A 54,160-nucleotide genomic window follows, 5' to 3' on the forward strand; every position below is an offset into this window, starting at 1 on the left:
GGCCAGACAACCCAAAAAAATCCGAAAGCCGCGAATACCCCCGCGCAATTCGCGCCAGGCAAGCCGCGCGGACAGGCGCAGGCTCATTCCGCGGCCTCACGCTCGACCGTTTCTGCCAGTCGCCCGTCACGCAGGCGAACGATGCGATCGCATTTGTCAGCCAGTTCGTGACTGTGTGTCACCAGAACCAGCGTCGCGCCATGCTTGTCGCGCAGCCCGAACAGCAGATCGATGATCGCGGCGCCGTTTGTTTCATCAAGATTTCCGGTGGGTTCATCCGCCAGCAGGATCTGCGGTCGCGGTGCCGAAGCGCGGGCCAGCGCAACCCTTTGCTGTTCCCCGCCCGACAATTGCGCCGGATAGTGGTCCCGGCGATGCGAAAGTCCAACGGTATCAAGCTCGGCCTCGGCCCGGGCAAAGGCATCTTTGTGACCGGCCAGTTCAAGGGGGGTGGCGACGTTCTCCAGCGCCGTCATGGTCGGGATCAGGTGAAAATTCTGAAACACGATGCCCATGTTGTCCCGGCGGAACCGGGCCAGTGCATCCTCATCCATGGTTGTCAGGTCGGCCCCAAGGGCATGAACCGTACCGCCCGTGGCCTGTTCCAGCCCGCCCATCAGCATTAGGATCGACGACTTGCCCGAACCGGATGGGCCGATCAGGCCCAGCGTCTCACCATGATTCACGGTCAGTGAGATTTCGTGCAGGATGTCGACCTTTCCGGCATTGCCATTCAGCGACAAAGCAGCATCTTTGAGGACAAGTACAGGTTTCGACATGGGGCCTTCCTGGGGAACTGGATCATTTGGGATATGGAGCGGATCAGAAAATGCGCAAGGTCTTGATGTCGGCCATTTTTGTCTGGTGCGGTTTTACAGCCACAGCCGAACCTGTGGTGATCGCTGCGCTGGGAGATTCGCTGACGCAGGGGTATGGGTTGGTTGAGCGGGATGGATTTGTCCCTCAACTGGATCGCTGGCTTGATGCACAGGGGGCAGACGTCCGGTTGATCAACGCGGGTGTGTCTGGTGATACGACCGCAGGCGGTGCAGCCCGCGTGGAATGGACGCTGACACCCGAGGTTGATGGAATGATCGTTGCGCTTGGCGGCAACGACCTGCTGCGCGGCATCGATCCCGCTGTATCCCGTGCGAATATCGAAAAAATTCTGATGGCGGCGCAACAGGCGGATGTCGATGTTCTTCTGGTCGGGATGAAGGCGCCGGGGAACTTCGGTGCCGAGTATAAATCTGCCTTTGATGCAATCTATCCGGATTTGTCCGGCGCATACGGCAGTCTCTATGCCGAAGATTTTTTAGCGGGCCTCGACGCGGAAAGCGATCCGAACGCTGCGCGGAAATTCATGCAACCTGACGGCATTCACCCGAATGCAGAAGGGGTCGCGCTGATTGTCCGGGATCTGGGGCCACAGGTTCTGCAACTGGTGGATAAAGCCAGGGAATAGGGGGGCACGTGCCGGGGCGTTTGTTCCTGACCCGACCAATTTCTGAGATCGCCGAAACACTCGGGGTGCCGGACGGCCAGTTCGCGGATGAAGGACCGCGCCGAAACATAAAGCCCGGTGAAGACGTCACCGTCCTGACGGACACCGGATTGACCACTATGCGCTGGGGCATGATCCCGGTGGGGCGCGTGAATGCACGCGGACGGCCTGTCATGGAGACGATCATCAACGCCCGGTCCGAAACCGTGTTTGACAAAACCGCGTTCAAGGATGTCGGTCGGGCCATCGTGCCTGTCGATGGCTGGTACGAATGGACAGGCGAAAAACGCCGGAAAACGGCGTGGCGCATAAGCTCAAAAGACGGCCGACCATTGTGGTTTGCCGCAATCACCGATTGTTGGCAGGCCCCAGGCGGTCTGCGCGTGGATCAGTTTGCAACCGTTACATGTGAACCGAATGAAGACGTGCGACCGATCCATCACCGGATGGGCGTTCTGTTGGATCAATCGGATTTCCACATATGGCTGAGTGGTGATCCTGACCAAGCTCTATCGCTTGCCCGCCCGTGGCCCGATGGGTTGCTGAGGATTGAAGAAGCCAGTGATGTGGACTGGACAGGACAATAAGCGGGCTTGTCAGACGACTGAAACAACGGTTCCGATCGGAACACGCTCATACAGGTCGATAACATGCTCATTCAGCATGCGGATACAGCCATTCGACACTGCGTGACCGATGGTTTGCGGCTGGGTGGTGCCATGGATGCGGAAATACGTATCCACGCCGTTCTGGAACAGATAAAGCGCCCGCGCGCCCAGAGGGTTGTCACCTCCACCCGGCTGCACATAGTCGTTATCCTTGAACTTGGCATAGGCCACGGGGTCCCGTTCGATCATCTCATCCGTGGGACGCCAGGTGGGCCATTCCTTTTTGACATCAATCGTGGCGGTGCCGGTAAATTCCAGCCCTGCCTTGCCGACACCGCAGCCATATCTGACGGCCTTGCGCGGCTCAGTCACGTAATACAGGTAGAATGATCTTGGAACGACCAGCAGCTGACCGGGCTGGAACTGTTTCTTGATCCGGACGAATTGCGGGGTCGGATCGTATTCCGTTGCCTTTTTGGCGCTTGATGTCCCGGGGGCGAGACTTGCAGCCGCCGTTACGGCCAGAAAATTGCGGCGCGTGATCATGCGGGCCTCATATACTTGCCAAACCAATTCCATTCAGTGTTGGCAGGATAACCGGTTTGGTCAATCGGGAGGCGAAAAGTAACTGACTTGTGATGTATTTTATACGCCACACACACGCGTACCCAGTCAGGGCGCGCGGAGGGTGTCAGACAGTGAAAGGTGGGCAATTTGCCCACCTTCGCAATGGCTTATGCCAATTCGATATTGTCCGCACTTTCGCGGCCGTCACGACCCGAGCGCAGCTCGTATGTGACTTTCTGGTTGTCGGCCAGACCGGTGAGGCCCGAACGCTCGACGGACGAGATGTGAACGAACACGTCCTTGCCGCCATCTTCGGGTGCGATAAAGCCGTAGCCTTTGGTGGTGTTGAACCATTTTACGGTGCCTGCGGGCATTCCGTTGTCTCCTGAATTGGTGCTGCCCACGGAATTGTGACAGCCTGGCGTCGTTGTCTGTATCGATAGACTGAACGCCGGAATCGGAGACAGTAGGTCGAAATAGAAAAACGTAAGCCCCATGGATATGGCATCGCACCGGGCACGAAGCAAGGGAAGTTAGCACATAAGTTCCGCTAACGATGGGATATTGGAGGAACTTTGCTCATCCGCCGCCGCGCGCGGAATGTTCATTTTGCCGGGCGAAACGGCATCGCAATACGCCGGTTCAACTGCCGTACTGTGAACCCCAGCGTTCGATCAGGGCCTGCTGCAACTTGCGCGATTTGCGGTTCCACGCGCGCGCGCCTTGCGGTCGCTCACGGTTTTCGCGGCTGATCGTGGCACGATGCGGGATGTCGGCAGTGAATATAGCAAATGCCAGCTCCGCCCCCCCGGCCGTGGTGATGAACCCGCCCAGTCCCGAGACAAAGTTCAGGGTCCCCGTCTTGGCGGCAACCTTGATCGGATGCCCCTTGATTGGCCGCCCCTTGGCATCCTTCAAGGAAAATGATTTCAACAGGGGGCGCAACATACCGTCCTTGCGGGCGGCAACCAAAGCCAGAACCAGATCCTCGGGCGCCATGCGCGACGCGTCGCCAAGCCCCGAGTGATCGACCATCCTTATCCGGGATGCCCCGAATTTTTCGAAAGCCCACCGGTTCATTTCGTCGGCCGATCCTTTCAGGTCCGCAGGCATGACACCCCGCGCCCGCGTCGCTGCCATCCCGACCATCTCAGCGGTCAGGTTGGTTGAATATTTCAACATCCCCTTGAGAATGCTGTCCAGTGGAGCGCTTTGATGCACCGTCAGAACGGTGCCGTGCGGGGCCTCGCGGATAAGCTGAACGCGGCCCAACACAATGCCGTTGGCACGTGCCAGAGTCCTGAACACATCACCTGCGTAAAGGGCGGGTTTGCGAACTGGCAACCAGCGCGCACCACCCTTGCCAAGCGCACTGTCCGCAACCGTCCATTTGTCGACCCGCGCGCTGGCCTGATAGGTGTAGATCGGCAAACCGCGCTTTGCGACCCGCATGTCCGCCATCTGAACGGCGGGCGTATACTTGGAGCTGCGGGCATCCATCGAAACGGCGTAGCCCGTGGTTGCGCGCTTCCATTCAAAATGCACACGGTTGAAGTTCAGCGATATCCCGCTGACAGCCGGGCTGTAACCAACGTGGTCCGGCTGTGACGGATCTATGCTGAATACATAGGGAAATGCTCCGTCATAGACTTTGAACGCCCCCCGGACCTCGGTAATACCGGCCTCTCTCAGATTGGCGGCCATGGTGGCAAGGGCGTTGGTATCCAACAGCGGATCGCCCCCACCGACCAGAATCAGATCACCATGCAATATGCCATTGTTGATCTCGCCGTCAGCCATCAGCCGCGTCTCAAAACGATGATCTGGCCCTAATACATCCAAAGCGTACAGCGCCGTCAGGGCCTTGGCGACGCTTGCCGGCGGCAACCCTTCGTCGCCCCCGAACGCCTCCAGCTGCGATCCGGTTCCGACATCGGCGACAGCAAAGACAACCTCGCCTTTCAGCCCGGCCGAGCGGACAAACCGTTCGACCCCGTTCAGGTCGGTCGCTCGCAACTGGGGTCTTAGAGAAACTGCTGGTGCATTGGCCAAGCCCGCAGCCGGGGTCAGAACAGAGCCCAGACCTGCAAGAAATAGCCGACGTGAAATCCGATCAACCATGGGTAAATAAAATCCCAGAGATTGCCGCCATGCAACAGCGTTTCCCGTATTATGCGCGCAACGTTGCTATTCCCGCAACAACCCGGAATTCCAGTCGCCGCGCGTGCGAATCTCGGTCGAGCTCAGATTGACCATCGGCACGTTTACGAAACACCATGCAGGTGCCGCAGCCCGCCCCAGCAGGCGCCGGGCCTGACCGTCAATTCTGTATCTTCCGTAGGCACGCGCCGCAGGAGACATGCGTGCCGAAATCCGATCACCCGGGCGCGCCACAACGCCCACGGGAACCGTATCCATGATCATCCGCCAGTCCTGCCAAAGGTGAAGCTGCGCCAGATTGTCGGCCCCCATCAGCCAGACAAACCGCACGCCGGGATAGAGTTTTTTCAGAGCGGCAAGCGTATCGGCCGTCGCACGGGTCCCTGTCAGCGCTTCAATCCCCGTCACCTCTACGCCCGGGTGTTGCATCAGTTGTCGCGCCGCCTCGATACGTTGCGGCAGTGGGGCAGGGCCTTGTTTCTTCAGCGGGTTGCCCGGTGAAACCAGCCACCACACCCGATCCAGCCCAAAGGCTTTCATGGCCTCCAGCGTTACGTGCACATGGCCCTGATGTGGCGGATCGAATGACCCGCCGAACAGCCCCACGACCTGCCCGGGCCGCGCATAAGGGATCGAATACCGCATCATCCTTTGCTGATGTTCAAATTCGGCAGGGCTTGTCAATCAATCGGTTGTACCGCATCGCCCAGCCTGACCCGGCCGGGCCGCACCACCTCGGCGCACCATCCCCCATGCCCGCGCACGGCAGAATAGCCTCCCTTACCCAGCGCCTCCTCCATCCGGCTGCACGGCGCACAGATGACGGTAAGGCGCAATATCGCCTCGCCCACCTGCACCTCACGCCCTTTGAGCGCTGCTAGATTAATGCCTGAAACGACCAGATTACGCCTCAGTATGTCCGGCGTGACCGGCCGCTGTCCGAGAAAGCTGCCAATCGCCGCCAGATGCTCTTGCTGGATCAGCGTCACTGCGCGCTTGCCCGCGCGGCTGCGGTCGCCATCCAGTCCGCTGATTGAGATATTTGCCTCATCCACGTCGAACATCTCAACCCGACGCTCGGGTCGCAGGCCGATCCAGTCAACGCAACCCGGCTTCGCCCAGCCGGATATCAACTCACTCAGAGACAAAACACCTCCTGCTCACCCGTTCATACACGTACTGAATGCCGCGGATGCTTCAAGTTCTTCCAACGACAAGAACGGGACGTCGTTTTCGACAACACACCTGATGAGAAGATTTGATTTCTCTGAGGGTTGCGGCCAGCTTAACTTGGGATAATTTGCGCTCTTGGGCAATTTCACGGCTGGTTCGATAAAATCATGTAAGTAGGTAAGATATACCTGAGGTCTCGCCTCATCGCCGGTCAGAGATTGATATCTAAGCATTTGGTAAATTAATGAATTTTTGAGTTGCCGGTAGTCTTCTGTCTGCGAAAAGCCTTCCTCGATATTTGCAATTGAGAGAATTAGCTTGAACGTAGCAAAATATCTAATGTCGTAATCTGCCTCTCTCAAAACCTTGACCAACAATAATATACCTGTCGAAGCATCTTCACTGGTTTCTATTTGAGATGCGAGCTCCATTGTCACGTTATATGTTGAACAATAAGTCGCATCTTGGTGTGTTTTGCAATCCGGCGAAAATTCGGCACGGGCCGCAATTGAACTGATCATCCCGAAACCTAGGAAGAAAGCAGCTCGGATTATCGCTACTCTGTTCATCTTCATCTGCAATTCTCCCGTTTGGGTTGTGTGTATACATGATGCGTTGCCGAGGAAATGCCTAAGGTCCGGAATTTCCGTTGGTATCAGTCGCACGAATGACGTTCTTGCAGATTGCTCGGACACCACATGCGACCCTGTGGTTCATGATTGCCCCCACCCAAACCATCCGTTATCACACCGCCCAACCTGATTTCCCCGACCCAGAGGACGCGACATGGCCGCCTATCAATATGTCTACCACATGCAGGGTGTCTCAAAGACTTATCCCGGTGGCAAGAAGTGCTTTGAAAACATCCACCTGAGCTTTTTGCCGGGCGTGAAAATCGGTGTTGTCGGCGTCAACGGCGCAGGTAAATCGACGCTGATGAAGATCATGGCGGGCCTCGACACCGATTTCTCGGGTGAGGCCTGGGCCGCCGAAGGCGCCAAGGTCGGCTATCTGCCGCAGGAGCCCCAGCTGGATGAATCGCTTTCAGTCCGCGAAAACGTCATGCTGGGCGTTGCCGCGAAAAAGGCCAAGGTCGATCGGTTCAACGAGATTGCCATGGAGATCGCCGAGAACTACTCGGACGAGCTGATGGAGGAAATGACCACCCTGCAGGACGCGATTGATGCGGAAAACCTGTGGGACCTCGACAGCCAGATCGACGTCTCGATGGAGGCGCTGCGCTGCCCGCCGGACGATGCCAACATCGCCAACCTCTCAGGTGGTGAGAAACGCCGCGTGGCCCTCTGCAAACTACTGCTCGAAGCACCCGACATGCTTCTGCTCGACGAACCGACCAACCACCTGGACGCCGAGACCATCGCCTGGCTGCAACAGCACCTGATCGACTACAAGGGCACTATCCTGATCGTCACCCACGACCGTTACTTCCTGGATGACATCACGGGCTGGATCCTCGAACTCGACCGTGGTCGTGGCATCCCCTACGAAGGCAACTACTCAGCATGGCTGGAGCAAAAAGCCAAACGGCTCGAGCAGGAAGCGCGTGAGGACAAGTCCAAGCAGAAAACCCTGCAGCGCGAACTGGAATGGATGCGCCAGGGTCAGAAGGCCCGTCAGGCCAAATCCAAGGCCCGGATCAACGCTTATAACGAGCTGGCCGAACAGTCCGAACGTGAAAAGCTGACCCGTGCCCAGATCGTCATTCCCAACGGCCAGCGCCTTGGCGGCAAGGTGATCGAGGTTGAGGGCCTGTCGAAACACATGGGCGACAAGCAACTGATCGAAGGCTTGGACTTTGCTCTGCCCCCCGGCGGCATCGTCGGCGTCATCGGCCCCAACGGTGCCGGTAAATCGACCCTGTTCAAGATGCTGACCGGCCAGGAACAGCCCGACAGCGGCACCATCACGCTGGGCGACACGGTTGAGCTGTCTTATGTCGACCAGTCCCGCGACGACCTGAAAGACAACGACACCGTGTGGGAAGCGATCACCGGCGGCGCCGAGATAATCCAGCTGGGTGACGCGCAGGTCAATTCCCGCGCCTATTGTTCGTCCTTCAACTTCAAGGGCGGCGACCAGCAGAAGAAGGTCTCGCTGCTGTCAGGTGGTGAGCGTAACCGCGTCCACATGGCCCGCCTGTTGAAAGAGGGCGGCAACGTCCTGCTGCTCGACGAACCGACCAACGATTTGGACGTCGAGACCCTGCGCGCGCTGGAAGATGCTCTGGTCGATTTCGCTGGCTGCGCCGTGGTCATCTCGCACGACCGCTTCTTCCTCGACCGCATCTGCACGCATATTCTGGCCTTTGAGGGGGATGCGCATGTGGAATGGTTCGAGGGCAACTTCGAGGACTATGAAGAAGACAAGAAGCGCCGCCTGGGACCGGATGCGCTGGAACCCAAACGGTTGAAGCATAAGAAATTTGCGCGATAGAAAGGTATTTGAGGGTGGTGTCCGGCCACCCTCAATCCAATTTTCCTAGGGGTGCTGTGGTTTACCCTGTCTTACGCCTGTAGAGCGGGCAACGAGGAAGCCAAAAGTAAGGTTCTTTTAGGAGAGCCTCGACCCGGTAGTCTCTGGTCCAGCAACTAGAGATGCGGTCTTCCACTACGGGGATGAGCTCGGCCTTGGGATAGGTCTGCTGCCGCGCGACTAAATCCCCCGGCAACGTCGATAATATCCTGCATCCTTGTCAGATTTCGGGTCGCTAACGCCCAAAATCAGTGAGCAGGGCTATAAATCCCGTATCCAGAACTGCAACGGCTTCAGCGTTTCCTCATCTTCGCCCAAATCCTTCCACGAGAACTGAGCGATGGCTCCGGGCAGCGGTTCGTACCCCCGCGCGCGCCAGAACGCATCGAGCGGACGATAGTTGTCCGGGCGCATGGGGTGGTCGGCGGGGCGCTGGACGCCGCAGAAGGCGCATTTTGGAAAACCCAGACTGCGGGCGTGGGCCTCGCGCAGGTCAAAGAACTTATGCCCGACGCCCCGGCCTCGATAGGCAGGTAGTAGGACGGATTCGGCGCAATAGAATATATCGCTCAGGTCCAGTCCCGTCCCCTCGAATGCTGCCGCGAAGTCGTCGGCGTGATCGACAAGGGGGGCGCCGGTCGAGGCACCGATCAGAGTGTCGCCATCAAAGGCGCCAACAACAAGCGCGCCCGCGCTGTCGCGGTAGGATTGCAGGTAGCTGCGTTCGTAGTCCAGATCGCCATCATAGAGATACGGCCAGGCGCGAAATACCTCGATCCGAAGGCGCGCCACATCGTCCAGCGCGTTTTCCAGCGCGGGTCCGGTCAGGGCGCGAACCTCGGTAACCTTAGCCATTCGAGACCTGCTTTACCCAATCCGCCAGATTGTAGAACGTGGTCACGCGGGTGATCTTGCCATCCTTCAGGTCAAAGAATGATCCGGCAGGCAGGCGGTAGGTCTGGCCGTTCGCTTCGGGCAGGCCCGCATCGGTTTCCAGATAGGTGCCGTTCACGATGAATTCCGCCGCCGCGCGAGTGCCTTCCTGAGCTTCGAATATGACCATGTCGGTCAGAAGCTCTTTGTAGCAGCGGTTCATGTGGGCGCAGAATTCAGAGAACTGTTCCTTGCCGACGCGAATCTGGCCTTCGTTCACGTGATGGGCAATGTCATCGGACAGGCAGGCCAGCATTCCGTCAACGTCACCGGCATTGAAGGCTTCGAAATAGTTCTGGATGGTCTGGTTCATGATATCTCTCTGGGTTCTCCCCAGCGGTCCGTGAGGTGCTGGATGATCTGATCGCGGGTTTGTCTGTAGTGATGTAACTTCTGTTCCCGCGCCTCGCCCAGTCCGGTAGGGTCCATTATTGGCCAATATTCGACATCGAGGTGAAAAAACCGCGTAAGTTCCAGCGCCTTTCGCTGACTTGCCGGGGACAGCGCGATGATCAGGTCGAAGGAACTGAGGTCATCGCCCCACTGTTCCATCTCGTCGAAAGAACGCGAGCGGTGGCGCGAAAGTTCGACATTGATCTCCTGACAGACGGCGATGCAGAATCCGTCGATTTCGAGATCGTTATGCACACCCGCCGACTGAACATAGGTCCCAGTTCCGTAGAACTTTTTCATGATGCCTTCGGCCATCGGCGAACGGACCGAGTTGTGGTCGCAACAGAACAGTACCGAGTGCGGAAGCGGCTGCACGCGTTAGCCTCCGAAATGCAGCACGCAGATCAGCGTGAAAAGGCGGCGGGCGGTGTCGGTGTCGATATCGGCCTTTCCCTCAAGCCGCTCCTGCAGGACGCGGCTGCCTTCGTTGTGAATGCCGCGCCGGGCCATGTCGATGGTTTCGATCTGACTGGGCGGCAGCGTTTTCACGGCGTTGAAATAGCTTTCGCAAATCTGGAAATAGTCCTTGACCACCTGCCTGAACGGACCAAGCGACAGATGGAACTCGGCCGCTTTCTGGCTGTCTTCGGTTTCGATATCAAAAACCAGCCGCTTTTCGCGGATGGAAAGCTGCACGTGATAGGGACCGTCCGGCACCACCCGGTCATCGCGACTGGGCAGGGAGAACGAGTTCTCCTCGAGCAGGTCGAAGATGGCGACCTTGCGCTCCTGCTCGATCTCCGGTGTTGGCGGAGGCAGGTTACGGTCATCCAGTTCAATATGCGATATCCGGGTCATCTTTTGATCACGGTCCTTTCGGGTCGGGACAGACCTATATCAACGAAATTCGATCGGCAACGCACGGAACCGGCACATTTGCCGGACTGATGCGTCAAATCAACCGTTCAGGCGGTCCAGCCGGGCGCGCACGGAAAGCCCATGTGCCTCAAGGCTTTCCGATTGCGCCAATCGCTCAGCTGACGGGCCGATGGCGCGCAAAGCCTCGGGTGTCATCCGGCTGAGCGTCGTGCGTTTTAGGAAATCCATCACGCTGAGGCCGGACGAAAAGCGCGCCGAGCGGGCAGTGGGCAGCACGTGGTTCGGCCCACCGACGTAATCGCCGATAGCTTCGGGGGTGTATTGGCCCAGAAAGATCGCGCCTGCATGAATGGTTTTGGCGCTGAGTGCGACCGGGTCGGCGACGCAAAGCTCCAGATGTTCGGGCGCGATGCGGTTGGACAGGGTGGCGGCTGTATCCAGATCAGGAACGGTGATCACTGCGCCGAAGTCACGCCAGCTTGGCCCCGCGATGGCGCGCCGCTCGAGGGTTTCCAAACGTTTGTCCACGGCCTGCGAGACGGCCTGTCCAAAGGCGGCATCATCAGTGATCAGGATCGACTGCGCGCTTTCGTCGTGCTCGGCCTGGCTGAGCAAGTCCAATGCAATCCAATCGGGATCGTTGTCCTTGTCGGCAATGACCAGAATTTCCGACGGCCCCGCGATCATGTCGATGCCAACCTTGCCGAACACCCGCCGCTTGGCTGCGGCAACAAAGGCGTTGCCGGGGCCGGTGATCTTGTCCACCGGTCGGATCGTTTCGGTGCCATAGGCCAGGGCCGCAACGGCTTGCGCACCGCCGATGCGGTAAATCTCATCCACGCCGGACAGTTGCGCGGCCAGCAGGACCAGCGGGTTCACCTGTCCGTCAGGTGTCGGCACCACAATCGCCAACCGCTCCACTCCTGCCACCTTGGCCGGGATCGCATTCATCAGCACCGAAGACGGGTAAGAGGCCAGACCACCCGGCACATAAAGCCCGGCTGCCGAAACCGCCGACCAGCGCCAGCCCAGAGTGGCCCCGGTTGCGTCTGTCCATTCCTGATCCTGCGGCAACTGCCGTTCGTGATAGGCCCGAATACGCTCGGCGGCCAGTTCCAGCGCTGCGCGGTCATCGGAGGAGACCGAGTTCACCGCCTGAGCGATTTCCGCATCGCCGAAGGCCAGCGTATCCGATGTCAGTTCCAGCCGGTCAAACTTGGCCGTCAGTTCGATGACGGCAGCATCGCCGCGTGTGCGCACGTCGTCGATGATCTGCGCGACCACGGCATCCACATCCGGGCTGTCTTCACGCTTGGCGCCGAGCAGGGCCGAAAACGCAGATTCGAAGTCGGGGGATGTGGAATCGAGAAAGACGGGCATGATCGGGTCCTCTGACGTTTGTCCGGGACATATCGCCCGACAAGAGTGTCCTCAAGCCTTCACCCCGGGGGTGCAGCGATTTGCGCAGGGCAGCGTGATCTTACAGCGGCTTGATCATTCTGTTTTCGGTAGGGGCCTCTGGCGAACCATCGGGTTGCCATCCCCGGTTCAGATAGAATTCCTGCGCGGTTTTTGTGCTGTTGAGCGCCGCGACCGCATGACCGGACCGCTTCAGCTCTTCCTCAAGTCCGGACAGCAAAGCAGAACCCACCCCTTTACCGATGCTTACGGGTGAGACGTAAAGAACGGAAATCTCCCCTTCGGGAGAAATGGCCCCGACGCCCGCAGGCACCCCGCGCAGTACGGCAAGCCATAGCCTGTGATCGCCCCTGATCCAGTTCAGCATGTCCAATGGCGTCTTGTTCGACGTCCAGCGCGCGATTTCTTCTGGATCGCCTTCATGATCCGCCGCACATAGGCGGGTGATGGATTGGATCAGAATACGACTCATGTCGAAGGCGTCGAAGACAGTCGCCTTTCGCAACTCGATCCCCGGCGTGGAAGAAAACGCCTGCGATATGCCGCGCTTGTTCTGCACCTATTCCGGGTGGTTCGGGGCGTGTCCCGATGGCGCCCGGTAAGGGCGAGTGACGTCCCTGAGGGTTGCTTCTACGGCTTCGACCGCTAGCCGCACCGCGCCGTCGCCCGCAAGGGTAAGCAGAATCTGGCCGGCTCCATCCTCTGCGGCTTCGAAATCGACCGACAACAGCGACAGGATCACGTCCTTGTCCTTGCGGTCTATACCCTGACTGGCAACTGACAGAACATTGTCGAAGACCAGCACGGACTGCACACGTTCATACGCCCGGCCCCGGCGCGACGCGGCATCCTTGTCTTCCCACCGAAACCGGTTGAGCAGCAGGGCAAAGCGCCGCTCGGACGGGCGCCATGACATCTCGGTCACCGGGAAAATGGCATCCTGCGTGAGGGTCGAAATAACCTGCAGGTCATTCGCATCCTCCGCGCCAAGGTTCAGTGGGGCCTCGCGCCCGTCTTCAAAGGTTGCGTCCGTCATTGTCCCTTGATCCGTTCGATCTTTGCACCCACGCCTTCCAGCTTGCGCACCACGTGTTCATAACCGCGATCCAGATGATAGACCCGGCTGACCGTTGTTTCACCCTCTGCCGCCAGCCCGGCCAGAATCAGCGAGACAGACGCGCGCAAATCCGTCGCCATGACCGGCGCGCCTTTCAGCCCCTCGACACCTGTAACGGTTGCCGTGCCGCCGTGAACTTCGATCTGGGCGCCCATCCGCATCAGTTCGGGCGCATGCATGAAGCGGTTCTCAAAGATGCGCTCCTCAAGCACCGAGGAGCCTTCGGCGGTGCACATCAGGGCCATCATCTGCGCCTGCAGGTCGGTCGGGAAGCCCGGGAAGGGTTCGGTTGTGACATCCACCGCCCGAACGCGGCCATTCTTGCGGGCGACCATCAGACCGTTTTCGGTTTCTTCCACGCTGATGCCCGCTGCCTCCAGTTTCTCAACGAAGGAACCTACCAGCTTTTTGCGTCCACCCAGCAGCTCAACCTCGCCACCGCAGATGGCCGGGGCCAGCATATAAGTGCCCAGCTCGATCCGGTCTGTAACCACCTGATGCGTTGCGCCATGCAGCCGGTCGACCCCTTGAATTTCGATAGTCGACGTTCCTTCGCCTTCGATCTGCGCACCCATCTGGCGCAGACACTCGACCAGATCGACGATCTCGGGCTCGCGCGCGGCATTTTTCAGCACTGTGGTTCCCTTGGCCAGAGTGGCTGCCATGACCATGTTTTCCGTCGCCCCGACCGAGGCAAAACGCATCTCATGCACAGCGCCTTTCAGACCACCCGGCGCCTGCGCGTGCAGGTACCCGTCCTTCAGCTCGATTTCGGCGCCCAACGCCTCAAGCGCTTCGACATGCAGGTCCATTGGTCGGGCGCCGATTGCGCATCCGCCGGGCAGGGACACAACAGCCTGACCGAACCGCGCCAACAGCGGCCCCAGCACAAGGTTGGACGCGCGCATCTTGCGCACGATCTCGTAATCGGCGGTATGGCTGGTCAGGTCATGGCTGGACATCGCCAGCACCTGACCGTCCTGCAGCGACGACACCTCAGCCCCCAGTGATTGCAGCAACAGCGTCATCGTCTTGATGTCGCTGAGGCGCGGAGCATTGGTCAGCGTAAGCGGTTCTTCGCTCAGCAAAGTCGCAGGCATCAACGTGAGGCACGCATTTTTGGCCCCCGCAATCGGAATCTGGCCGTGAAGCGGCCCGTTGCCCGTTACCAGAATCGAATCCATCTGCTCTTATCCCTCGTCCTGACCCGGCTTATCGTCCTGCGTGGCCCGCGCCTTTGCCTGCGCCTTGCGCCTTGCAAGGTTGGCCTTGAGAGCGGTCTTCAGGCGATCCTCGCGGGCATTGTCGGATTTACCGTGTTTTTTTGGTGAACTTTTGTCTGCCATGGCCTTTCTCTACAGGAGGGGAAAAAAACCGTCCAGACACCCTTGCGCCGCGTTTCGATTGAGTCTAATCACCCGCCACAGCGCTGCTGTAGCTCAGAGGTAGAGCACTCCCTTGGTAAGGGAGAGGTCGAGAGTTCAATTCTCTCCAGCAGCACCAGATCTCCTAATAACAAATATCGTGGAAAAACTCTTCTCTGTATGCTGGATCGCTTTCTCATTCGGGCAGCACCGGGACAGCGCAAAAGAGCCGCCGCACAAGATATCTGTGCGGCGTCCGGTTTTGCTTATTCGACGATTTGGCCGTAGCTGCCGCGGACTTGTACCATCACGGATACATCGCCGGAGTCGCGGTTGCGCCAAAACCAACCGTGCTCACCGGCAAAGGCCGCTTCAATGGTTCCTTCAGCACCGGTCGAGCCGCGCCCCTTTTCATAGGTAATCGACTGCCCGCCGCCGTGGCCATGTAGGTCGAAGTTCACCCGACCGCCGGTCACGACCATGCGATATTCAGCCGTCGCGCCTTCTTCCATAACCAGCTTCCACTCAGCCGACTCTCCAGGTGTGAGAGTAAAGCTGGTTTCATCCTGCCAAACTTCGGCCTCTTGCGCGTGAGCTGTACCGACAAAGAGGCCGAAGACGTCATTCAGTAAGCTCGACTGATCCTGACTTTCAAGTTCCCGGTCGGCTTCTGCCTCGTCTGCAAGCTGCGTTTTGATTTCGCCCATCTCTTGCAGCCCCAGCACACGGCCGACGCCAGTCGGGTCAATCCCGTATTCGGCCGGTAGAACCACCGTGACGAGGATCACAGCAGCGGACGCCCCCGCAACGATGGTCGATCGGATAAGCTGTGCCGAGCTTGGAAGTTCCTCAAGACTAGGTCTTTGTGTATTGAACATGACTGAATTCCTTTACGCGGCAATAATATAGCCGGTGATTTGATAGCCCATCAGGATGAACCCGAGGGTCATCATGATGACGTTTACGTTGTAAGCTTGCTGGAAGAAGTATGGGCTTTTCCGCCAGAACCCCATGACGATGAGGATGATCGCAAGGGCCGTTAGCTGGCCAAGTTCAACACCCACATTGAACGCCAACAGATTGGCAAGAAGCCCTTCCGGAGCGATATCATAGTCGAGGATTTTGGTTGCCAGCCCCATGCCGTGAAACAGACCAAAAATCAGCGTCGCGGCTTTGGTATTTGGCTGGAATCCCAGCCAGCGCTGGAACGCGCCGAGATTGTCGAGCGCCTTGTAGACGACTGAAAGTCCAATAATGGCGTCGACGATATAGGCGTTTACGCCCCAGCCGAACCACACTCCCAACAGCATTGTCGTCGAGTGACCGACCGCAAAGAGGCTGACATAGATGCCGACGTCCTTGGCCCGGTAGAGAAAGAAAACGACGCCAAGCAGGAACAGAATATGGTCGTAACCTGTGACCATATGTTTGGCCCCAAGATACATGAACGGGATGATGTTCACGCCCCAGATTTCCTGGATATAGCCTGCGTCGCCTTCGGTGACGTTATGAGCCAGCACCTGAGATGTGCTCAGTGCCAGACTGGTAGTGATAAGGGCTAGAAGGAGCGTCGCGCGCCTGTCCAGACCCCGAAAGGTAAGATTCATGGATGATCTCCGTTGATATGTGATGTCGAAAACCCCCATCGGGGCGACGTCACACGCGCGGAGGTCGTTCTATACCGTTATTCATGAAGGGGCCGCTTGGCACCCTGTCGAATGCCCAGTCATCCGGGAGCGACGCCAATAAAAGCGCATCGCCCAATTCCGGTATAACCATTTGGCTGTGGTCATGATCGGCACCGTCATGGCTGTGCCCATGCATCGCCCACAACAAATCTTCTTCAAAGCCGTGGGTATGCCCGTGCTCGGCAATAATCTGCAAATGTTCCTGCACGGTTTCGATTACTGTTGGAGCATGGCCCGAGTTTGGCTGAAGCGACCAAACGATCAAAGACAGGCAGAGCAAAGCTGTCATCGCATTCTGCGTATATCTCTGAACTGGTCTCACGCTCACAGGTGCCTCTGCGATCTTGTTATATCCCCCCCGGGGGTTATTTGGCTTATAGGATAAAACCACAAATTCACGCAAGCCATCCCGCACTCTCAGCCCGGCTTAAACCCGCCGAAGGCATTTGCGACCTCTCTCTCGATGATTGAGGATGGCAAACCTTGCGTAGAAGCCGCCCTACAACTGCACGCCGTCGAAAAAGCCGTAACCAATGCCAAGCGAACGTTGATACTGACCATATGGATCATTGTTTGGGCGGTGTCGGTCCCCATGATCTGAACAAGTTGCGCGCCATTCCCGGTATCTCTGAAGTGTTGGACAATCTGAAAGACCGCACCCTTCGCCACCTTTTCGCGGCGCAAGTCGTGGCGCTTTGGGGAACAGGGCTGGCCACCTTGCACTTGCCCTGTTTGCCTTCGATTTAACCGGGGATCAGGCCGCCATGATGCTTGAAACGGACTGTACGATCAAGATGATTGCCTATGTGGGTGTAGTACTGATAGCAGCCGCTGTGCGGACAAAACCGCCGCTCAGTTTTTGGGTGGTTCGTAGGGATCAGGCGTTCCCGGTGGGATTGGAGGGTGCTCCTCGAACGTTGCAATGTGCTCTTGCAATTGAGGCAGCGCCTTTTCGACCGCCCATGTGTGAGGGAAAAGTACGCTTTCACGCTCGTGTGGATCATTCAGAAGATTGTAGACCCTTGGTGTATCGAAAGACTCTGTCGCTCCGAAAGCCGTCGTATTCTCTTTGAAAAGAACTTTCCAATTTTTCCATTTTACGCCGAATATCTGCTCTCCCATGTAAACGATCACGCCTTCTCGGTTTGAGTTTGGCTGGACACCAAGAAAGAACTTGGACTGGTCGATGCCATCAAAGGCTCTGTCATCAGGCACCTTGCCACCTGCAAATGCCGCAAGTGTCGGATAGAGGTCCATTGAGTGGACAACGTCGTTGCTTTCTGAACCCTCGGGGATCCTTCCCGGCCACTTGATCGCAAAAGGCACGCGCATGCTTCCTTCGAGGCTAGTAAACAGAGTACCGCGCCAAGGTCCGGCGGTTCCATGTACCGCTGGCACTGGCGAGACATTTGCGTTTCCAACTGGAAGAGCTTCGGGGCCGTTGTCGGCAGTAAAGATCACCACTGTGTTGTCGGAAACACCAGCAGCCTCTAGCGCATCAACTATGCGCCCGATGTATGTATCTGTCTGAAGTAGAATATCGGCCCAGACGCCGTTTCCAGTGGCGCCATCGAACTCCTCGGACGCGATGTTTGGATAGTGGGTCTGCGTATATGCAAGATAGATGAAAAACGGCGCGTCTTCGACACTCTTCGCTTCGATGAAGTCGATAGCCTTTTTCGTCAGATTGCCATCTATCTCGCCGCGATAGTCCAGATCGTAGTCCCGTGCGATGGTTGCCGGCTCGCCCGCAACACCCTGCATCACAACAGGCTCTTCCATGTTGGCTTCAGCAAATCCCGGAAGCGTGCGCCAGACAGTAACGTCGGTGGTCTCAACTCCGTAAAACTCGTCGAATCCTTGATTCGTTGGATAGCGCCCTTCGGTCCATCCAAGGTGCCACTTGCCGTACATGGCCGTGTTGTATCCTGCATCCTTTAGCATCTCGGCCATCGTGATTTCCCATTGGGTCAGACCGTAGACGCCGCCTCCCAGTGGGACTGTATGGTTGCCGCTTCGGATACCGTACCGTCCCGTCATGGTCGCTGCGCGGGAAGGCGTGCACTGGCTTTCCACGTTGAAGTTCGTGAGTCTCAGCCCTTCCGCAGCGAGGGCGTCCATCTCGGGAGTCGCCGTACCACGGATAATGCCGCCACCGTTGAACCCGGGTTCACCCCAGCCAAAATTATCAAGAAATATGAATACGATGTTGGGTTTGTCTTGTGCTGAAACAGCTGTGGAAAATAGAAGAGAAAAGGACAATAGGAATGTGCGCGAAAACCACTTCATGACTACACCTCCAATCAAGGTCACGGGCTCAAGACTGAAGAACCAAGTCACCGGTCGTCAAGAACGTCTACGCGTTGCGGAGCTTGATCAAAGAGGCTGAACGTCAAAGTTACGGGCGAAACTGTGGTCCGGGATTAGTCGAACCTCTTTATGGGTGGCTCTTGCCCAACTAAGAAAAACCGTTGTTTTCCTTGACGAACAGCTACGTCAGATGTTGCCATTGGCTAGCATTCAGTTCGGCTGGGAGGTTTAAATGAAGTTTTTTCTGACGGCATCGACAGCAATAGTTTCCGCAGCATTCATAACAAGTGCTTCAAATGCTCAAGAGGCCGCACAAGGTGGGCAAGTTGGAGAGATGACCATATCGGTTGATGATATGCGTGAACCCGCGCCTGCTGAATTCTCACCTTATGCAGGTCGAGACTTTCCTACACGCCCGCTGTGGGGTGACACTCACCTGCACACCTCAAATTCGCTCGATGCCCGCGGATTTGGCGTCATTCTGAGCCCCGACGATGCCTATAGGTTTGCACGTGGTGAGGAAGTCACCACATCGCATGGCCTCCGTGTGAAGTTGTCGCGTCCGCTCGATTGGCTTGTCGTATCCGATCACTCTGATGCCATGGGCGCCATGAATGAAATTGTTGCAGGGAACTCCACGCTGATGCGTGACCCAACGCTTCGAGACTGGAACGAACGCCTCAACGCCGGTGGGGACGTCGCTCTCGGCGCCACAATGGAAGTTATTGAAACCTTTGCGGGCATCACCGGAGACGCTCTTCCCGAGGCTGTTTCAGATCGTAGGTTCGTACAAACCGTATGGGACGAATTCACGCAAACTGCTGATCATCACAACGCCCCCGGCGCATTCACTGCGTTTATCGGATACGAGTGGACATCCACCGAAGCTGGCAACAACCTCCACCGCAACGTGATCTATCGAGATGATGCCATTCGCGCACGGCAAATGCTGCCCTTCACAACCGCCGAAACCTTTAATCCGGAGCGGTTATGGGACTGGATGGAAACATATGAACTAGAGACTGGCGGTCGTGTACTGGCCCTTGCCCACAACGGTAACGTCTCCAACGGTCTAATGTTCCCAGTCGAAACCAACCCGGAAACGGGTGAGCCTTTGACAGCAGACTACGCAGAACGGCGCGCGAAATGGGAGCCGATGTATGAGATCACCCAGATCAAGGGTGATGGAGAAACCCATCCGTTTCTCAGCCCGAACGATGAGTTCGCAGATTATGAAACTTGGGATAAATCCAACCTCGGACCGACTCCAAAAGAAAACTGGATGCTTCAATATGAGTATGCACGCGAGGCTCTGAAAAACGGCCTCAAGCTGGAGGCTCAGCTAGGCACCAATCCATACAAGTTCGGGGTAGTGGGCTCGACTGACAGCCATACGGCTTTGGCAACGGCGGAAGAAGACAATTTCTTTGGCAAACACTCTGGCGTCGAACCAGAGCCTGGTCGTTGGCAGCATGTTGTTGGTGAGTTTGAAGCTACAAGAATTCTTGGATGGGAAATGGCAGCCTCTGGCTACGCAGCTGTCTGGGCCAAAGATAACACACGCGAAGCAATATTCGATGCCATGGAACGGAAAGAAGTATACGGGACAACTGGCAGTCGCATCGTGGTTCGCTTCTTTGGTGGATGGGATTTTACGGAAGCAGATGCAAGATCTCGTTTGCCCGCCGAAATCGGATATGAAAAAGGCGTTCCGATGGGTGGGGACCTCTCAGAAGCTCCTGAGGGCGCGGACGCCCCAACTTTCCTTATCGCTGCTCTGAAAGACCCGTTTTCCGGCAATCTCGACCGTATTCAGATTGTGAAAGGTTGGTTGAATGCCAACGGCGACACTGAAGAGCGGGTTTTTGACGTGGCTTGGTCGGGAGACCGAGAACCTGATGCGGACGGCAAACTACCAGCGGTGGGGAACACCGTGGATGTTGCAACGGGAACGTTCACCAATTCAATAGGGTCCCCGGAACTGATCACCCTTTGGACAGACCCCGAGTTCGATCCTTCAACGCCTGCTTTTTACTATGTTCGCGTCTTGGAAATTCCCACACCAAGGTGGACAATTTACGACGCCGTCCGGTTTGGTGACGAACTACCATCCGAGGTGCCTACGTCAACACAGGAACGTGCCTACACTTCGCCAATTTGGTATACTCCCGAGGGCTGAGGCTTTCAAAAACCTCAAGTTGGTCACCACTAATGTCCTGCACCCCCCGGCTCATATCGGTTGGCATACTCTATCCATACGAACGTGCGCTTAGGCTCAAACTGGACCTAGGACAGTGCGGTACGCGAAAAAACTGCCGTGGCCCGACTCAAAAGGCGGCAGCGCGCGGTTGGCGACTTGCTGGATGAGCAAAAGACTGAAGTGTGATCAGCGGCAGCTATGGGCTCGAAGCCGCCTGTACAATTGTCGTCCTCCGCAGCCAGATACTCGAACTTGTTGTTACGTCTAGGCCAAGCTGCAGAAACCCTTGGCGTCCCTTCAAGTCAAGCCGCGCGCTCTCCCTCTCAAAAGCATCGCTGCGCAGTTGTGCTGGGTGTTTTTCACCCTCGCTGGAGACGTCTTTTCCGTTTGAGTGCAGCGGGGGCACAACGGACACAGTTTAGTGCGCAGCACAGCAAAAGGTGCTAGCCGCGTAAGATCTTGATCCACTGTGGGGAAAGGATGGTGGGTGATGAGAGACTCGAACTCCCGACATCTTCGGTGTAAACGAAGCGCTCTATCCCAATCCGCACGTGCAACAAGTTGCTGTTTTCCACTGCCGCCACCAACACCTCATTGAAAGATGTCTTGCGTTGCCAGTAGCTTATCACTCTCACAGTCGACAAAGCACTGCAATACTGAAAGTGTGCTTTGCCCCAACCTAAACCATGTAAACCAGTAAGAGCAGCAGCGCGTTTGCAGCGGAGGCGCAGCGGTTGCCACCTGCCGTGGGGGGTATGGGGGCAACTGGTTACACAGTACGGTTAGATACCCTCCCAAAAAAATGTGCCGTCAATTTTCGTTCGGTCCCGAAGCGGACGTTCGTCTAAAGAAACCCCTTTAGATGAACCGTTTTTTGGTCGCGTTGCCGTTTCTATCGGTGTCTCACCGAAGAATTGGCGGTAGGCAACTGATGTCCGGCCTAGGTGGCTAAAACCGGCTTCGCCGATGAGCGTGGAAATGGCACCTTTCTCATAGGTGCTTTCCAGCAGAAGCGACCTTAGTCGATGCAGCTGGACAATCGATTGAAACTTGCTTGGGCCAACACCAAGTTGTTTTTCAAAGGCCAAAAAGAGTGACCGCCTCGATACCCCGAGTTCGCGGCACAGTTCTTGAACGGTTAGTTTCGTGCCAGCCGGGTTTTCTGAAAAATACGCTTCAGCCGCCGCAACGGTCTTCCATTGACTATAGCTCGCCTTGTCGGCGCCCATTTGTGGTTCGGTACGGTAAAGGAGTTCACCTGCCAAGTTTTCGAGGTTTACAAGGATGTCATTTAACATCCAAGCATCTGTCCCATCCGCGGTCGTTTGTTTGTGGCAAAGCCATTTCTCAATGCATTGGGCATAAGCACTCAGAGCGTCGGATCTGGACAGGCGGATGGGTGCTTTAAACGTTGCCCATCCACGCTTCTCGACCTGTAGCCATGGAACTTCCAGCAGGTATATCTGAGTGCCAGCTTCGGCTACGTAGTCATACTCTGTTGGCTTTTGCCCTTGCCAGAACACAAGAAACGGATCCTCATATAGAGTTCCCTGAAATCGAACCGGTTCGCCATTGGGCAAGACTAAACCGAGAAAGACTGTGTCGCCGTGTTGAACTTCTTGGAAACGAATACGCGAAAAATATTCCTCGCAATAAAGGCTAAAACCATTGTGTTGGGCCATGCGCCAATTCAGCTTCGGACCCTGTGGAGAGAGAGCGAGCGCTTCGAGTTGGACGCCAGTGTAATCAGGCAGGTGATCCACTGAACGTATTTTCTTGGACAGTAACATAGCGCCTCAGTTAACCCTTACTGCGACCAGCTCTGGCAGTAGCACAATGAAATTCAATTATTCATAATAGTTTGCACGATTCGGATAGCCAGTCCTAAACTCAGGTTACACTATCGATCTCGAACACAGAAAACCTGTCAATGTCCTCGGAGTGCCTCATGAAGAAGCTTACACTTTCCATTGCTGCGCTATTGGTGTCCTCAACTGCTCTCTATGCGCAGGCCGCCGATCTGGTCTTTACCAACGCATCCGTGCTTACCATGAATGACGATGCGCCGACCGCGCAGGCCGTTGCGGTCACGGGCAACCAGATAAGCTACGTTGGTGATGTTGCTGGGGCCGAGGCGCTGATCGGTGATAACACCGAAGTTCTGGACTTGGGCGGGGATACCCTGCTGCCGGGCTTTGTGTCAGGGCACGATCACATCGTTGCATCGGGCTGGACGTCGCGCGGTGTAAGTCTGTTTGGAATTGAAACGCTTGAGGAGGCCTTGGCCGCAGTCAAGGAATATGCCGATGCAAACCCTGACGAGGAGTTGATCCTTGGCTATGGGTTCAATCAGGTGGCTTATGGCGGGTGGCCTACAAAAGAAGATCTGGATTCGGTGGTTTCTGACCGTCCGGTCTTTATCCTCGACTTCACAATCCACGATGTTTGGATGAACTCCAAAGCCTTTGAAGCGGGTCAAGTTAGCCCTGATGAAGAGGATCAGGTGCCGGGTGTGATGTTCTGGCAGCGCGACGCCGAAGGCAACCAGACAGGAATCGGCATTGAGTTCCAGTGGGCTGCGGCATTTAGAAATGCAGGTGCTTGGGACCCGGCAGGTGAAATTCCTGACATCCAGAAAAACCTCTACGATCAGGCCGTCAAAACTGGAATTACAGCCGTTCACGTGCCTCTGATGGCTATGCCGACAGTTACCGATCTGTCCCTCGTGAAAGATGACGAGAAACTCGCGCTGGCCCACCTACACGAACTGGAAAAGAACGGTGAGCTAACGATCCGTACCTTTGTAGCGACGGGGTTCAAGGACCCGACCGCCACTGCTAACGAAATCGTAGAACACACACTCGAATTACGCGAGCAATACGACAGTGACATGCTGCGCATCTGGGGCATCAAAATCCATCCAGAAGGGAACTGGAGTTCAAAGACTGCCTGGATGCTGGACGATTACGCTGATGGGTCCGCGACGCGCGGTGCGGCTGCCATTGAAGGCCCAATGATAACTTCGGTCTACCTGCAGGCCAATCAGAACGGACTTCCGGTGGGCACTCACGTCGATGGGTCACAAACAGTGCGCAACACGGTTAACGCGATCATGACGGCGCGAGGCGCGGGGTACGATGTTCCGAATAACCTTTTGCACCACTATTTCTGGGTATCTGATCAGGACCACGAGACTGTTATCGAAAACGAGATCATGGTGAACACGACCCCGCTTTTCCATGTCGATTGGGAAGCTCAGGACGTAAACGCTTTGGACCTGTTGGGGCGCGCAAAGGTCGAAGCGATTTTTGCCCGCTATTCGTCGCTGATGGCATTGGGGCACAACGTTTCGATTTCTTCGGATGTGCCATCCGCGCCGATTGATCTGATCGGTCCGCTCCTGAACGTTGAAATTGCGATGACTTTGCAGGACCCACTAAATCCGGACAGCAAACCGTTCCCATTGTCGCGCAAACCGGCCTCATTGGAAGAGTCTTTGAAAGCGGTCACAATCTATCCTGCCGCGCAGCAGGCAATGGAGGACAAGATAGGGTCCATCGAAGTGGGCAAATATGCCGACCTTGTTGTTCTCGATCAGGACATTACTGCAGTCGAACCGCGCGAAATCTCGAACATCAAGGTGTTGGGCACGCTAATGGATGGGCGGTTCACGCATCGGGACGGCATTTGACGGCTGGGGCGTACAACGCCCTTGGCCGTCTCGTGCAAACTCCGGATAGGAGGCCAATATTGAAACAACTGGTTCGTTGTACAGCTTTTTGGGTGGCTGCAAGTTTTTCAATGGTGACTCATGCTCAGGCAGAAGAAGTCGCATTCATTGCCATACTGAGCGTTCCGGCTGAAAACGCACAGGATTTCGATGCTTTGGCCAGAGACATGGTTGAGGCATCTGCCACCGATGACGGGCTTTTAGTTTACGAGTTCGCCCGAGTTGGCGAGACGGTGTACGGCTACGAACGCTATGTGGATGTGGCTGCCCACGCCCGGCACGAAGCGTTGATCGAGCCCTTCATTCCACAGTTGGTTGAGTTGGCGCAGTTCGAGAAGATTGTCACCCTATCGCAGCTTACGGATGACCATCAGGAACTGTTCCGAAGCATTGGGGCAGAGATTGGCCAACCAATTGCCGCTGCAGCGCAAGGGCCATCCAAATGAATGCGCGGTGGCAAAGAAGGTTCAGAAAAAGTCTACAGAAAAATCTAAGCGGAACACGGGAGCAAATGATGAAAAGCCGACTTTGCACTTGTGCTGTCTTCTTCGCTGGGCTGATGAGTGTTCAACCCAACGAAGCTCAAGCTTGTGACGCGGCTTGTCAGGCAGCGCGGAAGGCCGCGAACCCGCTTGCGGACACAAAAGCGCTGATCACCGACAACACGATCGCTTTCAGGACCGGGACGAATGATGACGACAGCTACAATTTTCAGCTACAGCCCGTCTATTCAGTTCCACTGACTGACGCCACATTGGTGCTTCGGGGAATTGTGCCGATTCAAGGTGTCCAGCCCGGAGCCGTGTTGCCGCCTGGAATTGTCGACCCCTCGGAAGAAGATGATCTGACCTGGGGCATCGGCGATTCAACTGTTCAGGCGTTTTATTCACCTACACCGGGAGAAAGCGGAATCGCACTCGGCTACGGCCTTCAAGTTTCCCTGCCAACGCACACGAATGACGCATTGCAAGGTGCAGGTTGGGGCGCTGGCCCTGCCTTTGTCATGTTTGGGCAAACCGGTGACTTGTCGTGGGGTGGTGTCATCGCCCATATGTGGGGTGAGAACGATTTCAACGTGACCATCCTTCAACCTATTTTGAACTATGGTTTGGGAGAGGGTTGGTACGTTGGGTACAACAACGTCGTTTCGTACAACTGGAATTCCGCCAGCAATGATGAAGCATGGGCAATTCCATTGGGTTTGACCGCTGGCAAAACGTCGATCATCAATGAGGCCAAAGGTACTGCGATGGATGTAAGTGTTGGGTATTACACATTGGAGCGCAAACCTGACGGCGGGCCAGACAGACAACTCAAGCTAGGATTATCGTTCTTTTTTTGATTGGCGCTTTGGAAGCATGATTTAAGAGACGGCTTTCAGCGATTGAGAACAACAAAAACCGCGAGAGTGAACGATCCCGTGCATATTAGACCTAGGTCGAAAACTTGGACCCGTCGCGACTTGGAGTAATAACTGGAGCTCTGAAATGACAAGTAACCTGATCGCTCTGGCAATTACAGTTTTTGCGTTCGCACACATTCAAGCTGCTCAGGCAGAGGTTGCCCAAGGCCCACAAGAATCTGCTACCCAAGCGTCTCCTTCAGGGGCAAAGCGTTTTGACATGTCTGAGCGCTTACTTGATTTGGCTATTGCCGCTAGCTCCAAAACGTTAGATGAATCTATTCAGGAGCATGTTGCGGTTAGTTGGCGTGATTTGAAGCCAACCCTAAAGTCTCTGGAAACCCCATTTGAAACGCTGCCAGATCCGTTGTTGAACGCTATGCGAACGCAAGTTCGTTGGCGAACATCCAGTACCAGTGAGCGCTCTGATCCTGATCTAATTAAAGAATACAAGGCGGCCAATGGTGTTCTGGCCGCAAATGACGTCGACGTAGAAAAGCTAATGCTAGAGCGCCGAAAAATCATTGCGCAAAACAACTCAATCGGGCGCGGTCCAAATTTAGAAAAACTGGGCACGACAATCAGGCTACCCGGGTACATAGTACCACTGACAATCGACGGAGGAACTGTAACCGAATTCCTGTTTGTCCCGGTTGCAGGTTCTTGCGTTCATACACCTTCGCCGCCACCCAACCAGATCATTCATGTTGATTACCCAAAAGGCGTCGAATTTAAATCGATTTTCGAAGCATTTTGGATCGAAGGTGAACTGTCAGATGAGCTCAAAATCAGCGATGTTACCTTCTACGACGGCGCTACAAACGTGGAATCCATTTATAAACTCAAGGCGCATATTGTTGAAGCATTCACCTATTGATCTCGGAGTAGCTCATCCGCCAAAAAACCGAGAGGTTAAGTCGCGTTTCAGGCATTTTACCTATGTGGATGACAATGCGCTTAGGACACGCAAAACCGCGTAATAAAGGCTCCCTTTCGAGTTGAGCGCAACCATTGCCTCCAGAGTCAAGAGCGGCAGCTTTGTCCGCAGAACGGAAGTTCGGCGTAAACTCGACGAAGGTCAGCTTTACCTTTTTTTGGCTGAATACTCGCTATCTTTATCTGTGTGGCCTGACCCACTTTGGAAAGCCATCTTATCCAAAGAAGATAGATGCTAGCCCGCACGGGCGAGGCTTACGCCCCGCCCTTTGCTAGGTTGTCCCGCTTCCAAAGAGGTTGCAGATTGCTGTAGTGACAAAGTTCGATGAGGTGCTCCAAAGACCGGGCAGCCGTGAGAGGGATAATGTGGTCCACTTCCCAATGACCATACCGATCCCATGTCATGCCGTCTGAGAACCGGACCTCGATGTGCTGTTTCAAGTCCTCCTGAGAGCAGCCAACAGAATTAGACGGGCTCGCCCGCCCCATCAGCACTTGTCCCGACCGGTTTAGTACCGACCTGTACATCCGGTAAGATGGGTCGACTGCTCGACATCTCCGATCTCGGTGCGCCGTTTGCTCTGCATTACACTGCGCACACTGGCGATTGCTAACGTACCGCTCGGACACGTGCCCATACTTACACGGACGACCCGTCCAGAAACGAGAAAGGCCGCGCAGGGCGGCCTCTTCACGAGTTAGGAATGTCTGTTCCGCTGTTATGTCAAACGGCACTATGCTGCTGCCGCCACCTGGCGACCCTCCAACCGGGCAAGCAACTCTTTCTGCCTTTGCCCCTTGGCACAAACCTGTCCACTATTGACCTCACCCGATAGCAGCCAGTTCAGCAGTAGGTTCCGCATCCTCTGAGATGGCATGTAGAGCGTTACCGGACGCCTAGGCGAGTAAGCTCGTCCGGTGTTGTTTAGCCCACCTACACGTATTGCGGATCGGAATAGCCACTGCACCAGTTCGGTCAACGCATAGGCATCTGAGAACCGACGCGCCTCATCGCTGTCGCGCTTCATGCCCAGGAAAGTGAGCAGTTGTGGGTTGGGGTTTTGGTCATATAGGTACACCGCTGTTGTGCATCCGATATGGTCATTGGTCCCGCGTGTAGTGTTGGGCACAAAGCTGACACCGTTTGTGGTCCACTCCTCGTCAAAGGTCTCCGTGTCCTTGTTGTACACTTCTTCCTTCACCGCTCGACCGAACAGCCGTGTATGCTTTGAAAGCCTGCCTGCCTTTGGCTTTTGGCCTGTTACTGCCCCATGCCACAGGTCACGTGCACACGTCAGCATAACGGTTTTGAGGTTTACTCCATACAGTTCTCTGTCTTTGAACTTGCGTAGCTTCTGACCAACTGAAGAACATTCACGGTGCGTTTTGATCGTTTTTAGCTGTGCGCAATGCGTCCACTTTTGGTTCCCTAACTCGGGCATGGGTAGAACCGTTAGCGCGTTAGCAACATCTTCTCGCCATGCTGCCTCATCTACTGCATCCAGACGCTCCACCTCCAATGTGAAGCATTCGGGGTGGCCTTTCTGCAGTTTTTGCAGGTACTGCAGCAGCACCGATCCTTCCGAAAGGTACGTGTAAATCGTCACGGATTTGGGCTTGAGCAAGAGTTCTTTGGGAATGGCGAGGACGAACAGCTTCTCGCTTATGCGATACAGTGCACCCGACTTGGCCTTGTCATAGAGTGATCGGTCAAATGTCTTGTCCCCAATGCGGTATAGCTCATCCCACTTTCCCGTTGGAACAATACGTCCGTCAGGCTCCTCTATTGCCATGCCAAGGCCGAGGTAAGCTGCGTCAAAGTCAACCTTTCGGACTGTCTGTTCCACCTTCAAGGGATCAATGACCTCGTCGATGATGAGGTTGTATCCATCAAGTAGGTGATCGACTTCGATGGTCGGTATGCCGTTGCTATCGAACTTAGTACATCTCGCAATCCCTGTGTCTTGGGTTGCCAGAGTTCCAAGTCGGTAGAAAAGTGCGTGAGTACAAGCGATTGATTTGCCTGCCCGGATCAACTTCTCGCAGTGATCGCTTTTGTTGCTACCTTTGTTAACGGGTTGTGTAAGTATGAAATCGGAGCCTTTTCGGGCATCTTCGATGAACCGTTCCACCTCACTCAGGTAAGGCACAACCGCTATGTACTTCTCCTGCTTTTTGAAGCTGCGGTTGATCTGCGTGGATTTGCCATAGCCACATGGCATGTCGACAAGACGAATATTGGACATGAAGGTCTCCTGTATTTGGTCCATTGGACCTATTTTGGGGATAGTGCTCTGACGGGTGCCGAGCAGATGGATTTGCCCCATTGGGGCGACTGGGAAAAAATCCCGGTGAACACACAATGGCTAAATTGGAGGGATTAATAGCCCTCTATTCAGTACCTTTGCTTACAGGTCGGCGTGATTTTGTTATTATTTATAGATACTTAACGACCGCCCGCTCCACTCGCATTGGAGCGAGGAAAGTCGAAGATGATTGTGTACCCCGATCAACGCTGACCGAGCGCAACCTGTTTGCTCAATTGACGGAGGGGTTTTGCTCAATTGAGGGAGGGGTGACGCCTGTTAGTTCATTAGAGGAAGGGTTAGCGCCTGTATGTTCATTAGACGGAGGGCTAACGTGAGTGCCAGTGCTTGAGGGCTGCTCTTCCAGCAACCGCACAGCCAAAATACACAAGGGGCACTTGTTGTCGTTGGACGCAGGTGAGGGTGGCCCGTGCTGACGCACTGGGGAGAGTTTAACCACCCTGCACAGCATCACGCCGATTTAGGCATGTTCGACGGCTGCCAACATTGCCACGATGTCATCGGTCTGCAGGTGGGTGTAACGCATCAACATCCTCAAATCGCGATGCCCGCTGATCATCTGGACTTGTGCAAGCGATAACCCACTTTCCACAAAGCGGGACACGGCCTCGTGCCGAATGTCATGAAAAGTAAGATCAACCACGCCCGCCCGTTGCCTGAGACGTTCAAAGGCTAATCGCACAGAGTTACCAGACAAGGGCAAACACCGGTCGTCACTGCGTGGCAGGTCCATCAGCACGGCAACGGCATTTGGGCTGAGAGGAACTGTACGGGCGCGACCGTTTTTGGTTTGGGGCAAGAAAACTGTCCGACGCTCAAGGTCCACGTGCTTCCATTGTATCGACAGCAATTCTCCTCGTCGCATTCCGGTTGCCAAGGCCAGCGTCAGTAACGGTTTCATCAGCGGAGACCGGGCTTGGTTTACGGCTTCCAACAAAGCCTGCCATTCTCCTTGCTGCAATCGTCTCTCGCGGCGGTTGTCGATCTTGGGCCGCCGGACAGGTTTGACCGGGTTCCCATGTGGCAGGGTCTGCCCCCAATCCTCACAGGCGACATCAAGGGCGTGCTGCAACCAACCCAGTTCCCTCACTACAGTTGCAGCCTTCATGGATTTAATGCGCTGGTCACGATAGTGGACTAAATCAGCGGATCGCAGCTTGCCGACCTTCTTGGTGGCTAACTTGGAGCACTTACGCAGGAACCCGTTGATTGCATAACTTTCATTGTCCGCGCACCGTTTCTCGCTCGTGACGTCGTCTCGGTATTTTCTCAGCACTTCACCAAGTGTCATCTCGGATGCGTTCACACTTAGGTCTGGGGTTAGTAATCCCCTGTCGGCGCTCAACTCCGTCTCACGAGCCCACTTCGTCGCATCAGCACGCTTTAGAAAGGACTTGGATCGGGATTGCCCGTCCTTCCGAACCGTCGCCTGCCACTTTCCGCTAGGCCGTTTTACGATTGTTGCCATGGCCCATATCTCCTGTATTGGAGACATCTTTTCCGTTTAAGTGCAGCGGAGGCGCAGCGGACACAGTTTCATGCGCAGAACAGCAAAAGGTGCTAGTCGCGTAAGACCTTGATACATTGCGGGGAAAGGATGGTGGGTGATGAGAGACTCGAACTCCCGACATCTTCGGTGTAAACGAAGCGCTCTACCAACTGAGCTAATCACCCGTGAGGGGGGATGTAGCCAAGCCAGCGCGCAGACGCAAGAGGGTCTGACACAAAATATTGCGCTGGATTGGCCCCGGTCCAATTACAAATCGCAATCAGTCCCGGATGTCCTTCAAAACGGCCAATAACTGTGCGACCTCGTGTTCCGTATTGTAGTGACAAAGGGATATGCGGATACAGTCACTCAAACCCAGAGGATTCAGTACGTTTCCGCTATAGTGGTCCGCCTTTCGCGTATGTGTGCGAATTCCGTGGTTGTTGAGCCTGGTCACGACATCTGCCGAAGGAAATCCGTCCACCACGATTGAAACCAGTCCCTCACGCGCTGGGTTATCAGCGCCGGCCAGAATCGAAACGTGCTCCATATCCCGCAGTCCGGGCAGGTTTCCCGTACCGTTTATCATGGCGTCGGTCAGATGTGTCTCATAAGCGTGTATTGCCTGCCCGGCTGCTTCGATTCGGGATCGCCGGTCAGTTGCATCCGATACTTCGCCGCCCAGCCAATCGAAATAGGTGACCACATCGGACATGGTGGCATAAGAACCCGTGTCGCGGGTGCCGAATTCCCACCCCGTGGCGGGGGCATCAATCAGCATATCATGAGGTAGATTTGTCAGCCGGTCCGAAATCCAGGCGATTCCGTATCCGTGACGGGAAAACACCTTGTACGGAGAGATCGCGTAACCATCCACGCCATAGCTGTCGATGTCCAGTTGCCCGTGCGCAGCGTGCTGGATGCCATCTACGATGATAAAACAGTCCGGGGCAATTTCCCGAATAGCCTTTGCAATGGCCGCGACATCCATACCGATGCCCGTCACCGGGGAGGCGTGTAAAATCGTGGCAACTGACACATCCGGTGTCAGTTTGGCGAGGTAGTCGTCCTTGGTTACAGAGCCTGTTTCATCGTCGTGTTCGACGTTGACGTACTCAAGCCCCGCGATATCTGCCCAGCGGCGCGCGGCGCTGCGGCTGGCCGGGTGCTCGATCGAACTACCAATCACCTTGGTGCCCTTCGGGGCATTTACACAGGCCGTACGGATCATACGAAACAACAATTCGGTGCCGCTTTCACCGACAAAGAACTGGCCTGACGAGGCGTTCATGAACGTCGCCAGATCACTTTTGGATTTGTTGATGATATCGACCAGCGCGTGGCTGGCGGTATTGTCGCGACCCTGATTGTCCGGAATTGCCGCAAACCTGGCCGATGTTTCGACAACCGAATTCAGCGTCAGCGCACCACCTGCATTTTCAAAGAAAATTCGGGGTCCCTGAAATGGGCAAGTATCCACATGGGCAAAGCGGTCGCGAATGGCGTCTATCAGGCCGGGTTCTTCATGCAGCATCTCAAGGTCCTGTCGTTGAAATCGGTGTTCCTGCCAACCGGAACCGGCGGCCTTGCAGCAGCTTTGACCCGCAGGATTGCCAGACTCAATGCCGTTTGCGACACCAAAAGAAAAGCCCGCGCCAACGTTTCTGTTCTGACGGGCCGGAGATATGGCGGCGTGCCATTGTCCTGTCGATGAGAAATGAACTTGCTTGTTGCTGCCCGGCTCCGATATTCCCAAGTAAAGACATTGATCCCGATGGGAGTATCCATGACGCTGTTCCGCGCGCGTTATTGCGTTGCCGTGCTGCTTGTTTTCCTGACCGTTTTTGCGACTGCGCTGCGGGCCAAGGCTGATGATGTGCTTGTTTTTGCGGCAGCCAGTCTGAAAAACGCGCTGGATCAGATTGCGCGGGACTACGAAGAGCAAAGCGGTAACAAGATCACGGTGTCGTTCGCGGCATCCTCGGTTTTGGCCCGTCAAATTCAGCTTGGTGCACCGGCAGATGTTTTTATTTCGGCCAATTCGGATTGGATGGATGAGCTTGAGGCGCAAGAGCTGGTTGATCCATCTGCGCGCGTGGACTTGCTGGGTAACACTCTGGTCCTGATCGGAACCTCCGAAGGCACGGAAACAGCAGAGCTTGGGCCGGACTTCAATCTGAAGGACCGGCTGGGCGAAGGGTATCTGGCGATGGCTTTGGTGGATGCTGTACCGGCGGGAATCTACGGGCGCACCGCGCTTGAGAATCTGGGGTTGTGGAACGAAGTCAGTGACCGCGTTGCACAATCCGATAATGTGCGCGCGGCATTGGCATTGGTTGCAACCGGTGCCGCACCGCTGGGGGTGGTTTACGCCTCGGACGCTCAGGCTGACGGGCGGGTAAGGGTTGTAGGGAAATTCCCTGCCGACACGCATCAGCCAATTGTCTATCCGGCGGCAGTTGTATCTGACGATGCTGCCGCAAAGGGCTTTTTGAACTACTTACAAGGCGACGCCGCCCAAGCCGTATTTGCCGCGCAGGGTTTCACCCTGCCGGGGGTGTGACACCGATGAACTGGCTTGGCCCGGCAGAATGGGATGCCCTTGCATTGTCGCTTCGCGTGTCGTTCTGGGCGACGCTAATCTCGCTGCCTTTTGGTGTTTTTGTCGCCTACGCACTTGCGCGATGGCGGTTTCCGGGGCGGCAATTGGTGAACGGTCTGGTGCATCTTCCATTGATCCTGCCACCTGTCGTGACCGGGTACCTGTTGCTTTTGACATTCGGGTTGCAAGGCCCGTTAGGCGGTATGCTTGCCCAGATCGGGATTGTCTTTGCCTTTCGCTGGACCGGTGCCGCGCTTGCTGCGGGGATCATGGCTTTTCCACTGATGGTGCGTGCCATCCGGTTGTCGATTGAGGCGGTGGATCCCAAACTTGAACAGGCGGGCGCCACATTGGGGGCGTCCCGTCCATTTGTCTTTGCGACGATCACCCTTCCGATGATCCTTCCCGGAATAGTTGCCGGCGCAATTCTGGCCTTCGCCAAGGCCATGGGCGAGTTCGGAGCAACCATAACCTTCGTCTCGAACATTCCCGGACAGACCCAGACGCTGCCTTCGGCGGTATACGCCTTTTTACAGGTTCCGGGCGGAGAAACTGCCGCGACGCGGCTGGTGATCATATCCATCGTGATCGCCATGGGCGCACTGCTGCTGTCTGAATACGTCGGGCGCCGCGCCGCGCAGAGGGTAGCCGGGGCATGAGCTTATCCGTTCACGTATCTCAACAGTTACCGAACCTTGACCTAGATGTGACGTTCGATGCGCCTCCTGGCGTGACGGTTCTGTTCGGCAGGTCCGGTTCCGGCAAAACGACAGTCGTGAACGCAGTGGCCGGGCTTATGAAGCCGATGGCGGGTCGGGTTGCGGTTGGTGATTGGGTTCTATTCGATACTCAGCAGGATTTTTGGCTGCCGCCACATCGTAGAAGGTTGGGATATATCTTTCAGGAAGGCCGACTGTTTCCGCATCTGACGGTGCGCCAGAACCTTGCTTATGGCCGATGGTTTGCCCCCAGAACCGCGCGGCGTGAAAGCCAGAGCAATGTGGTCGAAATGCTGGGTATCGGTCATCTGCTGGACAGGCGACCCGCATTGTTGTCCGGCGGTGAAAAGCAAAGGGTGGCCATTGGCCGCGCCTTGCTGGCCTCGCCCCGTCTGATCCTTGCGGATGAGCCCCTTGCGGCCCTCGACGACGCCCGCAAGGCTGAGATTTTGCCTTATTTTGAACGGTTGCGCGACGAGGTTTCGATCCCGATCCTCTATGTCACTCATTCAGCCGCAGAAGTCGCCAGACTGGCAACATCCGTCGTTGCGCTGCAGGACGGCAAGGTGGCCCGGCACGGACCTGCGGCCGAGGTTCTGTCTGATCCCGCAGTCGCCCCGGCTGGTGTTCGCGCCGTAGGTGCGGTTCTTCAGGCCAGAGTAATTGCGCACCACACCGATGGTTTGACGGAACTGGATGCGGGCGGTGATCGGTTGTTCCTGCCGCAAGTTCCTCATCGGGTTGGTGAAAGTCTTCGTGTTCGGATCGCGGCACAAGAGGTCATCCTTTCCAAAGGAAAGCCCGAAGGGTTGTCGGCGTTGAACGTGCTGGAGGGCCGCGTCACAGGTATCCGTGCCGGTGATGGCCCCGGTGCGATCGTCTCGGTCCGGTGTCGCGCCGGAACAATTCTGGCGCGTGTCACGCGCCGTTCCGCTGCTGCCTTGGGCCTTACCGAAGGAGCGGAATGTCATGCCGTCATCAAGACGGTTGCAATCGCGCCTCAGGATGTTGGCGGACATATCGCTGCAAGCGACAACTAGGCCAGTGCGATTGCCTCACGCTCTCGCAGGATCATCCGGGCTGCCGGGCCGAATATCCGGCCACTGAACTGTTCCACACCTGAAAAAATCTCAGCCAGTTCCTGCAATCCTTTGGAAGACATGGCGTGTAGGGCCTCTTCACCTAAATACAAGCTTTCTGCCTGCGCGTCTTCGGCAAACAGTATCTCATGCCTGTCCATCAGGATATGCATGTATTCAACGGGTTGGTGGGACGTCACTATCGAAATGCCGGGCCATGAACACAAATGCTTGGCGGCGACCAGCACTTCATTGGTGCCGAATAACAGTTCGATTTTGGGGCCGCGCAGAAGCATGCGATGTTGCTGCGAAACAACCAAATCCCGCCTGGGAATATCCGGCCCCAAACTTCCGGCGGAAATGCGCACCGGGCGTAGGGACGAGTTGTCCTTCAATCGGTTGGTCGTCATCTCCTGTGCTTCGATCCACCTGATAGGTTGCAACCCATGATCCGCAGTTCTGACAAGATCACCAACCTCAAGGTTTTCGATCAACTGCAGTCCCGAACCGGTTTCAATCAAAGTGCCGGCAGTAAAGCACACACCTTGAATGTCGATCGTTATGGTTACGGTATCACTAGCCGCGAATGGGCCAAATAGGGTTTGAACGACGGCATCCAACCTCACGGTAAAGGTGTCTTGGACAGTCTGCCCGAAATCCAGCGAGTCAAAGAACGCGGGATCAACCGTATACGTCCACTCCCCCGTATTCGGGTCGATGCTGGCCGTACCATGAGTGGGCGGGCTGCTGATTGACCAAGCCTCTGAATTAATCGTGAAAGGGCTACTCGGGTCCAGATCGCCTGTCGCGACGTTGGGGGGATCTCCGGTAACGATCCCTGTTGTTGTGCCGGTGATCGAGACCATTTCAGAGACCCTCCTGCTTTAGCATCCTTTCAAAAACCTTCTTTTTGATCAGCCGCATCTGTACGTCTCCGTCCTGATCGCGCGTCCACTCGACGATCCGCTGGTTCTTGAGGTCGCTGTCCATACGGTTTGTCCTGACGCGCGGATGCGGTATCTCACGCTTGAGGATTTCGACCATTTGCCGGGATTGCCCAAAGGGCGCGACCATGTCGATGATCCAGAAAGATTGGCCGCTGGTAAAATCGGCATCGGTCAGCGGTTGATCCTGAATGGCGTATCTGTACTCGGCCTCCGGGCTCAGGCCCGCGAAGGTCACAAAGCCGCGGGGAAAGCCGTTTTGCCGGAATATGTGATATTGCCCAAGTCGCAGCGGTGTCTCGAAGGCGTACAGCACCTGGGCCAGGCTGCGTTGTCTGTGCGTATCGGTCAGAGATGCCAAATAGAACAAGGTCCCAAAATCAGCATAGGTTTCGGGTGACAGATCGAACCAGTCTTTTGGAAAGGAGCCTTTCAATCACCCTCACCAATTTGAACGCTTCTGCCTACGATAGCCTTAAATATTCAATCTGAAAAATGTTTCTTTCGATTTCGATCATCGCCGGTCCAGTTTTGAAAAACTGTTGTTCCGACAGGGGTTGACCGATTTTGCAAGCGATTGTGAGTGGCGCCTGCCGCAAATCACGCTACGATACTGAAATTGAAGAAAGTGGTTTGGCCGGAGGCAATCATGAACAGAGTAGTCAAGGCAATTGCGGTTTCCCTACTGATAGCCGCCCCCGGGCTGGCGCTGGCCTTTCAAGCGTGGAACAAGGCGCGGGTCTATGCGCTGAGTGGCGGTGTTTTTGAGGTTGTGAACTACCACGGATCGGTGCCACGCGACTATTGGTGCGGGGCAGGGGATTATGCGATCCGCATTTTGAGAACTTCGGCAACGCAGCGTGTGTATCTTTGGAAGGCCGTTGGGCCTTCGGTTTCCGAGCCAGGCAAAAAGGGCGTTCAGTTCGCGTTGCAGGCCCCCCCTGATTCAGACACCAAACCAGGGTTCGGAGTGCAGGTGAAACGCATTGGCGACAATATGAACGCGGCGATGGCGCAGAATTACTGCTACGACAACACTGCAGACGAAATCTGGTTCAACTAAAGCGTTCCGGGTTTCATCTGAATCGTTCTGAGACGCGAATGGCCGAGAACGCCTTAGGCGTGGCAGTGTATTCGTGTTTCAAGTTAAGCCCGAAACGCTTTAGGCGATTTGAACCTTATAGGCGATTAGGAATTCAAACCCACTTTGCCAAAGGTGGCAGACTCATGAGAACTGCATCCGGGTCGTGGCCGGTTTCCAGGCCGAACTTGGTTCCGCGGTCGTAGACCAGATTGTATTCGGCATATAGACCGCGATGCACCAGCTGGGTGGACTTGTCCTCATCCGAAAACGCCTGAAGCCTGCGCTTTTCAACCAATGGCAAGTATGCGGGCAGAAAGGCCCGGCCAATGTCCTGCGTCAGGGCAAAGTCGGCCTGCCAGTCGTCGGTGCAATAATCATCCATGAAAATGCCCCCGACGCCCCGGGCGCGCTTTCGATGCGGAATATAGAAGTACTCGTCCGCCCAGTCCTTGAGGCGCGGGTAATGTCCCGGGCCGTGAGGGTCCAGATGGGTCTTTTGAGTTGCATGGAAATGCGCGGTGTCCTCATCATACTCGATGCATGGATTCAGATCGGAACCTCCACCGAACCACCAGGCATGCGGTGTCCAGAACATACGTGTGTTCATGTGGACAGCGGGCACATGCGGGTTTTGCATGTGTGCCACAAGGCTGATGCCTGACGCCCAGAAACGCGGATCTTCCTTCATGCCCGGAATACCCTTTCGGGCTGCCATCGCGCTTTGTGCCCTATCTCCGAGTGTACCGAAAACGGTCGAGACATTGACGCCCACCTTTTCGAACACCCGTCCACCCCGCATGACCGACATCAGGCCGCCACCCGCATCTGAGCCGTCATCTGACTGGCGGTTGGTTTCCCTGACCTCGAACCGGCCTGGATCGGCGTCAGAGAACGGCCCGGTGTCGTGGCTGTCCTCCAGTGCCTCAAAGGCGGTAACGATTTCATTGCGCAGGTGACGGAACCACGCGGCTGCGGTGGATTTTTCGGTATCAAACATCGTGGATCAGTGTGCCGGAGCTGCGACGGGATCAAGCAGAGTGCGCCCACCGTCAATTGTGAGAATCTGGCCGGTCATGAAACCCGCCGCGTCCGAGGCAAGGAACTGCGCGGTTTCCACCAACTCGGTCGGTGCTGCAATACGCGACAGGGGCGTGTGCTTTTCTATATCCTCGCGAAAGTCCCGGTTGTCTTTCAAAGTCGAGCGCAGAGAGGCGCTCATGACCGAACCCAACGCAATGGAGTTCACGCGAATGCGGTTGGGGGCCAGGGCAACAGCAAGCGAGCGCGTCATCTGATCCTGCGCCGCCGTGGAAACCGAATAGGCCATCAAATCGGGATGCGTGCGGCGCGCGGCAATAGACGACAGGTTGATGATTGATCCTGCCGGTTCCTCATCTTCATCGCCGGCTTGCTTGATCATGCGTCTGGCGACCAGTTGGCTCAGCCTCAGGGCCGGCATCAAGTTCTGGTTCAGTAGGGTTCGGACCGAGTCGTCCTCCACATCCAGCGGATCGGACTGGATAACTTGCCGGGCTCCGTTTACCAGAATGTCCACCTGATCGAACGCGTCGATGGTGGCCGACAGCAGATTGGCGATGGTCAGCTTTTCGCGCAGATCACCTGAAAAATACCGGATATTGCTATCGTCCGCCTGCTCACCCAGTTCCTCGGTCAGGCGCTTTTCGTCCATATCCGCGAACATCACATTCGCTCCGGCATCTGCAAAGTGGCGGCCGATGGCCAGTCCGATGCCGTTAGCTCCGCCAGTGACGATGGCGGATTTGCCCGCGATGGAAAACGACATGAGGTTCCTCCTGAGTTGCGGCGCAGGTTAGCCGGGATCACCGACGGGGGCGAGAGGCGTGAAGCACCTTGAACCGATTGTCGCCGGTCACTTCCTCGACATGTGCAAAAGTGTCGGTCAGATTGGTTTCATAAGGCAGGTGGCGGTTGGCCACCATCCACAGGTTGCCGGATCGTGTCAGGTTGCGTGCGGCGGCTGCAATAAATCCCTGACCTAATGACGGATCTGCACTGCGCGATGTATGAAAAGGCGGGTTCATTACAATCGTATTGACGGGTTCCGGCGCGGTCCAGGTTGTAGCATCCGCCCAGTGAAACTGGGCGCGGGGGTCCTGAACATTATCTTGTGCGCAATTCAGTGCAGTGTGATCAGCTTCGACCAGATGGATGGATGTGATGCTTTCATCATGCAGTAGTCCTGCCGACAGTGCCCCCCATCCAGCCCCTAAATCGGCGATCTTGGCCCCGAGTTTGTTTGGTAACGCCTTCAGCAACAGGGCCGATGCGGGATCAAGCCCATCAGCAGAAAACACTCCGGGCGCGGTCCGAAACCCATCCGCCAGCATTGTGTCCGGTGCGGCCCATTCTGCGAAAGCACCGGCATCGGATGAAAACCAGAAAATCTTGCCATGTGCCTTGGCCATTGGTCCTTCAACGGCAACCCGCTTGCGAATTTCCTTTAGCAGGCTGTCCACACCGTCCGTCTTGCCACCGTCAACAACAACAAGGCCCGAGGCCCGACGACACGCATCGGAAATCATTGCCTTTGCCAAAGTCTTGGCGCGCGGTAGGAAAAGAACTGCATCACGACAAGGTTCGGCCGTTTCGGGTACAACCTCAAAACCCTGCGCTGCAAAATAATCGTGGAAGGGTTTGAACGGCTGCACGATCTGGGCTCCGAGGGGCAGGGACGACAGATCATGCGTCGGAGTCGGCAAAATTACCGACACGGGACCGGACAGGTTCAGACCGCGTTCTACAGCCAGACTCAGACGAGGGGACATATTCATTTCCGCAAAGACATTCGGGGTGAGCCGGTGCGGCCCCTAAAACCGCCTCAGTCTTCCCTTTCCATGGTGCATTGCAGGGGATGTTGATGCCTGCGGGCGAAATCCATGACTTGCCCGACCTTGGTCTCGGCAATCTCGTGGCTGAAGACGCCAACAACAGCCACGCCCTTCTTGTGGACCGTCAACATGATTTCGAACGCCTGCGCGTGTGACATGCCAAAGAACCGCTCCAGCACGTGAACCACGAATTCCATCGGCGTATAATCATCGTTCAGCAGCAGCACCTTGTAAAGTGGGGGGCGCTTGGTCTTGGGGCGCGTCTGTACAAGGACGGACGTGTTGTCATCGTCGTCCGGATTATCCGACATTTTCCAAGACTCTGGCAGCATGATTGCAACTGTCCGATTCAGGGTTCGAATTGATAGAGCGCTTATATAACCTTAGCGCAACGAGAGAAAAGAGGAAGCAGGCGAGTTCGGTATGAGACAAAAGCTCACGACTGTGGGTTTCGATGCGGACGATACCCTTTGGCACAATGAACGGTTCTTTCAGCTGACGCAGACCCATTTTGCCGGGTTGCTGGCGGATTATGCAGAAAAAGATCATCTGATGGATCGTCTGCTGGAGGCTGAAAAACGCAACATTCGCCATTATGGCTATGGGATCAAAGGATTTACGCTTTCGATGATCGAGACCGCCATCGACGTAACAGACAACCGTGTTCCCGCCTCGGTCATCCGACAGTTGATCGAAGCGGGGCAGGAGATGCTGAGGCATCCCATCGAACTGTTGCCCCACGCCCGCGAGGCGGTCGAAGCTGTGGCGGAAACACACCGTGTTCTTCTGATCACCAAAGGCGATCTGATTGATCAGGAGCGAAAGCTGGCGCAGTCGGGATTGGGCGAGCTTTTCGACGAAGTTGAAATCGTTTCCGAGAAAACGCCGGAAACGTACAAAAGCATCTTCCGGCGGCATGGTCATGGCGCGGCCGCATCCATGATGGTGGGGAACTCTTTGCGATCAGATGTGGTCGCGCCCCTTCGGGCCGGATGTTGGGCTGTTCACGTTCCGCATGGGTTGGTTTGGGAGATCGAACATGCCGAGGTGCCGGACGGCGAGCAACGGTATCGGCAATTGCCTGACCTCAAAGGCCTCTCCGTGTTGGTAAATGCGTTGTCATGACCTGTTGCAGTTCTGTACCATCCGTCAGGAAATGTACCGGACTTCGGTCAAAATCCTGCCATCATCCCGGGTTTTGTGTGTTGCGGGGTAGCACGCACAAGATTTCGTAGGTCTGTAATACATAATTTGATCCCCAAAAACACAGCTTACAGTTTCTTTCGCAGCTTTGCTGTGATAGCCTTGAGACAATAAAATCAATTTTGCCGACCGGGAAAACCTGGCGGCGCGAGGCAGACAGAGGCAAAGATCGTGCAGATTCGGCGGACAGTTCCGGCCCGAATGGGCCTATTTCTCATAGTATTGTCGTGGCTTGTTCTTATCATGCCGGTGAAAGTTATGGCCGCGCCATATGCGGCCATGGTGATCGACGCGCGCACCGGTGAGGTGCTGCATTCCAGAAATGCTGACGCGCGGCTTCACCCGGCATCCCTGACCAAGATGATGACGCTCTACATCGCGTTTGAAGCGGTGCGAAACGGTGAAATCACGTTGGATACCCCGGTTCGTATTACGCAGAAGGCCGCGTCAGAGCCGCCGTCAAAGCTGGGTTTGCGCAGCGGCCAGACCATTGCGTTTCGGTATTTGATCCGAGCCGCGGCGGTGAAATCCGCCAATGATGCGGCGACAGCAATTGGTATCGCGCTCAGCGGGTCCGAGGCGGCGTTTGCGCGTCGTATGACACGGACGGCCAAGGCGATGGGCATGACGCGAACGACCTTCAAGAACGCGCATGGTCTGACCGAGGCCGGGCATCTTTCCTCGGCCCGAGACATGACCACTTTGGGTCGCCATTTGCTGTATGACTATCCGCAATACTACAACCTGTTTTCGCGGCAATCGACGCACGCGGGGATCAAGACGGTACCCAATACCAACCGCCGCCTTTTGGCCGCCTACAAAGGTGCTGATGGGATCAAGACAGGCTACACACGTGCAGCTGGATTTAATCTGGTCGCGTCAGCCAAGCGGGGGAACGAACGAGTCATCGCAACTGTTTTTGGCGGTAAATCCGGCGCGTCCCGTAACGCCAAGGTCGCTGAATTGCTCGACCTCGGATTTCGCCGGGCTCCCTCGCGGGCGCCCATCCGTAAACCCGCGCGGCCCCGTTATGCGGGCAATGCCGGGCTGGAAGGTCTGAGCAATGCTGTGCGTCTTGTCGGCGCCCCACAAAAAAGCCTTCGCCCTGTTCTGCGGCCGGGCATCGGTACGCCGATTCAGATTGCTGGGACGGTTGCAGAAACCGCCGCCAAGAACGGCACGCGCATTCAGGCGGGCATTGCCGCAGCAATTGCGGCTGCGGACATCGCGCCCACTGCACCGCCGGTCGAAAGCTCTGACACCCGCCCGGCGCTGCGGCCTGAAAATCTGGTTCTGGCTTCGACCGATCCGGCCACTCAGCCCGAGCCTGAACAAGAGGTCGTTACCCGCCTGTCTACATCGGGCGGCCATCTTTGGGGTGTAAACGTCGGTCGCTACACCACGCGGTATGAAGCCGAGAAAATTCTGCTGCGAACAGCGTTGGCCGAAATGACCACACTGGATGGTACTCTGCGAAAAGTGAACCAAAGCTCTCGTGGCTTTGACGCGACGTTCCAGGGAATGACACGGGAGCAGGCTGATCTGGCCTGTCGCCGACTGAAGGCCCGCAACGTCACCTGTTTCATGATCGGGCCATCATAAGACCCGGCATTCTCTCCTGAAGAACATTGGCTGCGAAAGAAATTTCGCAGCCCTTTTTTTGCAGTGGTTAGACCAACAACATCGCCCGAGAGTTCAGTGCGAGTTCGGGAACACAATAGGCATATGTCCTGCCCTTTCTGTTCTCGATCATCGCGATCTGCCAAAACTCCGGCAAACTGCTTGCGCCCGTCTTTTGGGGGGCTTTGATACGCACAATATCGCCTTCGGATACTCTGGCCTGAAGGTCGCATGCCAGGTGAACCAAAGCGAGTTTTCTTCGCAGGTTGTCAGGCTGGCAGGTAAGGGTTTCAATTTCCATCCGGCTGTCTTGGAAGGAAAGATTTTGATCCGCATTCAGGTTCATCAAACACCTCCGGCATCAGGATTAATTGACCAATGCCAGAGATTTGGGTCGCCATGCAGATACCTGCATTCGATTTGGTGCCAGTTTCTTGTTTGGTCGTGCCAATCGTCTGTGAAGCACCCGAAACTCAACGCGTGAACTTTGTCACCTCGACGCCTCCTCCGATCAGGCAGTCGCGCACCGAGCGGGCAATCTGGACGGCCGTCGGCCCGTCACCATGCAGGCAGATGGTGTCGATCGACGTTTCCAGATGCTTGCCGCTTTCTGTGATGATGGCGCCCTGACGCACCATGTTCAGGATGCGCGGGCCGGCAACTTCGGGGTCGTGGATAACCGCGCCGTGTAGGCTGCGGTCGACCAGAGTGCCGTCGTCGTTATAGGCGCGGTCGGCGAATATCTCGCCCACCCATTTACATCCCAGTTCACGAACGGCCTCTTCCTGTTTGGTGACGGCCAGAACCATGATGATGATGTCGGGGTCCACATCCAGAGCGCCCTGATAACAGGCGCGGGCCATGTCGATATCGACCGAGCACATATTGGCCAGTGCGCCGTGCAGTTTCAGGTGCCGCACACTGGTTCCGACTGCCGCAGCCATACCTTTTGCCGCGCCCAACTGATAGCGAACCAGATTGCGCAGGCTTTCATGAGGCACCTTCATGTTGCGGCGGCCGAACCCCTGCAGGTCAGGAAAGCCGGGGTGCGCGCCGATTCCGACGCCGTTTTCCGCGGCCAGTTTCATCGTCGCCGACATAACGTCCGGGTCACCTGCGTGAAAGCCGCAGGCGATATTGGCCGATGTGATGATTTTCAGAAGGCTTGCATCATCGCCCATTTTCCATGGGCCGAAACTTTCCCCCATATCGGCATTCAAATCGACGCGGCTCATCGGCACACTCCTCAGTCGTTGGCAGAGATCATTCCGTCGATCAATTGGTAGGACAGAAGATCCGGGATGTCATGCGGGTCGCGGACCAATGGTTCAACGCGGCGCGCCAGCCGGTCAAGATCCTTGGTGAACGCCGTGTGCAACATTGTTGCCTCATCCAGCGTAACGAACTGGAACCTGATCCTGTTTCCGGCAGGCGTTTGTGCGGCACGTGGCATGTCGCAGGGCAGAACCGTTGCAATTCGTGGATAGCCGCCCGTTGTCTGACATTCCGGCAGCAGGATGAACGGGTTGCCTGTTCCCGTCATCTGAATGTCACCCGGGGTGATGACCTCGGACAGGATGTTCAGCTGACCCGTAGCGGCAAAGCCTTCACCGTCATTCTCCAGTTGCATTCCCATCCGGTTGGCACGTGGTCCGCGACTGAACTCGGTTTGGGTAAACCGTTCAAGCGTCGCTTCATCGAACATTGCTGTCTGGAAACTGGGGATGACACGCAATACCCCGCCCGAGAACCGTTCGGACAGCAAAAGCTTCATGCCAGTTTCGCCTGAATCCCGGCCAGTTGGAACAACGTCCCCGGCCTCAACCGCACGCCCGACCTTGGCCGTCAGATGTGCCGAGCGGGAGCCAAGAAAAACGTCACTGGCGATTCCGCCGCCAACATGCAGATAGCCATAGCTGCCTTTGAGCACCGAGCCGATCGTCAGTCTTTGACCTTTGGTCAGCAAATGCGAGGCATTCCATAGAACTGGTGTACCATCAATGCTGGCCTGCATCGGCGCGCCCGTCAAAGCGAAGCGTGTGTCTTTGGTGGCCTCGAATTCTCCGCCTATTCCAGCCATTTCCAGCGCGGCGAGTATCGGGCTCTGACCCAGCAGGGCAGCCCCTTCGTGCAACGCCAGAATATCGGCAGCACCCGAGCGTGAAAGGCCCTGATCCAGATAACCCTGTCGCCCCTGATCCTGAATGGTGCAGGCTGGGCCAACTCGGTGGACGATCAGGCTCATGCTGCAATCTCCTGAAAGGTTGCGCCGCCAAAACCATCGCCGTTGTCGTTGCGAATGCGTTCCAGTTCGCTCTGGCTGACTGGTTCAAACAGCATCTCGTCGCCGGGGTTCAGGGCAAAGCTCTGCTCCATTTCAGGTCGAAAGCACCGGAACGCCGTTTGTCCGATGTGTCGCCAGCCGGTCGGTGTCGGGCCCGAAAACAACACAAATTGCGAGATCGCAAGAACCAGTGCGCCTTCCGGCACCATCGGGTTCAACTCCTTTAGGCGGGGAATGTTGAACTCGGGTCCCAATGGGCCAAGGTAAGGCTGGCCTGGGGCAAAACCGATTGTCAGAACGCGAACCCGGGTCTGGCTGAGCCTGCGCACGGCTTCGTCGCTGGACAGTCCGGCGGCTGCGGCGGCTTCGTCCAGTTGTGGGGCTAGATCCGTGCCATAGACCGTAGGAACCCGCCACAGTTTGCGACCTGTGGGCAGGGGCGCCGCATACCAGTCGCGCTGGGACAGAATCTTGTCCAGCTGCGTTTTGATCGTATCATGCGACACTCGTGTGACGTCGAAACGCAGATAGGCCGATGCAAGTGAGGTGGAGGTTTCGATCACACCATCCAGCGCATGGCTTTCCAAGGCGCCACGAAACGCCAGCGCCGCCCGGTTTGACGTTTCCGTCATTGTGTCGGCGAAGGTGACAAGCATGCCGTCCAGCCCGACATTGCGCACCATGGGAAAGAGATCAGCGTGGGTCATAAAGCCTCCGCATGAGGGTAGGGGTCAGATACATCGGGAACTGGTAGCAGCCAAGAAAGATCAGCAGCGGATCAGTCGTCTCGGGCGGCAGGGCCACAAAGAACAATGCAAAATTTCGGTTTCCCGCGACAATTGCAGTGGGAACCGCGTCTGATCGTCCTCTGGTTTTCAGGATGGCATAGGTCACAATCTGCATTCCGAAATTGACGCCAAACGCTGCAACCAGCCAGAAACCAAGTTCGGCGGGGTCGCGCTCGAATGCAGGGCGGATGGCGGACATTAACCCAACGACTACGATTGCCAGCACGATGACGGTCAGACCGTCGGTCGCCCTGCGTTGATCGACGTTCATGGATCGAAAACCCCAGTGACGTAAAGCAAAGCCTAAGGATGCGGCCAACAGGATCACTGCCAGTAGGCGGATGGCGGCAAGCAGCACCGAAGACAACGCGCCGAACTGCGGCAACAGCCAGAAAACCGGAATGCAGGTGAGCGGCAGAATGGCGGTTCCTACGATAAGAAGACGCAACGCCGGGGCGGGTTCATGATTTAGAAGGATCGAAAAATTGGCCGAGCCGGTAACCGATGGCGCGGCCAGCATTAATGCGACCGCCAAGGTCAGTGGTGTTAAAGGCAGTCCTGAAACAAGAAATCCGAACAGGAACAGAACCGGTAGCGCCAGTTGCAATACCAATGCAGTTGTGATGGTCCGGGCCAGCGCGCCAAGGTTTTCGACAGTTTCCACGGGACCGATGCGGAATGCAGTCAGAAACAGCAGCAGCGCCACAAGCTCTGGAATCCAGTATCGCAGGGTTTCTGCCATGCCCGGGAATGCAACACCCGCAACCAGACCTGCGATCAGGCCAAGTTTCCCGTGGCGAGCGATGAAAGTAAGGCAGGAAAGGATCATGGCCCCGGGCCGATGAATTAGGAATGCGCTGGCCCCAATGGGGCCAGCGTGCGTCGTTTGTTAGCGCGTCAGCCCCCGCCGGGCGCCTGTCTGATATTCTCGGGTAGCCAGGTTGCGATCTCGGGGAAGGCGATCAGCACAAAGACCATCAGGACCATGATCAGGAACATCGGGAAGGCCGCGCGGGCGATAAAGCCCATTTCGTGGTTCGTCATGCCCTGCAACACGAACAGGTTGAACCCGATCGGCGGAGTGATCTGGGCCATCTCGACCACGACGACGATGAAGATGCCAAACCAGATTAGATCGATGCCGGCCTGTCGGACCATCGGTTCAACAACCGCCATCGTCAGAACGACCGATGAGATACCATCGAGGAACATGCCCAACACGATGTAAAAGACCAGCAACACCATCAGCAGTTCGAACCGGCTGAGCTCCAGCTGTGCGATCAGATCAGCCAATCCGCGTGGCAACCCTGTAAAGCCCATCGAAAGCGACAGGAATGCCGCACCCGCCAGAATCAGTGCGATCATCGCACTGGTGCGGGTGGCCCCCATCAGGCTTTCCGTGAAAGTCTGCCAGGTGAGTGAACCCTGTGACGCTGCGAGGATCAGGCCGCCAATAACGCCGAATGCAGCAGCTTCGGTCGCGGTTGCATAGCCCAGGTACATCGACCCGATCACCACAAGGATGAGGCAGATCACAGGCAGCAGAAAGCGCGAGTTCGACAGCCTTTGCCCAAATGTCAGAGGCGGCTCCTGCGCCGGGTTCCAGTTCTTTGACACCCGCGACGTGATCGCCACATAGGCCATGAACATCGACGCCAGAACGAGGCCGGGTAAAATCCCTGCAAAGAACAGCTTGGAAATCGACTCGTTGATGGTCACGCCATAGACGATCAGCGTCAGCGAAGGCGGGATCATAAGACCCAGCGTTGCCGCGCCCGCCAGTGTACCGATGATCATCGGTTCGGGGTATTCACGCTTGCGCAATTCGGGGATCGACATCTTGCCGACCGTGGTCAGCGTTGCGGCGGATGAACCCGATACCGCAGCGAACACGGTGCAGCCCACGATGTTTGTATGAACCAGCCCTCCGGGCAAGCCCGCCATCCACGGGGCGAGGCCCTTGAACATGTCTTCGGACAATCGCGTTCGATAAAGGATTTCACCCATCCAGATGAACAGCGGCAAGGCAGTTAGGGTCCACGAGGACGACGATGTCCAAATTGTGGTCAACATCACGTCGCCGACAGGGCGCGTGGTGAACAGTTCCATCCCGACCCAGGCGACACCCATCAGGGCAAGGCCAACCCAGACGCCGCTGCCCAGCAGCAGGAACAGAACGAAGAGAAACAGGATGATGATCGAAAAATCTTCCATGATTTACTCTCCAAAGCTCTGATCGACGAGATCACGCTTGATCCGGTGGTCGCCGTTGAAGATGAGACTGATCAGGTGGTCCGTCAGCGCAATGGCAAGGATCACCGCGCCGATCAGCATGATGGATTGCGGTATCCAAAGCGCGGTTCTGTCCTGTCCCTGGCTGATATCGTTGAACTTCCACGACCAGTAGACGAACTTGGCGCAATAGCGGACGAAGTACCAGGCGATTGCCGTGCCGATAGCAAAGCACCAGATATTGATGATCCTTTGCGTTTTGGGGCCGACTGCATTCAGCAGGATCGACACGCGGATATGGGCGCCGCGATTGAGTGCGTTTGCAAAGGCCAGAAACGAGGCCGCAGCCATAGCATAGCCTGCATAATCCGGCGCGCCGGGAAATACCTCACCCGTCCAGCGGGCCACCATCTGGATCACGATCAACGCGAGGATCGCGATCAGGCAGAGTGCAGCCATAACACCGGCGCCGAGGTACAGAAAATCAAGGGCGGAGCGAAGCCGCTGGGCCATGGTCATGATGCCCCCCTGTTTGTTTTATTTGGGATTGGGGGCGGACCCGTGGCCCGCCCCGGTCCGGAATTATTCCGACTTGGATGCCTGGAACGCTTCGACAATGGCCTTGCCATCATCGCCTGCGGCTTCCAGCCATTCGGCGGTCATGGTTTCGCCGATCTGCTGCAGTTCACCCTTCATCTGATCGCTAGCTTTGGACACGGTCATACCGCCGTCCGTCAGACCTTTGAGTGTGAAGTCTGTATATTGCACAGCGCGCCATGTTCCGGCGTATTCAGCCAACTCAGCACAGGCGTGAATCACGGCCTTGTTCTTATCGGACACGCCCGACCAAGTGTCTGAGTTCACCATGATGTAGTTGCGCGGCAGCCAAGCATCTACTTCATAGAAGTAGTTCAGGCTCTCCCAGACTTTGCGGTCATAACCGGTTGCCCCCGAACTGACCATTGAATCCGCTACACCGGTGGCAAAGGCTTGACTGATTTCGGCGGCTTCGATGGTCACCGGCAGCATCCCTGTCAGTTCGGCCAGACGCGCGGTGGCGTTGTTGTACGAACGGAACTTGATACCTTCCATGTCTGCGACCGAGTTCACCTCGTCCCGGAAATACAGCCCCTGCGGCGGCCACGGCACCGAGTAGAGCAGCGTCAGGTTTTGATCGGCCAGCACTTTTTCAAGTGTCGGCTTTGCCGCCTGCCACAGCTTGTCAGCGTCGTCAAAGGAGGTTGCAAGGAACGGAATCGAATCCACACCAAAGATGGCGTTTTCGTTCTGGTGGCCGGACAGCAGACGCTCGCCGATCGGCACCTGGCCGGTCTGGATTGCGCGTTTGATCTGCGCGCCGGGGAACAGTGAACCCGACGGGTGAGTGACGATCTCGATCTCGCCCTGCGTGCCGGTGGTGACGCATTTGGCGAATTCCGCACCGGTCACCGAATGAAAGTTCGAACCGGAATAGGCCATGGGCATATCCCATTTTTCGGCAAATGCCGGCGCGGCTGCCGCTGCGGTCAACGCCGTTGCGGTCATCAGTTGAGCAATCTTCTTCATGCTTTTCTCCCTGTTTGGTTAGTTCTTGATGCCTGTTTTCAGTTTCCGGCCTTCGTGTACCGTGCCGGTGAATAGACGCTCAGGTCAACATTGGGTTGCCGTCCCGAGATGAGTTGAGCCAGCAGGCGGCCGGTTTTTGGTCCGCCTGTCAGCCCAATGTGATGATGTCCAAAGCCGGTGAACGCACCCTTTATGTGAGGCAGCTCGCCGATCACCGGAATGGAGTCGGCTGGTGCCGGACGATGGCCCAGCCAGTCAGTGACATTCGAGGCTTTCAGATCCGGGAATACCGCCTTTGCGCTTTTGTGCAGCAGTTCGATCGGGGCATCCGATGCTTCGGCTTCGGTTCCGCCGAATTCAACCACACCGGCCAGTCGCAAACGGCCGTCCATCGGGGTGGCCACGATTTTCCGGGAAGCCACCATGACAGGCGCCTTCGGCATGATCGACGGATCCCAGAACTCCAGATGGTATCCGCGTTCAGATTCCAGCGGAACATTCAGACCCAACTTTTTCGCCAATGGGCCAGACCATACTCCGGTGGCGATCACTGCCGCGTCACATGGGATATTCTGCCCGGCCGCGCGTACGGCAATGACCTTGCCGTTTTCGTGAACAATATCTTCGGCATCGGCTTTGACCAGCCGGCCTCCCTGCGCCTGAAAGTGGCCAGCCAGGTCTTTGACATACTGACCGGGGTCCGCGATCCTTCCATGGTCTTTCAGCCGCGCCGCAAAGTTGAGGTCCGAGGCAAAGGCCGGATCATATTCGTGAAACTCCGCCCCCTCCATCTCGTCCCAGGTGAATCCGTGCTGCCGCCGCAATCCCCAACCAAAGGCATCACCCTGAAAATGGCTCCGGTCGTCATAGATGAACAGGTAGTCTGACGGTACGATCCACTTTTCGGCACCTGTGCCTTCCGCCAAGGCCAGATGATCCTGAAGGCTGTCGCCGACGATGGGAGCAAGCGCAGCAGCGATCCGGCTGGTTTCGTTCGCATTGGCATGGCTGAGGTACTTCATCAGCCAAGGCGCCAGTTTCGGCAGGTACCCCCATTTCAGAAACAGCGGCTGGTTAGGGTCAAACAGCATCCGTGGCGCTTTTTTTAGAAGGCCCGGAACCGTTACCGGTATGATCGAGCAGGATGCCAGAATTCCGCCGTTGCCAAACGAGGTCCCCTCGGCCGGTCCCTTGCGGTCGATCAGCACAACCTGATGACCATCGCGCTGCAGCCAAATGGCCGTGGATACGCCGACAATTCCGGCACCGATGATGGCGATGGTCTTGGGTTGCTCAGTCATTGCTTTCTCCGAGCGCACATTTTGCGCCCAATTCGCGAATCCGTTGCGGGCAGAGTGACACACTTTGACAATACGTCAACAAATTGTTGACAAAATGCGCATATCTCATAGGCTCCACCCATGTCTGGATCTACATTTGGCCCAATCGTGTCCTCTGCCCATCTTGCCGACGGACCTTTCCCGGAACTGTCCGAATTCGAATTTGGATTGATAGTTGTAAGCCATGCAAACGCGCGCTGGATGGTGAGGGCGATGGATGCAGCAGGTTATTCCGGCTTTTCTGCGCTGGATGTGCTGGTGCTGCATACTGTCCGACACCGGGACAAGCCGAAAAAGCTGGCCGATATTTGTCTTGTCCTGAACGTCGAGGACACGCACACGGTCAACTATTCGGTCAAGAAACTGAGCAAGGTCGGATTGGTGAAGGTGGGCCGACAAGGCAAGGAAAAGACGGTCGAGGCGACGCCCGAAGGCGTAACCGCCTGCGCGCGTTATAAAGAGGTGCGCGAGACCCTTTTGCTTGAGGCGATGCAGGAATGCGGAATCGAACCCGAACAGCTTGGCCGTGTCTCCAGCCTGTTGAGACTGATGTCGGGCCAGTACGACCAGGCCGCGCGTGCGGCCACCGCATTTTGAGGACCCGGGCCTCACGCTGACCTCCGAACGGCATAGTGATTCAGCTTGTCGGTGTCAGGCCGCTGCCCCAGACCCGGTCCATCCGGCACAACGACCTGACCGTCGCGAACCTCAAAAGGCGTTTCCAGAATATCTTCTTTCAGGAAATACGAGGCCTGATAGAATTCGCATCCCAGTGTGATTTCGGGCGTTGCAGCAATCATGTGGGTACCGGCAAGATGCGCCAGCCCTGCTTCGAACATGTCACCGCCATAAGCCATCAGGCCATTTGCGGCAGCCATTCGTGCAACTGTCTGGCCGCGTGTCAGGCCCCCGGACTTCATGATCTTGACCGAAACGCCATCACAGATGCCTTCGCGTGCAGCCCTGACCATGTCTTCTGGCCCGAATACGCTTTCGTCGGCAAGCAGGGGCACATCGGTCATGCTTCGTAACTGCGCCATCATGTCAAAGTGGTGAAAGCGGACAGGCTGTTCGATAAAGTCGGGGGAGAACCCGGCGACATCCAGAACCTGTGGAATGGCCTGTTCAATCTCGAGCCCCTGATTGTAGTCGACCCGCACACGGAACTCGGAAAAATCCTGTGCAATGCGCTCAAGCCGCATGATGTCGAAGGCATGATCCTTGAACCCGGTTTTGAGCTTTATCAGGCCGACTTTGTCTTCGCGCAGCCGCTCAAGCAGGGCAATATCCGCGTCGAAATCCGGATTTGCGATGGAACAACTGAGGGGGATTGTGTCGCGGCATTTGCCCCCCAGCAATGACCAGACGGGTTGGTCTGTGATGCGTCCGGCAAGATCCAGCAAAGCGGTTTCCAATGCCGCCTTGGCTTCCGTGCAATGCGCGACCGCCCGGGTCGCCTCTGCCATGATGGCAGCGCGGTCTCCGACCCGCCGCCCGATCACCAAGGGCCGGATATACCGGTCCAGCGCGGCATAGGTCGCCTCGGGTGTCCCGGTGAATACGGACCAAGGTGAGGCTTCGCCATATCCTTGCGCCCCTCCTTCCGCCGTAAGTCGCAGCACTACGATTTCACAAGACCCCTCGACCCGCCCGATGCCATGATCGCGCGCCGAAACAACCGGCAATTCCAAATGCCACAGATCAAAGCCTGTGATGGTTTGCAACACGCTCACGGTGTCCTCCCTATAGTTGAGGGTAGTGTGATGAGTCCGATCTATCATTTCCAATATAAATTTATGCACAAACCATAAGTTTTGCTGATATAGGTTCAGCATGTCCTCATATTTCCGCCACTATCAGGCCTTTCACGCCACCATCGAAAGCGGCACCGTCACGCGCGCTGCCGAGCTGCTTGGCGTATCTCAGCCCGCAATTTCAAACCTCTTGGGGCAATTGGAGCGCCACACCCGGCTTACTCTGTTCGAGCGCAGCCGTGGCCGGTTGCTGCCAACGCCCGAGGCAACGGTTCTGTATGAGGAGATAGATACGGTCGTCCGCGGCCTTGATCACGTAAATCAGGCCGTGCTGGATTTGCAGAACCAAAAAGCAGGGCAGCTACAGGTGGCTACCAACCATGCAATGGCCTTTGGATTTATGCCTGGTGAGATTGCAAGGTTCGCCGCCGGCAAGCCAAATCTGACAATTGCCTTTCAATCCCAATATTCGTCAAAGATTCAGGAGTGGGTGGTAGCTGGCCTGTTCGAGATTGGAATTTGTGAACCTCCGGTGCGCCACGACGGGCTTACACAGACGCAGTTCTTCTTTGAGATTATGTGTGCGGTGCCTGAAGACAGCCCATTGGTTGACTATGACGTGCTGACACCAAAACGTTTGGATGACGTACCGTTTATCGTCATGGGTTCTGACCACATGGTGAACCGCCGCGCCCGCGAAGCCTTTCACAGGGATGGATCGCACATGCGCATCAGGTGTCATACCGATCTGTTCCGAAATGCACTGAATATGGTCAAGCAGGGATTGGGGGTGACGCTTGTCGACCCGTTCACTTTGTCCAGTGACGACCGGAAGGGATATGTTTTGCGCCGGTTCGAGCCGCGAATACTGCTGGATGTCGTTATTGTAACAGCGGCGGGGCGACCTGTTTCCGCGATTGGCAAGCAGTTTCTTAAACAGATATCCGAAAGCATGGAGGAACTGGCTGTTCCTAGTCTTTTTCAGAGGGGATGAATCGCAAAAGTAGCCCGATGTTCGCTGTCGAGCATTCGCGTAAGTGAATCGCTCGGGTGGGAAACGACTCGGTCCCACTTGTGTCCCCCCTTGCACCGACGCCTATATGTTGTGTTCGAGTCTCGTTTGCATAAAAACCAGTGGGATGGTTCGGCCGGGATATTGATCGGTTTGAAGCCAAAGTGCGTACCTGCAAATGATTTAACTATATGATTTAATTGAGTATAACATGGAAACGTAAAAAAGTTTGGTGTTGAGTAATTTTGTGCTTGCGGCGGTTTGTAGTAAACCTTAGAACCCCCTTCACCGGCGCTGCTGAGGCGCTTGGGACGCGGCGGAAGCGGCGGAGACGCTCAGGATAGACTGGGGGCATCTGAGGTTGTGATTTG

General features: G+C 56.3%; 59 protein-coding genes, 2 tRNA genes and 1 pseudogene (1 of these 62 running past the window's edge). 20 read left to right on the forward strand and 42 right to left on the reverse strand.

The genetic code is table 11. From position 1 onward, the window contains the following. Both ACR0NA_RS13255 and ACR0NA_RS13260 read right to left on the reverse strand, forming a co-directional pair. Positions 1-87: the 5' end (the start) of an ABC transporter permease gene (locus tag ACR0NA_RS13255; RefSeq protein ID WP_480729467.1), read on the reverse strand. Its footprint begins 2,442 nt before the window's first position; the window shows 87 of its 2,529 coding nt (coding positions 1-87); its start codon is at positions 85-87; the stop codon falls past the left edge of the window. Next, entirely contained in the window at positions 84-779 is a 696-nt protein-coding gene (locus ACR0NA_RS13260) for an ATP-binding cassette domain-containing protein (RefSeq protein WP_170654825.1), read from the reverse strand. The genes ACR0NA_RS13255 and ACR0NA_RS13260 overlap by 4 nt, the downstream gene beginning before the upstream one ends. A 50-nt stretch (positions 780-829) precedes the next feature. On the opposite strand from ACR0NA_RS13260, the gene ACR0NA_RS13265 reads away from it, so the two are divergent. Next, positions 830-1,465: an arylesterase gene (locus ACR0NA_RS13265; RefSeq protein WP_480729468.1), complete on the forward strand. Its 636-nt coding sequence runs from the start codon at positions 830-832 to the stop codon at positions 1,463-1,465. An 8-nt stretch (positions 1,466-1,473) separates the two neighbouring features. Further along, positions 1,474-2,091 carry an SOS response-associated peptidase gene (locus ACR0NA_RS13270; protein WP_480729469.1) on the forward strand — a complete coding sequence of 206 codons (618 nt, stop codon included), beginning with the start codon at positions 1,474-1,476 and terminating at the stop codon, positions 2,089-2,091. Between the two features lie 9 nt (positions 2,092-2,100). Here ACR0NA_RS13270 and ACR0NA_RS13275 read toward each other — a convergent pair whose 3' ends face one another. The 6 genes from ACR0NA_RS13275 to ACR0NA_RS13300 form a co-directional block, all read right to left on the reverse strand. Beyond that, positions 2,101-2,658, reverse strand: a complete 558-nt coding sequence (locus ACR0NA_RS13275; protein ID WP_170654910.1) for a L,D-transpeptidase — start codon at positions 2,656-2,658, stop codon at positions 2,101-2,103. Between the two features lie 188 nt (positions 2,659-2,846). Then, positions 2,847-3,053: a cold-shock protein gene (locus ACR0NA_RS13280; protein WP_155149991.1), complete on the reverse strand. Its 207-nt coding sequence runs from the start codon at positions 3,051-3,053 to the stop codon at positions 2,847-2,849. Positions 3,054-3,321: 268 nt separating this feature from the next. Then, a complete protein-coding gene (gene dacB / locus ACR0NA_RS13285) occupies positions 3,322-4,800 on the reverse strand; it encodes a D-alanyl-D-alanine carboxypeptidase/D-alanyl-D-alanine endopeptidase (protein WP_480729470.1) in 1,479 nt (492 codons plus the stop codon). A gap of 66 nt (positions 4,801-4,866) precedes the next feature. Continuing rightward, positions 4,867-5,484 carry a nicotinate-nucleotide adenylyltransferase gene (locus ACR0NA_RS13290; protein WP_480729560.1) on the reverse strand — a complete coding sequence of 206 codons (618 nt, stop codon included), beginning with the start codon at positions 5,482-5,484 and terminating at the stop codon, positions 4,867-4,869. Positions 5,485-5,519: 35 nt separating this feature from the next. Further along, positions 5,520-5,987 (reverse strand): MOSC domain-containing protein, encoded by a 468-nt coding sequence (locus ACR0NA_RS13295; protein ID WP_480729471.1) that lies wholly within the window; start codon positions 5,985-5,987, stop codon positions 5,520-5,522. 12 nt (positions 5,988-5,999) lie between these two features. Next, a complete protein-coding gene (locus ACR0NA_RS13300) occupies positions 6,000-6,587 on the reverse strand; it encodes a hypothetical protein (protein ID WP_480729472.1) in 588 nt (195 codons plus the stop codon). 211 nt (positions 6,588-6,798) lie between these two features. Here ACR0NA_RS13300 and ettA point away from each other — a divergent pair, with 211 nt between their 5' ends. Next, complete coding sequence (gene ettA / locus ACR0NA_RS13305) at positions 6,799-8,466, forward strand: energy-dependent translational throttle protein EttA (protein ID WP_170516801.1); 1,668 nt, start codon at positions 6,799-6,801, stop codon at positions 8,464-8,466. Positions 8,467-8,766: 300 nt separating this feature from the next. Here ettA and ACR0NA_RS13310 read toward each other — a convergent pair whose 3' ends face one another. From ACR0NA_RS13310 to ACR0NA_RS13350, 9 genes and pseudogenes are all read right to left on the reverse strand, one after another. Then, positions 8,767-9,360 (reverse strand): GNAT family N-acetyltransferase, encoded by a 594-nt coding sequence (locus ACR0NA_RS13310; RefSeq protein ID WP_480729473.1) that lies wholly within the window; start codon positions 9,358-9,360, stop codon positions 8,767-8,769. Beyond that, positions 9,353-9,751 (reverse strand): ketosteroid isomerase-related protein, encoded by a 399-nt coding sequence (locus ACR0NA_RS13315; RefSeq protein ID WP_480729474.1) that lies wholly within the window; start codon positions 9,749-9,751, stop codon positions 9,353-9,355. The genes ACR0NA_RS13310 and ACR0NA_RS13315 overlap by 8 nt, the downstream gene beginning before the upstream one ends. Further along, the gene (locus ACR0NA_RS13320) at positions 9,748-10,206 is read right to left on the reverse strand and encodes an arsenate-mycothiol transferase ArsC (protein WP_170654841.1); all 459 of its coding nucleotides are present in this window, start codon (positions 10,204-10,206) and stop codon (positions 9,748-9,750) included. Before ACR0NA_RS13320 ends, ACR0NA_RS13315 begins: the two co-directional genes overlap by 4 nt. A 3-nt stretch (positions 10,207-10,209) precedes the next feature. Continuing rightward, a pseudogene (locus tag ACR0NA_RS13325) lies at positions 10,210-10,692 on the reverse strand (UPF0262 family protein); the annotation flags it as partial. Positions 10,693-10,788: 96 nt separating this feature from the next. Beyond that, positions 10,789-12,090: a histidinol dehydrogenase gene (gene hisD, locus ACR0NA_RS13330; protein ID WP_480729475.1), complete on the reverse strand. Its 1,302-nt coding sequence runs from the start codon at positions 12,088-12,090 to the stop codon at positions 10,789-10,791. Positions 12,091-12,190: 100 nt separating this feature from the next. Next, positions 12,191-12,688 carry a GNAT family N-acetyltransferase gene (locus ACR0NA_RS13335; protein ID WP_480729476.1) on the reverse strand — a complete coding sequence of 166 codons (498 nt, stop codon included), beginning with the start codon at positions 12,686-12,688 and terminating at the stop codon, positions 12,191-12,193. Further along, positions 12,689-13,165 (reverse strand): DUF2948 family protein, encoded by a 477-nt coding sequence (locus ACR0NA_RS13340; RefSeq protein ID WP_170654849.1) that lies wholly within the window; start codon positions 13,163-13,165, stop codon positions 12,689-12,691. After that, positions 13,162-14,430: a UDP-N-acetylglucosamine 1-carboxyvinyltransferase gene (murA, locus tag ACR0NA_RS13345; protein ID WP_480729477.1), complete on the reverse strand. Its 1,269-nt coding sequence runs from the start codon at positions 14,428-14,430 to the stop codon at positions 13,162-13,164. The genes ACR0NA_RS13340 and murA overlap by 4 nt, the downstream gene beginning before the upstream one ends. Before the next feature lie 6 nt (positions 14,431-14,436). After that, positions 14,437-14,592 carry a hypothetical protein gene (locus ACR0NA_RS13350; RefSeq protein WP_480729478.1) on the reverse strand — a complete coding sequence of 52 codons (156 nt, stop codon included), beginning with the start codon at positions 14,590-14,592 and terminating at the stop codon, positions 14,437-14,439. An 82-nt stretch (positions 14,593-14,674) separates the two neighbouring features. On the opposite strand from ACR0NA_RS13350, the gene ACR0NA_RS13355 reads away from it, so the two are divergent. Further along, positions 14,675-14,749 (forward strand) — tRNA-Thr (locus ACR0NA_RS13355). A 127-nt stretch (positions 14,750-14,876) separates the two neighbouring features. On the opposite strand, the gene ACR0NA_RS13360 is transcribed toward ACR0NA_RS13355, so the two are convergent. The 3 genes from ACR0NA_RS13360 to ACR0NA_RS13370 are packed head-to-tail and all read right to left on the reverse strand — an operon-like array spanning position 14,877 to position 16,587. Further along, on the reverse strand, positions 14,877-15,488 hold the full coding sequence (locus tag ACR0NA_RS13360; RefSeq protein ID WP_480729479.1) for a transmembrane anchor protein: 612 nt from the start codon (positions 15,486-15,488) through the stop codon (positions 14,877-14,879). A gap of 12 nt (positions 15,489-15,500) precedes the next feature. Continuing rightward, positions 15,501-16,217 carry a HupE/UreJ family protein gene (locus ACR0NA_RS13365; protein ID WP_480729480.1) on the reverse strand — a complete coding sequence of 239 codons (717 nt, stop codon included), beginning with the start codon at positions 16,215-16,217 and terminating at the stop codon, positions 15,501-15,503. 49 nt (positions 16,218-16,266) lie between these two features. Beyond that, entirely contained in the window at positions 16,267-16,587 is a 321-nt protein-coding gene (locus ACR0NA_RS13370; RefSeq protein ID WP_480729481.1) for a hypothetical protein, read from the reverse strand. Between the two features lie 174 nt (positions 16,588-16,761). On the opposite strand from ACR0NA_RS13370, the gene ACR0NA_RS13375 reads away from it, so the two are divergent. Continuing rightward, entirely contained in the window at positions 16,762-16,899 is a 138-nt protein-coding gene (locus ACR0NA_RS13375) for a metal-sensing transcriptional repressor (protein WP_480729482.1), read from the forward strand. Next, positions 16,860-17,045 (forward strand): hypothetical protein, encoded by a 186-nt coding sequence (locus ACR0NA_RS13380; RefSeq protein ID WP_480729566.1) that lies wholly within the window; start codon positions 16,860-16,862, stop codon positions 17,043-17,045. The genes ACR0NA_RS13375 and ACR0NA_RS13380 overlap by 40 nt, the downstream gene beginning before the upstream one ends. Before the next feature lie 105 nt (positions 17,046-17,150). On the opposite strand, the gene ACR0NA_RS13385 is transcribed toward ACR0NA_RS13380, so the two are convergent. Beyond that, on the reverse strand, positions 17,151-18,587 hold the full coding sequence (locus tag ACR0NA_RS13385; RefSeq protein ID WP_480729483.1) for an arylsulfatase: 1,437 nt from the start codon (positions 18,585-18,587) through the stop codon (positions 17,151-17,153). A gap of 253 nt (positions 18,588-18,840) precedes the next feature. On the opposite strand from ACR0NA_RS13385, the gene ACR0NA_RS13390 reads away from it, so the two are divergent. Then, entirely contained in the window at positions 18,841-20,787 is a 1,947-nt protein-coding gene (locus ACR0NA_RS13390) for a DUF3604 domain-containing protein (protein WP_480729484.1), read from the forward strand. A gap of 803 nt (positions 20,788-21,590) precedes the next feature. On the opposite strand, the gene ACR0NA_RS13395 is transcribed toward ACR0NA_RS13390, so the two are convergent. Then, positions 21,591-22,598 (reverse strand): helix-turn-helix domain-containing protein, encoded by a 1,008-nt coding sequence (locus tag ACR0NA_RS13395; RefSeq protein ID WP_480729485.1) that lies wholly within the window; start codon positions 22,596-22,598, stop codon positions 21,591-21,593. Between the two features lie 158 nt (positions 22,599-22,756). Between ACR0NA_RS13395 and ACR0NA_RS13400 the strand changes: the two genes are divergently transcribed. The 4 genes from ACR0NA_RS13400 (at position 22,757) to ACR0NA_RS13415 (ending at position 26,817) form a co-directional block, all read left to right on the forward strand. After that, positions 22,757-24,499: an amidohydrolase gene (locus ACR0NA_RS13400; protein WP_480666274.1), complete on the forward strand. Its 1,743-nt coding sequence runs from the start codon at positions 22,757-22,759 to the stop codon at positions 24,497-24,499. Positions 24,500-24,558: 59 nt separating this feature from the next. Beyond that, positions 24,559-24,984 (forward strand): putative quinol monooxygenase, encoded by a 426-nt coding sequence (locus tag ACR0NA_RS13405; RefSeq protein WP_480729486.1) that lies wholly within the window; start codon positions 24,559-24,561, stop codon positions 24,982-24,984. Between the two features lie 68 nt (positions 24,985-25,052). Continuing rightward, entirely contained in the window at positions 25,053-25,880 is an 828-nt protein-coding gene (locus tag ACR0NA_RS13410) for a hypothetical protein (RefSeq protein ID WP_480729487.1), read from the forward strand. Between the two features lie 145 nt (positions 25,881-26,025). After that, on the forward strand, positions 26,026-26,817 hold the full coding sequence (locus ACR0NA_RS13415) for a DUF3299 domain-containing protein (RefSeq protein ID WP_480729488.1): 792 nt from the start codon (positions 26,026-26,028) through the stop codon (positions 26,815-26,817). Between the two features lie 793 nt (positions 26,818-27,610). Here ACR0NA_RS13415 and ACR0NA_RS13420 read toward each other — a convergent pair. The 4 genes from ACR0NA_RS13420 to ACR0NA_RS13435 form a co-directional block, all read right to left on the reverse strand. After that, positions 27,611-29,122, reverse strand: a complete 1,512-nt coding sequence (locus ACR0NA_RS13420) for a hypothetical protein (RefSeq protein WP_480729489.1) — start codon at positions 29,120-29,122, stop codon at positions 27,611-27,613. 541 nt (positions 29,123-29,663) lie between these two features. Next, entirely contained in the window at positions 29,664-30,671 is a 1,008-nt protein-coding gene (locus ACR0NA_RS13425; protein ID WP_480729490.1) for a tyrosine-type recombinase/integrase, read from the reverse strand. A gap of 130 nt (positions 30,672-30,801) precedes the next feature. Beyond that, a tRNA-Val gene (locus ACR0NA_RS13430) sits at positions 30,802-30,877 on the reverse strand. Between the two features lie 95 nt (positions 30,878-30,972). After that, positions 30,973-32,226 (reverse strand): aminotransferase class V-fold PLP-dependent enzyme, encoded by a 1,254-nt coding sequence (locus ACR0NA_RS13435; protein ID WP_480729491.1) that lies wholly within the window; start codon positions 32,224-32,226, stop codon positions 30,973-30,975. Between ACR0NA_RS13435 and ACR0NA_RS13440 the strand changes: the two genes are divergently transcribed. The 4 genes from ACR0NA_RS13440 to modC all read left to right on the forward strand — a co-directional run bounded on the left by ACR0NA_RS13440 (position 32,218) and on the right by modC (position 35,053). Next, positions 32,218-32,406 (forward strand): hypothetical protein, encoded by a 189-nt coding sequence (locus tag ACR0NA_RS13440; protein WP_480729492.1) that lies wholly within the window; start codon positions 32,218-32,220, stop codon positions 32,404-32,406. The genes ACR0NA_RS13435 and ACR0NA_RS13440 overlap by 9 nt on opposite strands. A 72-nt stretch (positions 32,407-32,478) precedes the next feature. Then, positions 32,479-33,255 carry a molybdate ABC transporter substrate-binding protein gene (modA, locus tag ACR0NA_RS13445; RefSeq protein WP_480729493.1) on the forward strand — a complete coding sequence of 259 codons (777 nt, stop codon included), beginning with the start codon at positions 32,479-32,481 and terminating at the stop codon, positions 33,253-33,255. A 5-nt stretch (positions 33,256-33,260) separates the two neighbouring features. Beyond that, entirely contained in the window at positions 33,261-33,953 is a 693-nt protein-coding gene (gene modB, locus ACR0NA_RS13450; RefSeq protein ID WP_480729494.1) for a molybdate ABC transporter permease subunit, read from the forward strand. Next, the gene (gene modC / locus ACR0NA_RS13455; RefSeq protein WP_480729495.1) at positions 33,950-35,053 is read left to right on the forward strand and encodes a molybdenum ABC transporter ATP-binding protein; all 1,104 of its coding nucleotides are present in this window, start codon (positions 33,950-33,952) and stop codon (positions 35,051-35,053) included. Before modB ends, modC begins: the two co-directional genes overlap by 4 nt. Here modC and ACR0NA_RS13460 read toward each other — a convergent pair. Together ACR0NA_RS13460 and ACR0NA_RS13465 are read right to left on the reverse strand one after the other, a co-directional pair. Further along, entirely contained in the window at positions 35,050-35,958 is a 909-nt protein-coding gene (locus ACR0NA_RS13460; protein ID WP_480729496.1) for a Hint domain-containing protein, read from the reverse strand. The two genes, modC and ACR0NA_RS13460, sit on opposite strands and share 4 nt — an antisense overlap. A gap of 1 nt (position 35,959) precedes the next feature. After that, positions 35,960-36,472, reverse strand: a complete 513-nt coding sequence (locus ACR0NA_RS13465) for a toxin-activating lysine-acyltransferase (RefSeq protein ID WP_170657355.1) — start codon at positions 36,470-36,472, stop codon at positions 35,960-35,962. Between the two features lie 213 nt (positions 36,473-36,685). Between ACR0NA_RS13465 and ACR0NA_RS13470 the strand changes: the two genes are divergently transcribed. Next, positions 36,686-37,099: a hypothetical protein gene (locus ACR0NA_RS13470; protein WP_170657357.1), complete on the forward strand. Its 414-nt coding sequence runs from the start codon at positions 36,686-36,688 to the stop codon at positions 37,097-37,099. A gap of 133 nt (positions 37,100-37,232) precedes the next feature. Here ACR0NA_RS13470 and hemF read toward each other — a convergent pair whose 3' ends face one another. From hemF to clpS, 4 genes are read right to left on the reverse strand one after another with little or no spacing between them, the layout of a single operon-like run. After that, positions 37,233-38,117, reverse strand: a complete 885-nt coding sequence (gene hemF / locus ACR0NA_RS13475) for an oxygen-dependent coproporphyrinogen oxidase (protein WP_480729497.1) — start codon at positions 38,115-38,117, stop codon at positions 37,233-37,235. A gap of 6 nt (positions 38,118-38,123) precedes the next feature. Continuing rightward, positions 38,124-38,924, reverse strand: coding sequence for an SDR family NAD(P)-dependent oxidoreductase (locus tag ACR0NA_RS13480; RefSeq protein ID WP_480729498.1), 801 nt, complete (start codon positions 38,922-38,924; stop codon positions 38,124-38,126). A 37-nt stretch (positions 38,925-38,961) separates the two neighbouring features. After that, positions 38,962-39,927 (reverse strand): class I SAM-dependent methyltransferase, encoded by a 966-nt coding sequence (locus ACR0NA_RS13485; RefSeq protein WP_480729499.1) that lies wholly within the window; start codon positions 39,925-39,927, stop codon positions 38,962-38,964. 53 nt (positions 39,928-39,980) lie between these two features. Then, entirely contained in the window at positions 39,981-40,301 is a 321-nt protein-coding gene (gene clpS / locus ACR0NA_RS13490; RefSeq protein WP_480729504.1) for an ATP-dependent Clp protease adapter ClpS, read from the reverse strand. Between the two features lie 112 nt (positions 40,302-40,413). Here clpS and ACR0NA_RS13495 point away from each other — a divergent pair, with 112 nt between their 5' ends. Together ACR0NA_RS13495 and ACR0NA_RS13500 are read left to right on the forward strand one after the other, a co-directional pair. Then, entirely contained in the window at positions 40,414-41,115 is a 702-nt protein-coding gene (locus tag ACR0NA_RS13495) for an HAD family hydrolase (protein ID WP_480729508.1), read from the forward strand. Positions 41,116-41,394: 279 nt separating this feature from the next. Then, positions 41,395-42,795: a D-alanyl-D-alanine carboxypeptidase family protein gene (locus ACR0NA_RS13500; RefSeq protein WP_170657369.1), complete on the forward strand. Its 1,401-nt coding sequence runs from the start codon at positions 41,395-41,397 to the stop codon at positions 42,793-42,795. A 67-nt stretch (positions 42,796-42,862) separates the two neighbouring features. On the opposite strand, the gene ACR0NA_RS13505 is transcribed toward ACR0NA_RS13500, so the two are convergent. The 9 genes from ACR0NA_RS13505 to ACR0NA_RS13545 form a co-directional block, all read right to left on the reverse strand. After that, positions 42,863-43,159: a hypothetical protein gene (locus ACR0NA_RS13505; protein WP_480729510.1), complete on the reverse strand. Its 297-nt coding sequence runs from the start codon at positions 43,157-43,159 to the stop codon at positions 42,863-42,865. A 127-nt stretch (positions 43,160-43,286) separates the two neighbouring features. Beyond that, positions 43,287-44,048 carry a LamB/YcsF family protein gene (locus ACR0NA_RS13510; protein ID WP_480729513.1) on the reverse strand — a complete coding sequence of 254 codons (762 nt, stop codon included), beginning with the start codon at positions 44,046-44,048 and terminating at the stop codon, positions 43,287-43,289. 11 nt (positions 44,049-44,059) lie between these two features. After that, complete coding sequence (locus ACR0NA_RS13515; protein ID WP_480729518.1) at positions 44,060-45,058, reverse strand: 5-oxoprolinase subunit C family protein; 999 nt, start codon at positions 45,056-45,058, stop codon at positions 44,060-44,062. Then, positions 45,055-45,804 (reverse strand): 5-oxoprolinase subunit B family protein, encoded by a 750-nt coding sequence (locus ACR0NA_RS13520; protein ID WP_480729521.1) that lies wholly within the window; start codon positions 45,802-45,804, stop codon positions 45,055-45,057. Before ACR0NA_RS13520 ends, ACR0NA_RS13515 begins: the two co-directional genes overlap by 4 nt. Then, on the reverse strand, positions 45,791-46,714 hold the full coding sequence (locus tag ACR0NA_RS13525; RefSeq protein ID WP_480729523.1) for a TgpA N-terminal domain-containing protein: 924 nt from the start codon (positions 46,712-46,714) through the stop codon (positions 45,791-45,793). Before ACR0NA_RS13525 ends, ACR0NA_RS13520 begins: the two co-directional genes overlap by 14 nt. 68 nt (positions 46,715-46,782) lie before the next feature. Further along, the gene (locus tag ACR0NA_RS13530; RefSeq protein WP_170657381.1) at positions 46,783-48,099 is read right to left on the reverse strand and encodes a TRAP transporter large permease subunit; all 1,317 of its coding nucleotides are present in this window, start codon (positions 48,097-48,099) and stop codon (positions 46,783-46,785) included. Between the two features lie 3 nt (positions 48,100-48,102). Further along, on the reverse strand, positions 48,103-48,636 hold the full coding sequence (locus ACR0NA_RS13535; RefSeq protein ID WP_170657384.1) for a TRAP transporter small permease: 534 nt from the start codon (positions 48,634-48,636) through the stop codon (positions 48,103-48,105). 63 nt (positions 48,637-48,699) lie between these two features. Then, complete coding sequence (locus ACR0NA_RS13540) at positions 48,700-49,683, reverse strand: TRAP transporter substrate-binding protein (RefSeq protein WP_170657387.1); 984 nt, start codon at positions 49,681-49,683, stop codon at positions 48,700-48,702. A gap of 38 nt (positions 49,684-49,721) precedes the next feature. Further along, positions 49,722-50,984 carry an NAD(P)/FAD-dependent oxidoreductase gene (locus ACR0NA_RS13545; protein WP_480729529.1) on the reverse strand — a complete coding sequence of 421 codons (1,263 nt, stop codon included), beginning with the start codon at positions 50,982-50,984 and terminating at the stop codon, positions 49,722-49,724. Positions 50,985-51,104: 120 nt separating this feature from the next. Between ACR0NA_RS13545 and ACR0NA_RS13550 the strand changes: the two genes are divergently transcribed. Beyond that, entirely contained in the window at positions 51,105-51,620 is a 516-nt protein-coding gene (locus tag ACR0NA_RS13550) for a winged helix DNA-binding protein (protein WP_170657394.1), read from the forward strand. Positions 51,621-51,631: 11 nt separating this feature from the next. Here ACR0NA_RS13550 and ACR0NA_RS13555 read toward each other — a convergent pair whose 3' ends face one another. Beyond that, positions 51,632-52,756 carry an enolase C-terminal domain-like protein gene (locus tag ACR0NA_RS13555; RefSeq protein ID WP_480729532.1) on the reverse strand — a complete coding sequence of 375 codons (1,125 nt, stop codon included), beginning with the start codon at positions 52,754-52,756 and terminating at the stop codon, positions 51,632-51,634. A 100-nt stretch (positions 52,757-52,856) separates the two neighbouring features. Here ACR0NA_RS13555 and ACR0NA_RS13560 point away from each other — a divergent pair, with 100 nt between their 5' ends. Then, the gene (locus tag ACR0NA_RS13560) at positions 52,857-53,771 is read left to right on the forward strand and encodes a LysR family transcriptional regulator (protein ID WP_170657399.1); all 915 of its coding nucleotides are present in this window, start codon (positions 52,857-52,859) and stop codon (positions 53,769-53,771) included. Positions 53,772-54,160: the final 389 nt, after the last annotated feature.

The organism is Ruegeria sp. C11, from assembly GCF_056537725.1.

Coding starts and splice junctions, on each gene's coding strand:
- ACR0NA_RS13495 (WP_480729508.1), top strand. CDS start 40,414: ATGAGACAAAAGCTCACGACTGTGGGTTTCGATGCGGACGATACCCTT.
- ACR0NA_RS13300 (WP_480729472.1), bottom strand. CDS start 6,587: ATGAAGATGAACAGAGTAGCGATAATCCGAGCTGCTTTCTTCCTAGGT.
- ACR0NA_RS13525 (WP_480729523.1), bottom strand. CDS start 46,714: ATGATCCTTTCCTGCCTTACTTTCATCGCTCGCCACGGGAAACTTGGC.
- ACR0NA_RS13395 (WP_480729485.1), bottom strand. CDS start 22,598: ATGTTACTGTCCAAGAAAATACGTTCAGTGGATCACCTGCCTGATTAC.
- ACR0NA_RS13515 (WP_480729518.1), bottom strand. CDS start 45,058: ATGAGCCTGATCGTCCACCGAGTTGGCCCAGCCTGCACCATTCAGGAT.
- ACR0NA_RS13385 (WP_480729483.1), bottom strand. CDS start 18,587: ATGAAGTGGTTTTCGCGCACATTCCTATTGTCCTTTTCTCTTCTATTT.
- ACR0NA_RS13460 (WP_480729496.1), bottom strand. CDS start 35,958: ATGGTCTCGATCACCGGCACAACAACAGGGATCGTTACCGGAGATCCC.
- ACR0NA_RS13470 (WP_170657357.1), top strand. CDS start 36,686: ATGAACAGAGTAGTCAAGGCAATTGCGGTTTCCCTACTGATAGCCGCC.
- ACR0NA_RS13560 (WP_170657399.1), top strand. CDS start 52,857: ATGTCCTCATATTTCCGCCACTATCAGGCCTTTCACGCCACCATCGAA.
- ACR0NA_RS13535 (WP_170657384.1), bottom strand. CDS start 48,636: ATGACCATGGCCCAGCGGCTTCGCTCCGCCCTTGATTTTCTGTACCTC.
- ACR0NA_RS13260 (WP_170654825.1), bottom strand. CDS start 779: ATGTCGAAACCTGTACTTGTCCTCAAAGATGCTGCTTTGTCGCTGAAT.
- ACR0NA_RS13530 (WP_170657381.1), bottom strand. CDS start 48,099: ATGGAAGATTTTTCGATCATCATCCTGTTTCTCTTCGTTCTGTTCCTG.
- ettA (WP_170516801.1), top strand. CDS start 6,799: ATGGCCGCCTATCAATATGTCTACCACATGCAGGGTGTCTCAAAGACT.
- ACR0NA_RS13380 (WP_480729566.1), top strand. CDS start 16,860: ATGGATCATTGTTTGGGCGGTGTCGGTCCCCATGATCTGAACAAGTTG.
- ACR0NA_RS13370 (WP_480729481.1), bottom strand. CDS start 16,587: ATGACAGCTTTGCTCTGCCTGTCTTTGATCGTTTGGTCGCTTCAGCCA.
- ACR0NA_RS13275 (WP_170654910.1), bottom strand. CDS start 2,658: ATGATCACGCGCCGCAATTTTCTGGCCGTAACGGCGGCTGCAAGTCTC.
- ACR0NA_RS13265 (WP_480729468.1), top strand. CDS start 830: ATGCGCAAGGTCTTGATGTCGGCCATTTTTGTCTGGTGCGGTTTTACA.
- ACR0NA_RS13340 (WP_170654849.1), bottom strand. CDS start 13,165: ATGACGGACGCAACCTTTGAAGACGGGCGCGAGGCCCCACTGAACCTT.
- ACR0NA_RS13550 (WP_170657394.1), top strand. CDS start 51,105: ATGTCTGGATCTACATTTGGCCCAATCGTGTCCTCTGCCCATCTTGCC.
- murA (WP_480729477.1), bottom strand. CDS start 14,430: ATGGATTCGATTCTGGTAACGGGCAACGGGCCGCTTCACGGCCAGATT.
- ACR0NA_RS13365 (WP_480729480.1), bottom strand. CDS start 16,217: ATGAATCTTACCTTTCGGGGTCTGGACAGGCGCGCGACGCTCCTTCTA.
- hemF (WP_480729497.1), bottom strand. CDS start 38,117: ATGTTTGATACCGAAAAATCCACCGCAGCCGCGTGGTTCCGTCACCTG.
- ACR0NA_RS13310 (WP_480729473.1), bottom strand. CDS start 9,360: ATGGCTAAGGTTACCGAGGTTCGCGCCCTGACCGGACCCGCGCTGGAA.
- ACR0NA_RS13505 (WP_480729510.1), bottom strand. CDS start 43,159: ATGAACCTGAATGCGGATCAAAATCTTTCCTTCCAAGACAGCCGGATG.
- ACR0NA_RS13510 (WP_480729513.1), bottom strand. CDS start 44,048: ATGAGCCGCGTCGATTTGAATGCCGATATGGGGGAAAGTTTCGGCCCA.
- ACR0NA_RS13410 (WP_480729487.1), top strand. CDS start 25,053: ATGAAAAGCCGACTTTGCACTTGTGCTGTCTTCTTCGCTGGGCTGATG.
- hisD (WP_480729475.1), bottom strand. CDS start 12,090: ATGCCCGTCTTTCTCGATTCCACATCCCCCGACTTCGAATCTGCGTTT.
- clpS (WP_480729504.1), bottom strand. CDS start 40,301: ATGTCGGATAATCCGGACGACGATGACAACACGTCCGTCCTTGTACAG.
- ACR0NA_RS13390 (WP_480729484.1), top strand. CDS start 18,841: ATGAAGTTTTTTCTGACGGCATCGACAGCAATAGTTTCCGCAGCATTC.
- dacB (WP_480729470.1), bottom strand. CDS start 4,800: ATGGTTGATCGGATTTCACGTCGGCTATTTCTTGCAGGTCTGGGCTCT.
- ACR0NA_RS13420 (WP_480729489.1), bottom strand. CDS start 29,122: ATGTCCAATATTCGTCTTGTCGACATGCCATGTGGCTATGGCAAATCC.
- modA (WP_480729493.1), top strand. CDS start 32,479: ATGACGCTGTTCCGCGCGCGTTATTGCGTTGCCGTGCTGCTTGTTTTC.
- ACR0NA_RS13440 (WP_480729492.1), top strand. CDS start 32,218: ATGCAGCATCTCAAGGTCCTGTCGTTGAAATCGGTGTTCCTGCCAACC.
- ACR0NA_RS13485 (WP_480729499.1), bottom strand. CDS start 39,927: ATGTCCCCTCGTCTGAGTCTGGCTGTAGAACGCGGTCTGAACCTGTCC.
- ACR0NA_RS13425 (WP_480729490.1), bottom strand. CDS start 30,671: ATGGCAACAATCGTAAAACGGCCTAGCGGAAAGTGGCAGGCGACGGTT.
- ACR0NA_RS13350 (WP_480729478.1), bottom strand. CDS start 14,592: ATGGCAGACAAAAGTTCACCAAAAAAACACGGTAAATCCGACAATGCC.
- ACR0NA_RS13435 (WP_480729491.1), bottom strand. CDS start 32,226: ATGCTGCATGAAGAACCCGGCCTGATAGACGCCATTCGCGACCGCTTT.
- ACR0NA_RS13400 (WP_480666274.1), top strand. CDS start 22,757: ATGAAGAAGCTTACACTTTCCATTGCTGCGCTATTGGTGTCCTCAACT.
- modC (WP_480729495.1), top strand. CDS start 33,950: ATGAGCTTATCCGTTCACGTATCTCAACAGTTACCGAACCTTGACCTA.
- ACR0NA_RS13315 (WP_480729474.1), bottom strand. CDS start 9,751: ATGAACCAGACCATCCAGAACTATTTCGAAGCCTTCAATGCCGGTGAC.
- ACR0NA_RS13360 (WP_480729479.1), bottom strand. CDS start 15,488: ATGTTCAATACACAAAGACCTAGTCTTGAGGAACTTCCAAGCTCGGCA.
- ACR0NA_RS13540 (WP_170657387.1), bottom strand. CDS start 49,683: ATGAAGAAGATTGCTCAACTGATGACCGCAACGGCGTTGACCGCAGCG.
- ACR0NA_RS13415 (WP_480729488.1), top strand. CDS start 26,026: ATGACAAGTAACCTGATCGCTCTGGCAATTACAGTTTTTGCGTTCGCA.
- ACR0NA_RS13375 (WP_480729482.1), top strand. CDS start 16,762: ATGATTGAGGATGGCAAACCTTGCGTAGAAGCCGCCCTACAACTGCAC.
- ACR0NA_RS13290 (WP_480729560.1), bottom strand. CDS start 5,484: ATGCGGTATTCGATCCCTTATGCGCGGCCCGGGCAGGTCGTGGGGCTG.
- ACR0NA_RS13280 (WP_155149991.1), bottom strand. CDS start 3,053: ATGCCCGCAGGCACCGTAAAATGGTTCAACACCACCAAAGGCTACGGC.
- ACR0NA_RS13520 (WP_480729521.1), bottom strand. CDS start 45,804: ATGACCCACGCTGATCTCTTTCCCATGGTGCGCAATGTCGGGCTGGAC.
- ACR0NA_RS13545 (WP_480729529.1), bottom strand. CDS start 50,984: ATGACTGAGCAACCCAAGACCATCGCCATCATCGGTGCCGGAATTGTC.
- ACR0NA_RS13500 (WP_170657369.1), top strand. CDS start 41,395: ATGGGCCTATTTCTCATAGTATTGTCGTGGCTTGTTCTTATCATGCCG.
- modB (WP_480729494.1), top strand. CDS start 33,261: ATGAACTGGCTTGGCCCGGCAGAATGGGATGCCCTTGCATTGTCGCTT.
- ACR0NA_RS13480 (WP_480729498.1), bottom strand. CDS start 38,924: ATGTCGTTTTCCATCGCGGGCAAATCCGCCATCGTCACTGGCGGAGCT.